General features: G+C 70.4%; 36 protein-coding genes. 22 read left to right on the top strand and 14 right to left on the bottom strand.

The features are described from left to right. The coding region (locus tag ALMP_RS06055) for a hypothetical protein (protein ID WP_264925178.1) at window positions 1-257 on the top strand (257 nt) is incomplete at its 5' end. A gap of 1,023 nt (window positions 258-1,280) precedes the next feature. On the opposite strand, the gene ALMP_RS06050 is transcribed toward ALMP_RS06055, so the two are convergent. The 13 genes from ALMP_RS06050 to ALMP_RS05990 form a co-directional block, all read right to left on the bottom strand. After that, window positions 1,281-2,267 carry an IS66 family transposase gene (locus ALMP_RS06050; protein WP_264925177.1) on the bottom strand — a complete coding sequence of 329 codons (987 nt, stop codon included), beginning with the start codon at window positions 2,265-2,267 and terminating at the stop codon, window positions 1,281-1,283. Continuing rightward, entirely contained in the window at window positions 2,239-2,592 is a 354-nt protein-coding gene (locus tag ALMP_RS06045) for a hypothetical protein (protein WP_264925176.1), read from the bottom strand. Before ALMP_RS06045 ends, ALMP_RS06050 begins: the two co-directional genes overlap by 29 nt. 62 nt (window positions 2,593-2,654) lie before the next feature. Continuing rightward, complete coding sequence (locus tag ALMP_RS06040; RefSeq protein ID WP_264925174.1) at window positions 2,655-3,164, bottom strand: hypothetical protein; 510 nt, start codon at window positions 3,162-3,164, stop codon at window positions 2,655-2,657. Between the two features lie 84 nt (window positions 3,165-3,248). Next, window positions 3,249-3,968, bottom strand: coding sequence for a VWA domain-containing protein (locus tag ALMP_RS06035; RefSeq protein WP_264925173.1), 720 nt, complete (start codon window positions 3,966-3,968; stop codon window positions 3,249-3,251). Window positions 3,969-4,109: 141 nt separating this feature from the next. Then, a complete protein-coding gene (locus ALMP_RS06030; protein ID WP_264925172.1) occupies window positions 4,110-4,490 on the bottom strand; it encodes an SsgA family sporulation/cell division regulator in 381 nt (126 codons plus the stop codon). A 340-nt stretch (window positions 4,491-4,830) separates the two neighbouring features. Next, the gene (locus ALMP_RS06025) at window positions 4,831-7,140 is read right to left on the bottom strand and encodes a hypothetical protein (protein ID WP_264925171.1); all 2,310 of its coding nucleotides are present in this window, start codon (window positions 7,138-7,140) and stop codon (window positions 4,831-4,833) included. Window positions 7,141-7,224: 84 nt separating this feature from the next. Further along, on the bottom strand, window positions 7,225-7,743 hold the full coding sequence (locus tag ALMP_RS06020) for a hypothetical protein (protein WP_007494444.1): 519 nt from the start codon (window positions 7,741-7,743) through the stop codon (window positions 7,225-7,227). Between the two features lie 2 nt (window positions 7,744-7,745). Beyond that, window positions 7,746-8,453, bottom strand: a complete 708-nt coding sequence (locus ALMP_RS06015; RefSeq protein WP_264925169.1) for a hypothetical protein — start codon at window positions 8,451-8,453, stop codon at window positions 7,746-7,748. Then, the gene (locus ALMP_RS06010; RefSeq protein ID WP_264925168.1) at window positions 8,453-9,013 is read right to left on the bottom strand and encodes a hypothetical protein; all 561 of its coding nucleotides are present in this window, start codon (window positions 9,011-9,013) and stop codon (window positions 8,453-8,455) included. The genes ALMP_RS06015 and ALMP_RS06010 overlap by 1 nt, the downstream gene beginning before the upstream one ends. Before the next feature lie 98 nt (window positions 9,014-9,111). Continuing rightward, window positions 9,112-11,274: a hypothetical protein gene (locus ALMP_RS06005; protein WP_264925167.1), complete on the bottom strand. Its 2,163-nt coding sequence runs from the start codon at window positions 11,272-11,274 to the stop codon at window positions 9,112-9,114. Window positions 11,275-11,601: 327 nt separating this feature from the next. Continuing rightward, window positions 11,602-11,790 (bottom strand): hypothetical protein, encoded by a 189-nt coding sequence (locus tag ALMP_RS06000; RefSeq protein ID WP_264925166.1) that lies wholly within the window; start codon window positions 11,788-11,790, stop codon window positions 11,602-11,604. 147 nt (window positions 11,791-11,937) lie between these two features. Next, window positions 11,938-12,354, bottom strand: a complete 417-nt coding sequence (locus ALMP_RS05995) for a hypothetical protein (protein ID WP_264925165.1) — start codon at window positions 12,352-12,354, stop codon at window positions 11,938-11,940. Then, window positions 12,351-13,001, bottom strand: coding sequence for a WhiB family transcriptional regulator (locus ALMP_RS05990; RefSeq protein WP_264925164.1), 651 nt, complete (start codon window positions 12,999-13,001; stop codon window positions 12,351-12,353). The genes ALMP_RS05995 and ALMP_RS05990 overlap by 4 nt, the downstream gene beginning before the upstream one ends. A gap of 204 nt (window positions 13,002-13,205) precedes the next feature. Here ALMP_RS05990 and ALMP_RS05985 point away from each other — a divergent pair, with 204 nt between their 5' ends. The 11 genes from ALMP_RS05985 to ALMP_RS05935 all read left to right on the top strand — a co-directional run bounded on the left by ALMP_RS05985 (window position 13,206) and on the right by ALMP_RS05935 (window position 28,322). Then, window positions 13,206-13,985, top strand: a complete 780-nt coding sequence (locus ALMP_RS05985; RefSeq protein WP_264925163.1) for a GntR family transcriptional regulator — start codon at window positions 13,206-13,208, stop codon at window positions 13,983-13,985. A 1,197-nt stretch (window positions 13,986-15,182) separates the two neighbouring features. After that, window positions 15,183-16,778 (top strand): hypothetical protein, encoded by a 1,596-nt coding sequence (locus ALMP_RS05980; protein ID WP_264925162.1) that lies wholly within the window; start codon window positions 15,183-15,185, stop codon window positions 16,776-16,778. 1,054 nt (window positions 16,779-17,832) lie between these two features. Beyond that, a complete protein-coding gene (locus ALMP_RS05975) occupies window positions 17,833-18,768 on the top strand; it encodes a hypothetical protein (protein ID WP_264925161.1) in 936 nt (311 codons plus the stop codon). Between the two features lie 108 nt (window positions 18,769-18,876). Next, window positions 18,877-19,158, top strand: a complete 282-nt coding sequence (locus ALMP_RS05970) for a hypothetical protein (protein WP_264925160.1) — start codon at window positions 18,877-18,879, stop codon at window positions 19,156-19,158. Next, window positions 19,155-20,264 carry a conjugal transfer protein gene (locus ALMP_RS05965; RefSeq protein WP_264925159.1) on the top strand — a complete coding sequence of 370 codons (1,110 nt, stop codon included), beginning with the start codon at window positions 19,155-19,157 and terminating at the stop codon, window positions 20,262-20,264. The genes ALMP_RS05970 and ALMP_RS05965 overlap by 4 nt, the downstream gene beginning before the upstream one ends. A 32-nt stretch (window positions 20,265-20,296) precedes the next feature. Then, on the top strand, window positions 20,297-20,620 hold the full coding sequence (locus ALMP_RS05960) for a hypothetical protein (RefSeq protein ID WP_264925158.1): 324 nt from the start codon (window positions 20,297-20,299) through the stop codon (window positions 20,618-20,620). Continuing rightward, on the top strand, window positions 20,617-21,228 hold the full coding sequence (locus ALMP_RS05955; RefSeq protein ID WP_264925157.1) for a conjugal transfer protein: 612 nt from the start codon (window positions 20,617-20,619) through the stop codon (window positions 21,226-21,228). Before ALMP_RS05960 ends, ALMP_RS05955 begins: the two co-directional genes overlap by 4 nt. A 42-nt stretch (window positions 21,229-21,270) precedes the next feature. Next, window positions 21,271-23,868, top strand: a complete 2,598-nt coding sequence (locus tag ALMP_RS05950; protein ID WP_264925156.1) for an ATP-binding protein — start codon at window positions 21,271-21,273, stop codon at window positions 23,866-23,868. Further along, complete coding sequence (locus ALMP_RS05945) at window positions 23,865-26,516, top strand: hypothetical protein (protein ID WP_264925155.1); 2,652 nt, start codon at window positions 23,865-23,867, stop codon at window positions 26,514-26,516. The genes ALMP_RS05950 and ALMP_RS05945 overlap by 4 nt, the downstream gene beginning before the upstream one ends. 83 nt (window positions 26,517-26,599) lie before the next feature. Then, on the top strand, window positions 26,600-27,259 hold the full coding sequence (locus tag ALMP_RS05940; RefSeq protein WP_264925154.1) for a hypothetical protein: 660 nt from the start codon (window positions 26,600-26,602) through the stop codon (window positions 27,257-27,259). 10 nt (window positions 27,260-27,269) lie between these two features. Continuing rightward, the gene (locus ALMP_RS05935; RefSeq protein WP_264925153.1) at window positions 27,270-28,322 is read left to right on the top strand and encodes a bifunctional lytic transglycosylase/C40 family peptidase; all 1,053 of its coding nucleotides are present in this window, start codon (window positions 27,270-27,272) and stop codon (window positions 28,320-28,322) included. A 110-nt stretch (window positions 28,323-28,432) separates the two neighbouring features. On the opposite strand, the gene ALMP_RS05930 is transcribed toward ALMP_RS05935, so the two are convergent. Then, complete coding sequence (locus ALMP_RS05930; RefSeq protein ID WP_264925152.1) at window positions 28,433-28,816, bottom strand: recombinase family protein; 384 nt, start codon at window positions 28,814-28,816, stop codon at window positions 28,433-28,435. Between ALMP_RS05930 and ALMP_RS05925 the strand changes: the two genes are divergently transcribed. From ALMP_RS05925 to ALMP_RS05880, 10 genes are all read left to right on the top strand, one after another. Then, on the top strand, window positions 28,796-30,274 hold the full coding sequence (locus ALMP_RS05925) for a competence protein CoiA family protein (RefSeq protein WP_264925151.1): 1,479 nt from the start codon (window positions 28,796-28,798) through the stop codon (window positions 30,272-30,274). The two genes, ALMP_RS05930 and ALMP_RS05925, sit on opposite strands and share 21 nt — an antisense overlap. A 1,179-nt stretch (window positions 30,275-31,453) precedes the next feature. Next, window positions 31,454-31,972, top strand: coding sequence for a hypothetical protein (locus ALMP_RS05920; RefSeq protein WP_264925150.1), 519 nt, complete (start codon window positions 31,454-31,456; stop codon window positions 31,970-31,972). A gap of 19 nt (window positions 31,973-31,991) precedes the next feature. After that, window positions 31,992-34,373, top strand: coding sequence for an ATP/GTP-binding protein (locus ALMP_RS05915; RefSeq protein WP_264925149.1), 2,382 nt, complete (start codon window positions 31,992-31,994; stop codon window positions 34,371-34,373). Continuing rightward, entirely contained in the window at window positions 34,370-35,407 is a 1,038-nt protein-coding gene (locus ALMP_RS05910) for a replication-relaxation family protein (RefSeq protein ID WP_264925148.1), read from the top strand. Before ALMP_RS05915 ends, ALMP_RS05910 begins: the two co-directional genes overlap by 4 nt. 72 nt (window positions 35,408-35,479) lie before the next feature. After that, window positions 35,480-36,817 (top strand): ParB/RepB/Spo0J family partition protein, encoded by a 1,338-nt coding sequence (locus tag ALMP_RS05905; protein ID WP_264925147.1) that lies wholly within the window; start codon window positions 35,480-35,482, stop codon window positions 36,815-36,817. Then, the gene (locus tag ALMP_RS05900) at window positions 36,814-37,947 is read left to right on the top strand and encodes a DUF4417 domain-containing protein (RefSeq protein ID WP_264925146.1); all 1,134 of its coding nucleotides are present in this window, start codon (window positions 36,814-36,816) and stop codon (window positions 37,945-37,947) included. The genes ALMP_RS05905 and ALMP_RS05900 overlap by 4 nt, the downstream gene beginning before the upstream one ends. Before the next feature lie 2 nt (window positions 37,948-37,949). Beyond that, window positions 37,950-39,425, top strand: a complete 1,476-nt coding sequence (locus ALMP_RS05895) for an amidoligase family protein (protein ID WP_264925145.1) — start codon at window positions 37,950-37,952, stop codon at window positions 39,423-39,425. Between the two features lie 80 nt (window positions 39,426-39,505). Continuing rightward, window positions 39,506-41,047: an amidoligase family protein gene (locus ALMP_RS05890; protein ID WP_264925144.1), complete on the top strand. Its 1,542-nt coding sequence runs from the start codon at window positions 39,506-39,508 to the stop codon at window positions 41,045-41,047. Window positions 41,048-41,062: 15 nt separating this feature from the next. Further along, the gene (locus tag ALMP_RS05885) at window positions 41,063-41,605 is read left to right on the top strand and encodes a hypothetical protein (RefSeq protein ID WP_264925143.1); all 543 of its coding nucleotides are present in this window, start codon (window positions 41,063-41,065) and stop codon (window positions 41,603-41,605) included. A 161-nt stretch (window positions 41,606-41,766) separates the two neighbouring features. Continuing rightward, window positions 41,767-43,227, top strand: a complete 1,461-nt coding sequence (locus tag ALMP_RS05880) for an amidoligase family protein (protein WP_264925142.1) — start codon at window positions 41,767-41,769, stop codon at window positions 43,225-43,227. Window positions 43,228-43,253: the final 26 nt, after the last annotated feature.

Genomic DNA, 43,253 nt, shown 5'->3' with positions numbered 1-43,253 from the left:
CCGCCCCCGAAACCGAAACCCCGGAGGTTCACACCGTGAAGAAGTTCGGAGCCATCCCTCGCGCTCCGTGGCCTCGCTGGGCCCTCCTGTGGGGCGCGCCATGCGTCGCCGTCGCCTTGGGCTCTATCGGCACCGGCCTCATGGTCGGCGCGCGTTCCGCCATCGGCACCGCCCTCGTGATCGTCGGCGCCGTCGGCGCCCTGTTCGCCTTCGTGCTCACCATGCCCCGGCGCACCGACAGCCACGAGCCGGGGTGATTTCTCCCCGCGCCTTCGCCCCCCTGGCCGCTCACCCCGAGCGGCCATTAGTATTTCCAATTGCACAATCGCCGCTCGCGGGCCTCCGCCCGCACCCCGGCCGCCCCGGCCGCCCGCATCGCCCCTGGCCACCGTGGCAAGCCCCGTGGGGCCGGCCGCCGTCGAGCCACCCGCCAGAACCCAACGCACCGCCGCAGCCAGTCGCACCCCCTCCAGCCTCACCCTGTCCGATGCCGCGCCTGTCGTCTCCACCGCTCGCTGGTCTCTGTGTTCGTCCTTCGCTCGTCGTCCGTTCTCCGTGTGTGCTCTCCTCCGCTGCTCTCCTCTCCTCTGTTCTGCTCCTCTGCTCCTATTCCTCCTCAACCGCCGGCCTCTGGTCCCCCTTCGCACGTGCTGATGCTTGGCCAACTAGCCCTGTAGGGAAGTAGTCGGCGTGCTTGGCGGCTCGGAATTCACGCCCTGAGCTGGAGTTTTGCACCTGTCGACTCATGTCTGCGGTGGAACCCAGGGTGACACCTAGGACGTGACCCGGGGCATGACCTAGGGCGCGACCCAGGATGTGACTCAGGGCGCGACCTGGCCATTGCCTGCCAGAACGATGCGCTGCGCCTCCCCGGCAACGAGCCGGGAGGCGCGGCACGATGGGCCGCCGCCACGGTGGAGTCCTCTCCCGATCACCGCGGAAGCAGGGGCAGGGGCGGAAGGGTGCCCGCCGGCAGCCGCCGTTCGGCGTCGCCCGGCCCCGGCCGCAGCTCCCACGCAGACCTGCGTACGGCGCCGGGAACCACAGCGTCCTGCCAGGGCGAATTCTCCCCACCGGGTCGGCGTGAGGCAGGGAGGTGAGATCACCCCTCGTCGGAGGTGAGCCGGGGTGATCTCACCTCCCTACCCCGTACAGAGGGGTGTTCTCTCCCCCGTCAGAAGCCGAGGCGGAATCACCCCCAGGCGCGCCGGTGCCCTGACCGTCCTCCGGCGGAAGGGGGAGACGGAGGTGATTCCGCCCCCCAGGACTCGTGACCGTGCTCAGGCCGGCAGGTCCGCGGGCGCCAGACACCCGCAGAGGTGGCGCTCACCCCGGCTGTACGTGAAGCCATGGCCGTGGCAGTCGGAACAGTCCGGGTCGTGCGCCTGCGGTGCGCCCGCGGTGCAGTCGACGGGTTCGGCCCAGACAGGCACGAAGATGCCGTCGCCCTGGTCGTCCCAGGTAAGGGTGGTCATGACAACTGCCGTCCCGCCGCAGCCGCCGGGGCAGTCCGGCTCGTGGGACCGTTCGCTGTCGTCGGGGTGCTCGTCGAGGTAGGTTTCCAGCAGGTACTGGCGCGCCTTTTCGTCGCTCGTGCGTGGACGGCCGTCGCTTTCGCGCACGAGGTGGCCGGCACGCGCGGCGGCCTGCGCGGCGGCGCGGTCGGCAGGCGCAAGCGCCGCGGCACACCAAAGCAGCAGGCCCCGTGCGATGTGGTGCGCGCGCACCTGGGCGGCCGTCTGGAGGGAGTCGCCGCGCCGTCGGCACTCCCTGGCCACGGTGTACGTCCAGAGCATGGTGCGGATGAGCCGCGACTCCGTCGGGCAGTACAAGGGCATGTCCACCCGCTCGGGGGCCGGGTTGTGCACTGCCGTCCGTCCGGCCGCCGGCTGCGGCATGACGTCGGTGCGGCCGTGCACGGCTGCGTAGTTGGTGCGCAGGTAGTCGATTCCGGACCGGGGAGTGGTGGGCAGGTGGACGCCGTCGTGGGCGAGGAGGTTGGTTCCGAGCCCGCGTGCCGCCTCGTGAACGTCCCAGTCGTGGGCGCCGCGCAGTGCGAAGACGTCGTACAGCGCGCCGAGGTGAATGAGGTGGGCGCGTTGGGTCCGGTGGACCTGGTCGTCGCGGAAGGTTCCCGGGTGCTCAAAGATGGTGTCGCGCTGCGCATGGGCCCAGCAGGCCTCGAGGATCATGCGTTGGACGGAGGCCTGCTCGTGGGCGTACGCAGCGACGGTGTGCTCAGGCAGTGGTGGCAGGGAGGCGGTCACGGGTGTCCTTCCTGGTCGGTGGGCGGTGGTGGTGTGCGGGGATGAGCGCGGTGCAGTCCGTGATCGTGACGCCGTCGAGGTGTCCGAGGTCGTCGTAGGTCAGCTCGACTTCGAGTTGCCCGTGCTCCGTGAGCGGCTTTCGGCACAGGTCGCAGGGCACGCGGGCGAATGCGCCGACCGGGTGTGCGGCGAGCTGGCGGACGTGCCTGCGCTCCAGGACGAGTTGGGCGGGCCGGCCGTGCGGGGCGGAGCGATTCCCGTGCGCGAGGTGAAGAAGTGCCTCGGCGGGGTTGAACGTGGCTGGTCGTTGCGGGCGGGTCATCATGAGCTCCTGTGCCGTCGGAAACGCCCGGGGCCCGGCATTGCCGGGCCCCGGGCGGTCGAAGTTCAGAAGTGGTCGCCGATGTCGACGCTGTTGTACTCCTCGCGCGAGACGGTCTCCCAGTCGGTCTCCTTGCCGTCCTGCAGCTTCAGCTCCCACTTCGCGGGCTTCTTGTATCCCTTGAAGACGCGCACGGTGGTGGTGCCGCACGATGCGGAGGGGCCGCCCTTGTCGGGCGTGCGGACGCCCGGCGTCGAGCGCGGCGGGTTCTTCGAGGTGTCGGTGCGCGGCGGCTGCGGTGCGTCCGGCTGGCCATCGCTCGTGTCGGCGGGCGGCTTGGGCTTGGGCCCCGGATTGGCGAGCGTGGTCCGGAGCATCTGGGTGCGGGTGGACCGGCAGGGGGCCGGCCGCTCGACCTGCTCGTAGACGGGGTCCTGGGCGGCCCGGCTGCGCTTGTCGATGACCTTGCCGCGGTCGAGGTCGGTGTCGGAGTCCTCGCATCCGGCGAGGGTGAGAGCTGCGGTGGTGACGATGGTCGCGGTCGCGATGACCGACCACACAGCGGCGGAGCGCACGATGTGTCCCTGGGTGTGGTGGCGTTGGGTACGGCAGGGGCGAGCGGGCGGTCGAACGACGGTCGAGCGACCGCCCGTCGCGTGTCAGGCCCGGGGAAGGCCCGAGACCAGGCGGTTGTAAAGCTCGGCGTTCGACAGGGCCAGCGGGTCGGAGCCGACGGCGCTGACGCCGGTGTTGCCCGGGAGACCGGAGAGGACGCCGAACGCTTCCGCTTCGCCGAACGGGACGAACTGCCAGCGCACGTTCTCGCCCTGCGTGGACCGGAGGAAGTCCCTGGTCGCAGGCGCGTCCTGCGGGGCGCCGTCGGTCTGGAACACGACGAAGGCCGGCGTGCCCCTCTTGTAGGCACGGGAGGCGCGGTAGTGGGCGAGCACGGCCTCCATGGCCGGGCGGTAGCGCGTTCCCCCCATGCTTCCCAGGGAGTTGTGCAGCTGCCCGATGCGGCCCTGGTGGGCGCCGAGCTTGACGTCGACGAGAGCCTGCGGACGCCGGAACAGGCCGCCTCGCGCGATGGTGTGCATCTCGGTGGAGAAGAAGCCGACCGGGACCTTGCCGTCGTCGTCCAGGTGCGCGGACAGGCTGAGGATCTGGTCGCTCAGCCGCTGGACCGAGCCGTCGTTGAAGAAGTCCGTCATCGAGAGGGAGCGGTCGATCACGAGATAGACGGCGGCACGGCCGCCGAGGCGGTCGCTCTCGCGGAGACTGGTCTCGGCGTCCTTGTACATGTCGATGAGGTCGGGCGCGGTGCCGGCGACCTTGTCGAGGCTGATGGCCGAGGTCTTCTGAAGGGAGTGGGTGGCCACGAGATTGCTCCTTGGCGGGGTGGTACCGGCGAGTGGGTCATGCATAGAGGTGTGCTGCGCGCGGGCCGTGTGACAGGAGGCGTGGGATTCTTTGCGCCGGGCCCGGGGCTGTGTGCCCCGGGCCGTGCTCGGCTTTCGCTGTCAGTTGGGCAGAAGTTCGTCGAGGAGGCTGTCGATGTCGACGGCCTTGGACTCCTGGCCTGCGGCGACAGCCTCGTAGGTCTTGGCGAGCCACTCCTTGATGGGGGCTGCCATCCCTTCGAGGCGTGCGTATCCGTCGGGGGTTTCCAGTTCGATGCTGATGCTGCGGTCCTGAAGCGGGCCAACCGGGGTGATCTTCACATCGCCGAGCCCGGCGGGTGTCGTGATGCCCTGGGCGAGCAGCTCCCGGGCGAACGTCCATCGCACGACCTCGTCGGGCGTGACGTCGAAGGAGAACTGCACCGCGTAGGGGTCGGTGTCCTTGTAGTACAGCCGCACGGGGACCGGCACACGTGTGTCCGGGTCAGCCACGAGCGTCATGTGAGTCTTCAGTTCCAGGCCGGGAAAGCCCATGGGTGATTCCTGTTCTTCGGCGGCGGGAGGCGCACGGCGAGGCGGGCGGCGGAAGGCAACGCCCAACCGATATCCAAACAGTACAACTATATTTCCAATTAAGCAACATCCCAATATGGGTCCGCTGATCAACGACCTCTGCCCCGGCAGTCGAGAAGCGCAGCAGGCCCGGGGGGCGGATCTTGATCGACTGAACGGTCTGCGCAGGTCGCCATCGGTTTCCGATCGCCACAGCGACCGATCCGATCGGCTGCCCTGAGCCGATCGCGACCGGTCGGGATCCGATGCCGGCCGATCAGCGGGCCATTCATGACAGGGCCTCGATCGCCTCCTTGAGGGCGGACAAGTAGAGGCCGCGGGGCGAGCCGTCCAGCTCCCGGATCCGCTCGGAGGACAGGTCAACCTGCGAGGCGTCCAGTTCGCGGCGTAGGGCCTTGCCGAGTTCGCGGAGCCGGTCGATGTCGCTCTTGTCGTCCCAGCGCCCCCAGCGGTCGGCGTCGTGTCGCCGCAGATGGGAGTGCAGCTGGTCGTAGGTGAGATAGGCCGGATCATGCTCCAGCGTGAACGCCTCCCGCAGGATGCGGACGATGCCGGGCAGGGGCTCGGCGCCGCCCTGTTCGGCGGCAGCGGTGCCGGAGTCCAGGAGTTCCAGGAGCTCGTGCCACGCGTCGAGCAGTCCTGCCTCGTCGAGGGTGAAGGTCAGGTCCGGCCGGCCTGCGGCCGCACGCTCGGCTCCGATCCTGGCCGCGTACTGCGCGGTGACTTCCCGCACCTGGTAGCGGACCGGGCGGTCGGGCATACCAGGCAGGCCCTGCGCGTACAGCTGGCCCGCATCGTTGACCTCGGTGTGGGTGGCTGCCCGCAGGAGATCTGCGCGGTACCCCTCGGCGATTGCTCCCCCGCCCAGCAGTTCCGTGACGTCCACGCGCCGGCAGGCCCCCAGCAGCTTGCCGGACAGCTTCGGGCCGATGGCCTCGCCGAGCCAGTCCCGGGTGCCGAACTGGCTCCCGCCGATCACCCAGATCGCTTCCTTGCGCCCGAGCAGGAGCAGTCGGATCAGCAGGGTCTTCGCCTGGGCCGACAGCTGCGCCCACTCATCGACGAACACGACGATGGCCGGGTGCTCGGGCGAGACGCGCCATTTGTTGCCCCAGCCGTAGCGGGCGCGCTGCCGGGCGCGGGCCGGGCACAAGGTGAGGAGGAGGAACTTCAGGGTTGCGACGATCTTCTCATCGTCCATGCAGGCGTCGAGCGTGATCGCCTCGCCGAGGTCCCCGACGCCGGTGCCGACCGGGTCGAGGTTGAAGGCGACCGCGTCCTTGCAGGCCGTGACGACCTCGGCCATGGCCAGCATGACGCCTGACTTGCCGGCGCCGGAGTCGGCGACCATCAACAGCATCAGCCCTGCGAGGGCGAAGGCGAGCGGCTTGGCGTCCATGGAGACGCCGTAGTCAGCTGGGTCGAGGATCGACATCGACAGCGGCGCCCGGTACGGGACGTCGCCGACCAGTTCCGGGCTGAACGGCGAGCGTTGCATCATGCGGACCGTGCAGGCCTCGCCGGCGTCTGGGTCACCCTCGATCAGCAGGCCGTTACGACGCAGTCTGAGCAGGGTGATCAGTCCCTTATAGGTGTCGTCCTTGTTCAGGTCGTCAGGGGTGCCGGTCTTGAATGAGACGCGGGCGGACCAACCCCACGGCTCCTGGGTGACGTCGGTGACCTGGTCGACGTCCTGCCCTTCGTGCAGCAGGGCGCGGCGGAGGGCTTCGCCGGCCTCGCCAGGGGTGGTGGCCTGCGCGATCGGGAAGGGGGTGAGGTCTTCCTCGGTCTCGTCGGCCGGTGCGCTGCCGGGGGTCTCGGGTGCCTTCAGGGCAGGAAGGTCCAGTTCGGGCAGCAGCAGGTCCTCGGGGACGGGTCGCTCGGCGAGTTCGAGCGGATGGTGGGTCAGCCACCAACCGGCGGCGGCAAGCACCGGGGCCGCGGCCAGCAGCGTGGAGGGGATGCTGGCCGCCACGAGCCCTGCGACGCCCAGGACGGGCAGCAGGGCGCTGAAGCGGCCGAGCGCCATCAGGGAGCGGGCCCGGCGGATCTGCTCCGGGGTGGGCTGCTCGGGAGCGAAGGGCACCGACTGCAGTGCGTCCAGGCCGTTTCGGCGGCGCCTGAGCTCGCGGCTCAGGTCACGGATCGCCTGCTTCTCGGCCGCCTCCAGACCGTACGCCGCGGCGTCCTCGAGCCTGCGCTGGAGCTTCTTCTCCAGGCGGTGGACTGCGGTGAGGGCCTCCTCGCGGCGGGCGCGGTCGGCTTCCAGGGGCCTGTTGACGATCCTGCGGCGGATCTCGTCGTCGGACATGTAGCCCACGCGCAGCCAATGCCGTGCCGCGGACAGGGCGTTCCGCTGGCCTGGGAGGATCTGGCCGGCGATGGCGGCCGCGGCGGTGCGGGCGCAGTGGGCCACCCGCCGGGCGGCGGTCCACGATCGTGGGACGCGCTCATCGGCCGGTGGGTCCTGCGTCTCGCGTTGAGGGCCGGGCTCGTCCTCGTCGACGATCTCGGCGAATACGAGCTCGCCGTAGGGGGCCAGTTCGGTGCTGTCCGCAGGGTCGTGGGGGTGTTGCATGGGGTACAGGGCTCCTCGCCGAGGGCGGAGGCTGGCGCGGGCGGCCGCCACGCACGGGTGGCGTGCGGGCGGCCGTCGGCGGCGTCAGCCTCCGAAGATCCACAGGCCGATGTTGTTGCCGGTCAGGGTGGTGGCGCTGACGATCACGCCCATGAAACCGAGAGAGGTGCCGTAGCAGATCGCCACGACCGCCCCGCCGGCCATCTCCTTCCAGTCGGCCGGCTTCCACTTGGCCGCGTACAGGACCACGAGGTAGTAGGTGATGCCGCACAGGCCGATCGCGGCTCCGCCCGCCGAGACCGGTGTGACGGCCGTGCGCGGCGCGTTGGTGTTCACCTTCGCGCCGGCGCCCTCTTCGGCGGCGGCCTGTCCCAGGTGGTTCATGGCGGCGCGCAGGGCTCCAGCTCCTTCGCCGAAGAGCCCGCGTGAGTTCACCGTCACCAGCAGGACGAAGAAGAAGACCAGCACGAACGTCTTCTTCTTTCGGAGGAGCTTCTTCTTGAATCCGGCGATGACGGCCGTCGTGGCCATCGCCCCGAAGAGGAGTGCACCGAAGCCGGCGTTGGCGGATTGATTGTCGAAGATGTCGATCGCAAGGTCCATGGTCAGGCTCCGGCAAGAAGGTGTACGACGGCGCGCCAGGTGACGATCACCAGGCCCGAGACCCCGGCCCAGATCACCGGGCGGGTGATGATCCAGCCGAGGCGGGAGCGCACAAAGCGCCAGGTCAGCCGCCCGGTGGTGGTGGCCACCGACAAAGTCGCGCGGCACAGCAGGCCAAGGGGGTGATTGATGCCCGCGCCGATGACGACGGCACCGGCGACACCCAGGACCGCGCCGGCGGAGACCAGGGGCGCCTCCAGGCCGTGCGCCGTGAAGGCATCGGCTGCCCACCGCGAGGCGGGGGCTCCGTGGAGGGGCACCAGGTTGACGACGGCCAGGCACAGGAGGTTGCGGCCCAGCTGCAGTCGGCCCCAGTCGACCTCGTTGCCGCTGGAGTCCGTGGCGTTGGTCCGCTCGATCACGGCAGCGAGCAGGTCGGTCCAGCCGAACCCGAATGCGGCGCCGACGGCCTTCTCCACACCGCGGCTGACCACCTCGGTGATGTCGAGTTCCGAGCCCGGGGCCGGGAAGGGGGCGTGCGACGGCAGCGCGGGCGGGGGCACCGACCCGGTGACCGCGCACTCGGTCAGAGTGGGATCGGCCCTGACGCAGGTGTCACGGATCGGGCAGCCGGTGCAGCTGGCCGCCGGAGTTGCCGCGCCTGTGTCGGCCTGCTTCTTGGAGAAGTTGGAGTGCGACGCGGACGGCATCAGCGGCTCCCGGTCTTGGTGCTGGCCGCCGCGGTGCGCCGCTCGGGCATGGGACGGCGAGAACGGGGCCGCGGACCCAGGCCGTCGACGACATACAGCACGGGCCTGCCCGATGCGAGGGCGTCCGGGCCGGCCAGGTCCGCGGTGACCTGTTCCGGTGCTCCGGACCTCGTCGCCGAGCTTTCGTCCGCAGTGGCGGGTGCGAAGCCCGGGGGCAGCGCGGGCAGGTCGCCGTGTGGCCCGCGCTCAGCGTTGAGCAGGGGGACCGCCTGGGTGGAGAGCACTGTGGCCGGGTCCAGCGGGCGTGCGGCGGCGAGGGGGAGGCTGGCGTAGGCCTCGTCCTCCCACTGCTGGCCCTTGCGGGCGGCTGTTCGCACCTGGCGTGCCCGCCGGGTGCGGCGTGCCGTGCGCTCGCGGCGCTCGGCGCGCTCGGAGGCCGACTCCCGGGTGCCGTAGCGGGCCCGGGCAAGGCGGTGGTCGTCTCCGCCGATAAGCCACCGCAGGCGGCCGGGCAGGCGCCAGCGGCCGATCCAGTGCCGGCGGGTGCGGGCGTGGGTCATGATGTGCGAACTCCCGTTTCGTGGAGGAGGGAGACCCGGCCGGGCCCTGGAAAGCGGGCCGGGTCTCCCGGTCTTGGTGCTCCGAGCCGGAGCAGTTGTCAGACGCCTGCGAGGTCCTGGCTCAGCCGGCCCTTGGCCTTGGCGTTGAGGTAGTTGGCGATCGCCAGGGCGCGCCCGTCGGCGATCGTTTCGCCGCTGGAGCGGACCTCGTCCGAGATGCTCCGCTTGCTCAGCGGCTGCTTTCGCGCGAGGAGGCGCTCCACCGCGGCGCGTTCCTTTTCCTCGAGCACCACCTCCTCCTCGTCTCGTTCCGCACCACTGGTGCGCTCCTGTCCGTTCCGGGTGCCGGGATCGTTCCGGTCCGTGCGCCGGTCCGCCCCATCCGGTGCGTGCTGCTTCCGCGCCGGCGTTGCCGCGCCCCGTTCCGCGGTGCGCTCGGGCACCTGTGCCCCTGGCGGCGGGTGTTCCGTTCCGATTCCGGGCGGGGCGGAACGCGGCAGTCCGGTGCGGGGCGGAACGCCGGGAAAGTCCTGCTCAGCCTCGGGGTGACCGAGTGGAACGAGGCCGTCGTTCCACTCCGTTCCGCGACCGTGCGCATGGGGCGTCACCCCTGCAGCCTGGAGCGTTCCGGCCCAGTGCGCCCAGGTTCCGGCGGGCGTTCCGCCCGGAACGCTCCAGACCGTGCGGAACGACGGAACGGCGCCCGGACCGGCTCCGGAACGAAGTCCGTCGGTCGGCACGCGGGGAATCACGATGCGGTGCAGGGCCGTGCCGGAACGGAGCGCGTTCCGGTCCGCCAGCTCGATGCCGGCGGCGTTCCAGGCGCGTTCCAGCGTGGACAGTGCGGCGTTGTCGATCGTCAGCGACCAGGCCGTCCAAGACCGCACCGGGAACCGGACCCAGCGGATCAGGCCGATCTTCGGCCGTGCCCGGGAGACCAGTCCCTGCTCCCGCAGGTACTGGCGGTGGACCAGGGAGGCATACAGCTCCCACAGCACCATGCCGACGACGCTCATGGTCGCAAAGGCGACGGACGCCTGCGTCGGCCGGCCGCCAGGCCCACAGTGATGGGCGTAGTTCATCGCGGCCGCGCCGGACGCGAACACCCACGTCATGATCCGGTAGATGGTGCCGGCGTCACCCTGCTGCCGCGCCTGGTGGTACATCCAGCCGGTGAACGCGGTCGTGAGCTCCCAGGCGGCGGCGAAGCCGAGGGCGAAGACGGTCCACCATCCGAACGCTTCCTTGGCGTAGTCGGTCTGGGACCACCAGGCCACGGCCATCGGGGCGAGGATCGGACCGGCGACGAGGCCCCGGCGGGCCTGGTTGCGAACCATCTCCCGTACCCACCGGCGCCCCTGGGAGAGGCGGTGGGCGAAGGTCGGACGTCCTGCGGCCTCTTTGTGCTCGCGCCGCGCCGTTGCCCGCTGAATGCGGCCCTGCTGACGCAGACGCTTCCGCTCCTGCCTGCGGGCGGCGCGCGAGCGCGCCCGCTCCCAGGCCTCCTGGGCGTGGCGGAGCAGTTGCTCGGCGGCTTCCTCCTTCTCCATCGCTGCGGCTTCCCGGGCGGCAGCCTTCTCGGCAACCGTGGCGGCTCGCTCCTCGGCTGATGCGACCGTCGCCGCTGCGGTGGTGCGCAGTTCTTCGACGTCGCGGGCGGCCCGTTCCCGTTCGGCCCTGGTGCCTGCGGCCGCCTGCCGACGGAGCTCTTCGGCCGCGGACGTCGCCTCGCTGCGGATACGTTCTGCCTCTGCCTCTGCGGCGCGCAGCCGGGCATCGGCTGCCTCGGCGTCGCGACGGGCCGCGCGGGTCCGTTGCTCGGCCAGGAGCCCGGCGTCGGTCAGCTCCTTGTCGGCGGCCAGTTGCGCTTCTTCGCGCAGTCGGCAGGCGTGGGCGGTGGCCTCCTCGATGGCGGCCCGCCCTTCTGCCTCAGCAGTTGCCAGGGTGTCGGCGGCCTGGCGGTCGGCTGCTTCCTTCGCCGCCTCCGCCTGGGCGGCAGCGTCGGCCTTGAGGCATGCCCCGGCCTCCCGGGCACGGTCCTGGAGCGCCTCGGCCCGGCGCTCTGCCTCCGCTCGGATGTGTGTGGCCTGCGCTTCGGCCGCCTCCAGGAGGACAGCGGCCTTCTCCTGGGCGCCGGCCTCGCAGTTCCTGGACTTCTCCTCCGCCAGGCCGACGATGTCGGCCGCGCGGTCCCGCGCATCGGCGAGTACGGCCAGGGCCTCGAGCGCGTCGGCGGCGATGGCCGGGGAGTCGGCTTCCACGGGGCGCGAATTCGGGGCCGGCGGCCGGGGACTGGGGGCTTGGCGGCGTCGACGACGGGACGACTTGCTCACCGTCGTGCTCCTTTGCGGTGGGACGCGTGCGCTGCAGCCGTGTCGCTGAACGCGGCGTCGGTGGGTGGTCGTGAGGGTGGCGCTGGCTCGCCGAGCTGACGGTGGTCTCCGGCTCCGTCGCGAAGCTGACCTTCCGTCCCGCGGGCTACTCCTCCGCGTCCTGCTCGTCCTCGGCCTCGTGGGGGCCGAACAGGGCACGGTCCAGTTCGGCCTCGTTGGCCAGGGGACCGTCCAGCGGCGGCGTGACCGCGGGGCTCACGGGGCGGCCTTCCGGCGGCCCAAGGAGTAGAGCCGGGCGCACGTTCCGTCGTTGTGGGCGTCGGCCTGGCTGGTGTACCCGTATCGGGCCAGCAGGCTGGCGGCGATCGTCAACTGGCAGACGGCCGGGCGGCGGAGTCGGCCGCTGTGGAGTCCGCGCTTGCTCGAGGTCGTGGTGAGGGCCATGGCTACTCGCAGAAGTGCTGGACCGGGTAGTACCCGCCGCACGAGACGCAGTAGTACAGCGGCTGCTGCTCGTACCCGATGACGAGGTGCAAGGCGATCGGCAGTCTCATGGTGGATGTCCTTGTCACTCGGCGGTCCGAGGTCGTGTCATCGCCGTCGGCAGGTGCCGTCCGGCGGCTCACCTCGGCCGTGCTGGATGACGTCGTGCCCTTGCGGGTCTCCGTCGGCCCGGTCGGCGGTGGTGGCGCTGTCGAGGTGTGCGCGTGCTGCCTCCGAGGCGCCGCGGGATACGGCGCCAGTGGTCGGCGAGGCCGGCGGCGGGGCCGGCTGCCTGACCCAGGCCCGGTAGGCGTCGGCTTCGACGCGGGCCTGGTGCCATAGGGCCAGGAGAATGCCGACCAGCGCGGTCGGCTGCGGGCCGGCGCCGTCCTGCACAACCACGGGCACGGGGATGACCGGTAGTGCGCACTTCGTGTGCAGGGCGTGCATCAGGCGGCGGTTGAGGATCCGGAGCTCGTCCTCGTCGGAGCCGTCGGGGGACGGTGCAGTGGTGTGGTCGGTCATGCGGCCCACCCCGTCGCGCGCCGGTGGTTCTTCCGCAGCTGCTCCAGTTTGGAGACTGCTGCGCTGAGCTCGGCGTGGTTCTTGTTGCGGTATTCGGGCTTGACGGACAGACCGATGTGAGATCGGGCCAGCCCCAGCACCTGGCGAGCCGCGTGCAGCCGCATGGTCCGCTGCTCGTACGGGGTACGGTCCCGGACCCGAGCCGCGGCCAGCCGTTCGGCTTCCATGCCGGCGAGGGCGAGCTGGTCCTCCTCGGTGATGCCGCCGCGCACCGCGAGGTCCTGGGGGGCTTCGGGGTAGCGCAGGGCGAGTTCGAGGCATGCCGCGGCGATCGGGCACCGCGCGCAGTACTTGGCGATGGTGTCCTCTCGGCGCGCGTGCCACTGCTCGTCCAGTTCCTCGTCGCGCCGGTAGAAGGCGTCGACATCGTTAGTGGTGCTGCAGCGGCCGAGCAGGAGCGCTTCGTCCAGCTGGCGCTCGCGCATCTGGCCGGCGACGGCGTGCCCGTCGGGACCCGTGAGGTAGCCACTTTCGGCGAGGGCGGCCGGCGTGAGGGTGCTGACGAGTTCGTGTGTGATGTCGTCGCTGGTGAGGGTGATTCGGCTGGTGGTGCCCGGCGTGGGGCGACCGGCTGTCATGCTGGTCATTGCGTCGTCTGTCTTTCGTGACGGGAAGGGGTCGGCGTGCATCACCACGGCCTTCGAGGGCTCCAACCCCCTCGGAGGCCGATTTGCGCGTGGCGCGCCACGAGATGCGGGACCATGCCCACATCTGGCTTACCTGGCTCATGCCAGATAAGCCAGATGCGATGATGTTGCCCCGCCTTCCGGATCAAGTCAAGGGAGACCGACATGACGATCGCGGCCCTGCAGCCCGCACCGGGGTGGCCGTACGGCAGGATGTCCCGCATGGCCACGCCCCCGACCAGCAGACACGACCTCGCCGAGCGCCTGCGCAAGGAGATCCGCGACGGCGCCCCCGCACGCACCGCCGGCACCGTCGTCTCGGGGCGCCAGCTCGCCAAGGAACTTGGGTGCGCGCGCAACACGCTGATCGGCGCGATGGAGCTCCTCGAGCAGGAGGGCCTGGTGCGGTCGATCCCCAAGGTCGGCTACATGGTGCTGTCCCCCGCGGCCGCCTTCGAGGCGCGCCTCGACAAGCTCGGTCACGTCCACCCCGTCCCCGGGCAGGCCGACGACCGGACCGACATGGTCACCACCGCCGTACGCAAGGCCTCCGTCGGCGTGGCAGCGGCCCTGGGCAGTCCACCGGAGTCCGCTGTCGTGCTGCGGCAGAGCGTCCTCAGCCGGGGCGGCGCCCCCTGGGCCATCCGGGAGCTGTACGTCCCGAAGGGCATCGCCGACCTCGCCCGCCGGCTTCTGGACGTCGATCCTGTCGACGAGGACCTGATCCTGAAGGAGGCCGGCCTGCCGGAGACCGGGCACTTGCACGCCATCTCGGCGCGGCCGGCATCCGACCAGGAGGCAGCCCTGCTCAAGTCGCGTGCGGTCACCGTGCTTACGGTCCGGCGCGTGAGCTACAGCGGTGAGCAGACCCGGAGTTGCGAGTTTCTGCTCATCCATGCCGATAGAGTCAGTTTGACCGATTCATCAGGGAAGCTGCCCAACTAAGGGGAATGGGCTGTGAAGTGATCCCTGATCAGCGCGACGCGCCGCATGTACCGGTCCGTCCACAGCCTGTGCACTTCCGGTGCGGTTGGGGATAGGGTGACCATCGATTGATCTATTGCTAGCCCTGACAACACGATGCCCCCAGACCTTGAGCAAGTCCGGGGGCGTATATCGGGTTCGAGAAACCGGATAAGGCGGTGTCTCGTGGTGGAGCGTACCCGCACCCACGCACAAATGCACAGTCAGCCCGGCTTCCGCGCTGCGTTCACGACGCCGTCGAGCCGGGGCTTTTTGCTGTGCGGACACCGCACGTCGCTCATCGCCCTCACCGAGGAGGGCGGCATGTCGTAGAACTCTCGGGCGGGCGCTCCCTAGCAAGGAGCGCTCCTCGCCCTTCCCCGCCGGTTCGGAGTTAGCAGCTCCTCTGCCGGCCGTCACCGCTCTTACGGAGTACCAGCTCCGTCGAGCGAAGAGCCAGGCCTCTCGGCCTGGATGATCACTGCCTCCCAGCAGCTAGCCCCGAGGGGCTGACCCCGAAGGGCCTTTGTCATCCCTGGAGTGCACCAGGGTGATCGGAGTACATCTTGCAGTACCGCCATGGCTTTTGTCAGCTCAGCAGGCGCCCGGGACCGCCGTTCTCGGCCATTCACCCCCCAATGGTCACCTCGGTGTCACATTTCGTGACAACCGTTTGGTCCGGTTCGGGGCATTCAGCGGCTTCTGCGCCGCCGTCGTCGACGAAGGGGCCGAGAGCAGGCTCCTCGCTCTGTCCAACAGTTTTCGCCGGCTGATCCGCTCTCTTGGCCAAGACGGCGAGGGGACGCGCCGCGCCTCCCTCCCACCTTCGCCAAGGCTGCCCGCGCTCTGCTGCACGGCACACGCCGCCCGTCAGCAGGTGCGCTTGCGGCACAGCACGCTGTACCGCGAGCGCGCCGGGGTTGACATCCCCTCTGATCGCAGCGGGGCGCATGGTCCCATCTGCAAGGTCGTCTCTGCACCCATCCCGCAGAGGCGGCGGCTCGAGCGCACCGTCGACGGATCGTCACTCCGGCGACCGTGCGCGGGAGAAGTGTGTCCAGTTCCCTGCCCCTCACCACCACGTCCGTTGCAGGCCCGGTGCCTCGACCGCGGCCCGCGGACTCGTCCTGCCTGTCCAGCAGCCAGACGCCCGTACGGCGTCAGCGTGTCAAGGTGCCGATGCGGTTGGTGGAGTCCCCGCACTACGCGGACGTGGCTCTGGCCGTCTACATGAAGATCAAGGCGCTCGGGCAGCGCCCGGAAGGCTGTACCGCAGGCACCACGGTGCTCGCGTCGTACCTCGGGCTGTCGCGGTCCTCCGTCGAACGCGGCATTGCCCAACTGCGCAGGCCCGGGCCAGACGGGGTGATCGAGCTCCCCGTCAACCAGCGACGGTCGCTGCCCGGCGGGTGCGGCACCACGGCGCAGCGCCGTGTACGACCGATACAGCGGGACGAACGGTTCATCTGGCTGCCGGTCGCCGCGTGCGAGGACCTGACCCCGCGGCAGTTGCGTGCGTACGCGGTGCTCTGCTTCGCCCAGATACAGCACATTCCTCTCACCGAAGGCGAGCTCGCCGGACATCTCTACCACCACTCCGGTGCGCGCGCGGGGACGACGCTGTCCGCGGCATCTGCGGGGAAAATCGTGGACGCTCTGGAGGATGCCGGCTGGGTGACCGTGCTGCGCAGGTCGGGCGTGCAGGGACGGCACCAGTTCATCGCCCATGACGTACCCCCGGCCCCGGGCAGCACCCAACCCTCCTCGCCTGTGGAGAGCACCTCACCGACTTCGCGACTTGATGAGGGATCGGGTCTGGAAGCTGGTGAGGGATCGCTCGCGACTAAGGAAGACCACAGGATTGACCGACCTGATGACGAGCGCCGCTCTGACTCACCCGCCGTAGGCGAAGTACAGGTAGACAAGGGCGCTCGGCCTGTGGATAACTCGGGCTCGAACCCTGCGCACGACCAGGTCCAGGACGGTTTCGCGCTCCGCGCGGAGCAGGAACTACCCCGCTCTCAGGCATCCCCAGCCGCCCGCAGCCACTACGACGGCCCACCGCTGACGCTGCACCCGCGCATTGTCGAGGTCCTCGAACCCGTGCAGGTGCTGTACGAGCGAGCGAACACGTTCATGCAGCGGCGGATCGCCCGCGAGGTCGGCCGCCAGCTCGATCACGGATGTGACTCCGACCGGCTTCGGCAGCGCTTGCGTACCCGCTTCGCCGGGGTGTTTCTGTCGGACATCAAGGACCCGGCCCGGTGGCTGATGGGGGTGGCTCTGCCGAGGTGGGGCTGCGGGCATCTGGCCTGCGAGAGCGGAGTGATGTGGCCGAGCGGGGAGCCCTGCGCGGCATGTGCGGACATCCGCGCCGCACGTCGACAGGAGCTCGAGCGGGAGCGCCGGATCGAGCTGGGGCAATGCCCCGACCACGGCCTGGGCGGGCCCGGCGTCACGTGTGCCGAATGCGTGCCACCGGCTTCGCGGCGCCCGGTGCTCGGCAACGCCGCCGCCCCGCCGGCGCCCGCGGACCTCTCCGTCTGCCGGGAGTGCGGCTGCCGGATCCGGCTGGTCGGTCCCGCACTCGCTGATCGGATGTGCAGGCTCTGCCGGGAAGCGAGCCGGTCGGCGCGGGCCGTCGCACAGCATCCCGGCCCGGCGCCGCGGTGCTCCGGCTGGCGCGGGGAAACGTGCGACCGGCCGGCCATTCCGACCCGCAGTGTGTGCGCGCGCCACCGGGCCAGGGAACTGCGCGCCGAGGCTGCCGGATGATGCGCGCGGCCGCGATCCCCCGAGCCTTGGCCGGCGCGCGGCAGGACGCGCGCGCCACCGAGGTGCGCGTCCCGCCGCGCGGTCCAGCGCACCGTGGTGCGCGCGCCTCAGGCGCACGGTCCTCCCTCCGGCACGCACCTGCTGACCGTCCCGGCGCGCGGCGCGCGCACTGCCGCACGTCTCCCGGAGCCGACGCGCACTCAGTCAGCCGCGCCGCGCGCCGGTACTTGAGGGTGCCGGCAGCACTCCAGAAGCCTTCGGCACCGCCGTTCACCCTCAGAGGCGCCGATGACCATGTGTCACCGCTGACAGGCGAAGCAGGTCCTGGGGACACGGCTCATATTCCGCGCATCACCCCCTTGGCCACCTCCTGCCGCTTTCCGCGGCACCCCCTTGTCCAGCTCGCGGAATCCCCCCTTCCGCCCCTTGTCCACCTCTGCAACCTCCGGCGTGACCCCCTTGTCCACGTCCGCTACCGCAGGCCGGCGGCCTTGGCCAGGTAGCGGCCGACCCGGGCGGACGGCAGTTCGTATCGTGAAGCCCGGCGCTGCTCTTCCCCGCCTCGCCAGTCACCCTGCGTCATATTCTCCGGCCTGAGGGCAGACGAAGCGGGCGCGGCGGGTCTGGGCGCCGCGCACTGGGTGCCGCACGGGCGTTTGCCCGGGACGCCAGACGGTGCGGCGCCCTGTCTCTCGCGCGCACGGGAACGGCGCGCATCGCGCACCGGCGGGGCGCGCGCACCCCGCGGGGAACCGCACGGGCGCGCCGATGCGGTGCGGCGTCGGACCGCACCGGCGCGCCCCCTTCCGCCCTCTCGGTGCGCACCGACGCGCACCGACGCGCACCGGTGCGCACCCCCTTGTCCAGGTGCGCGCACCGGCACGCGCACCTCGTGCGCACCCCTTGTCCAGGTGTGCAGCCCGCGTCGCCGCAGAGCGCGATTCGACGTGTTTCTCCTTGACAGTCCTCGCCGCCCCACGTGGTCAGACCGCGGACAAGGGGGGTCAAAAGATCGTCAGCGGCATCCCCACCGGATGACGAAGGACGGTCACGGATGTCGCACATCACCAACACCCTCAGCTCTCTGTCCGCCTCGGCTACTGACGAGGGCTCCAGCACCCTGCGGAGCCTGAACCGCGACTGGGCGGTCCTGTGCGAAAGCACCCGCGCCGGCGACGCCGTCGCGCACTGGTCGGACGAACACCTCCCGTTCGAGGGCGCTCGCACCCCGCAGGACGTGGTGGACCGGATCACCGGTCTCTTCCGTCGTGGTGCCTGGGAGCAGCACGACCAGGCGATGCTCTTCCTGTTGCAGCGGGTCCAGGAATCGGGGTCCGACCGCGACCTCGCCTGGTGCACCGCTGCGCGCGTGATGCTGCCCAAGGCCGTGTCGATGGCCAAGTCGCAGCAGCGTGACGGGATCCGATGGGACGACATCGTCTCGTCGATGTTCAGCGCGCTGTTCGAGGTCGTGGGCACCTACCCGCTCGAGCGACGGCCGCGGGGCGTCTTCGCGAACATCGCGATGGACACGCTCGTCCTGGCGCAGAAGACCCTGGCCGCCGACTACGACAACCGCTCGGTGCTGCAGGAGATAGGGGACACGCTGCTGCCGCTCGCCGGCGACCGGGCCGCAGCACTGCTGCCATCCGGCGGTCCCGACCCGGCGACGCAGGCGCAACTGGCCGACTGCCTGGTGCGCGCGGTCGAGCTGGAGATCGTCAGCCGCGACGAGCCGGAGCTCAGCTCCGACGACCCCCGCGCCGAACTGCTCTCCCTGGTGATGTGGGCGGTCGACATCCAGGCGCTGAAGATCTCCGACGCGCAGCGGATCGCGAGCTACTACCTCGATTCCGCCGCCACCCCCGAGCGCACCCCCCGTACCCGGCGGTCGATGGGCAGTGAAGGCGCGCGCCTGCGTCAGCGGGCCAGCCGTGCCGTCCGCCCGCTGCGCGAGGCGGCGCTTCAGACGCGGCGGTCGGCCGCCTGAAGTTTTCCGCCCTCCTCTGTCACACGGCGGGCCGAAACCACACCTCTACGGGTGATCCGCGTACGGCCCTCTTCCCCACTCTGACCACCGATTTCACGGGAGTACTCCATGGCTGCCGCCCCCTTCACCGGTCCCGCCCGCTCCGGTCCTCTGGCCGATGAGGACGAGACCCGCGTGGCCTCCGCTCGCATCACCGCGACCCGCCTGGGGACCGCGTTGGTGCGGGACCCCCTCGACCGGACGGTGCACGAGCAGATGCGCCAGTTCCTCGACAACGACTCGGAACCCGCCCTCCAGTCCTGGGAGTCGCTCAAGGCGCGCACCCCCGAGCAGCTGAAGTCCCGCATCGCCGAGCTCCTGACGGCCCAGGCCCAGCGGAGCGTGTCGTGAAGCGGGCACGGCGCAAAGCTCGTCGCGAGCAGCAGGACTGGCCCGAGGACTCGGTCGCCGAGACCAGCGAGCCGGCCCAGACCGAGCAGGACGACGTCGACGAGCAGCAGTCCATCGGGTGGAAGACCGGTACGGCCGGGCTCGCCGGTCTGACGCGGCTGGCCCGGGCAGGCGCCTGGGCGCTGATCGCCTCCGGCCCGCTGATCGGGGTCATGGCCCTGTTCGGCTCGTCGGCGCCTGCCCAGAGCGCGGCCAAGGCGACGCCCGCGGTCAAGTCGAGCGCCTCCACCGGCCCGGCCGGGTTCGCGCAGTTGTTCGTAGGCGCCTACCTGGAAGCGGGAGAGGGGACGGAGCAGAACCTGGCCCCGTACTACTCGGGCAGCGTGGCCCTCACCCACCCGGCCGGGACTCGAAGTGCCCTGCGGACCCAGGCGATGGACGCCCGCGAGGTCTCCCCCGGCTACTGGAGCGTCACCGTGGCGGTCAACGTCGCGGCGAAGTCCAAGAAGGGCGGCTACACGGACGCCGGCGTGCAGTACTTCCGGGTCGGCGTGCAGTCGACCGGCTCCGACGACACCAGCGCGTACACCGCGGTGTCCTTGCCGGCGCAGGTCGCGGCGCCGGCCGCGCTCAAGCCCGGTGACCTCGGATATCCCACCTCACGCGGGAGCGGGAGCTCCGACCCCGCGTCCGACACCGCGGCCTCGTTCCTGAAGGCGTACGTCGCCGGCCAGGGCGAGCTCGACCGCTACACGTCCCCCGGTGTCCACCTCTCCCCCGTGGTGCCGACCCCCTACACCTCGATCAAGCTCACCAGCGTCCAGGACAACTCCGAGGACAACGCCGGCACGAAGGTGCCCGGCGACGGCGTCCGCAGGCGCCTGCTGGTCTCCATCGACGCCACCGACGCGGACGGCAACACCTTCCCCCTCACCTACGCGCTCGGCCTGACCGCGCGCGCCGGGCGCTGGGAGGTCTCCTCCCTCGACGACGCACCGGCCACCGCCGCGACGAGCAAGCCGTCCAGCGCACCGAACTCGGCGGCGCCCTCCGCCCCTTCGGCTCCCTCCACGCCCGGCGGTTCCGCGCCGCCGTCCGGCAGCTGACCACGTCGCCACGACCGAAAGAGGAATCGTTCATGCACACGCTGACCGCTGACCCCAACACCGTCGTCCTCGCCGGCGACCTGCTCGACTGGGCCACCCTCAAGACCAACCAGATCGGCACGCTCATCAAGCTGGTCGTGGGTGTGATGGTGCTCGCCGCCGTCGCGATGGCGTACTGGAGGACCAAGTCCTGGGTGGCCACGCTCGTCGCGTTCCTCCTGGGCGCCCTCGTGATGTGGGGCATCGCCAACCTGCCGTCGCTGCAGACCAAGGTCGGCTCGGAGATCGAGGACACTGCCGGCGCCTCCGTGCAGGTGCCCGGTCCCGGGACCGGTGACGTCAGGGCGCTGCTGTGAGTGCGTCCGAGGAAGACCTCATCGGGCATTCCTACACCCGCGCCCGCAAGCACCCGCTCGTCATCGGCAAACTCCCGGGCGCCGGACGGATCCCGGGTGGCCCGTACACGATCACCCAGATCGTCACCATGGTCGTCGTCTTCGGCTCCCTGGCCCTGACGCAGGCACTGTGGGCCCACTTCGGTCTCGCGAACATCCTGATCATGATCGCGCTCCCGTGGGGGCTGGCCTGGGTGCTGCGCTACGCGAGGATCGACGGCCGGGACCCGGCGCGCGCGCTGCGGTCCCTGCTCATCTACGCCTCGGCGCCGGCGGGCGGGCGGCTCGCCGGCCGCCCGCAGCGGCAGTCCCGCCCCCATCTGACACGCACGACCTGCACCGTCCGCGTCACCAGCCGGCCCACCGACGAACCCGTTGCCGTCGCGCCGGCACGGGCCCCGCGCGCCGCGGGACCGACACGGCCTGCGCGTCGGACGACCGGCTCCGCGCCGATCGCCACGCCCACCGCGCCGGCCACCTCCGCGCGCACGGTGGCGCCGCGCACCGGCGGACGCAGCCAGCTGCAGAGCCTCCTCGCCTCGATCGAGGACCAGAACTCCCGTTCCTAGCGCCGCCGCCCCGCGCGCGCCCTGTTCACGAAGGACTTCCCCATGCGTCTCCCCGTCCGGCACATCAGCGGCCACCTCATCTGGACGACCAACGCCGCCACGTGGGGCGTGTGGAAGGTCGACAGCGAGAACTACACCCACGGCTCGAAAGCCACCAAGAGGGAGCGCCTCGACGCGCTCGAGGCGCTCTTCAAGGCGTTGCGCGGCGAGGCCCTGCTCCTGAGCCTGTGCCCGCAGGTCGACGCGGCCTCCGTCGTCAAGCGCATGACCGCCGGCGTCGACTGGGACAAGAGCCCGGAGTACGTCGACCTCTCCCTGAAGGTCCTCGACCAGCTCGACGGGCTCGAGCTCACGGGGCGTGTCGACTTCCTGGCGATACCCCTGCCGCACCTGGACCTCAAGCAAACCGCCAAGGCTGTTGCTTCCTCCGCCCAGGTCGAGCTCATGGCCGCGCTCGGCCTGCCGAGCCCGCCCATCTCCGCGGCCGAGGAAGCCAAGCGCCTGCTCCAGGCCAACCGCCTCGCCGCCTCGTGGCCGGCCGGCATCAAGCTCAAGGCCGCCACCGAGGCCGAGATCCTGTGGATCTACGGACACGCGGCACGGCGCGGCCTGGACGAGCCGCTGTTCCCCGAAGAGGGAACACCCCGCGGCCTGCGCGGCCGGGGGCACACCATCGCCGCCCACACCCAGGTCGTTCTCGACGAGGGCGGCCGCGGCGGCCAGCGCCGTAAGGGCCCCTCCAACCCCTTCGCCCGCCGGTACGCCAAGGTGACCACCGAACACGGCAGCAGCTACCAGGCTTTCAGCGTCCTGGCCGAGATGCCCGAGAGCTTCCGGTTCCCCGGCTCGGAATACCTGGCCGCCCTGGACGATTTCGGTTTCCCGGTCGACTGGGCGGTCCGCCTGAACATCGAGGCCGGCTCGAAGGCCGAGCCGAAGTCCCGCAGGCAGCAGCGCGAACTGGCCCACCAGCGCGGCGAGTACGACGGCGAGACCGCCGGCGTTCCCGCGAGTCTGGACAAGGCCGCCTTCGCTCTGGACGAGTACCGCGACCGGCTGACCTCCTCGGCCACCGAGGTCGAGATCCGCGCTTCCGTCGTCACCTGCGTGTGGGGCGCCACCCCGGAAGAGGCCAACGAACGCGCGGCCTCCCTGCAGCACCACTTCGGCGGCAACGACTACACCCTCACCCGACCCGTCGGCGACCAGGTGCCGCTCTTCCACGCGATGCTGCCCGGCACCAAGACGCCCCGGCCACTCCTCGACTTCACCCAGTACCTGCTGGCCAGGGACTTCGCCATGGCGATGCCGTTCAGCGGCGCCAACCTCGGCGACGACACCGGCTCCCTGTTCGGCCTGCAGCTGTCCGGCGGCGGCGTACGCCCTGTCCTCATCGACTTCAGCCACGGCCCGCGCGTCAACGCCAGCGCGAGCGCCGCGTTCGTGGGCGAGCTCGGCTCCGGCAAGAGTGTCGCCCTCAAGACCGCGATGTACTCGATCCTGTCCACCGGGCACCGAGTAGGCCAGGCCCGAAGCCGCGGCCGCGCCCTGGTGATCGACCGCACCCCGCAGCAGGAATGGAGCCGCTTCGCCCTGGCCTGCCCGGGCGAGACACAGATCATCCGCGTCGACGAGACTGCCGGCGTCTCCCTCGACCCGCTGCGGGTCTTCCGCGGCCCGCGCGCGGCCCGCTACTGCGAGTCCTTCCTCACCCCCCTGCTCGACATCGCCAGCATGTCGGTCGAAGGCGTCACGCTCGCCGAGGCCATCGAGACCACGCGCCTGGGCCCCAACCCGTCGATGACCTCGCTCATCACCAACCTCGGCCTGCGTGCCAAGACTCCGGACCCGGACGAGCCGAACGACATAGCCGTGCGCGCCGCGGCCTCCGAGCTCGTCCGCAAGATGCGGGCCCTGGCCAAGAAGGACTTGGGCCGCACGATCTTCGATCCGAAGCTGCCGGTCGTCAGGATCAGCAACGCCGACTCGATCGTGTTCGCCGTCGACCGCCTCGCCCTGCCGCGCAAGGAGGAACTCGACGAGCACCGCCTGCGCAGCCTGGAGGTGGAGACACGTTTCGGCTGGCGCCTGATGTACCTGATCACCGCGCTGTGCCGCGAGGTCGCCTTCTCCAACCCGGCCGAGTTCACCGGGGTGTTCCTTGACGAATGCTGGTGGCTCACCGCATCCGCCGAGGGCTCCAACCTCCTGCTCGAGATCATCGCCGACGGCCGCAAGCACAACGCCGGGGTTTACGCGGGCAGCCACGACCCGTACGACATCGGGCCGAAGAGCGAGATCGGCGACAAAATCCGCGCCCTGCTCAGCCACATCTTCGTCTTCCGCCACCGCAGCAAGACCCTCGCCGCCCGCTGCCTCGAGTTTATCGACCTCGACCCCGCCGACGACGAGATGATCAAGCTGATCACGGAGAACCTGAGCCCTCTCAACGTGTCCGACGCCGAGCGCAGCCTGCGCGCCGGCGAGGGCCTGTACCGCGACCTGCGCCGGCGCATCGGCGGCATCAAGGTGCTCATCCCGGCCGACGACGAAGCCGCCGACGCCATCCACACCACTCCGGGGCAGATGGATGAGGACGAGCCGGCCGTCGATGTGCCCATCGAAGGGGCACTGGCATGAAGTCCGCCTCCCGTGCCGCGCCGCGCGGCCGCGCCCTGCGGATCTGGCTGATAGCCGTGCCCCTGGCACTGCTGCTGGGCCTGTCCGCCGCGGTCGCGTTCGCGGACACGGTCCCCAATCCGCAGCCGGGACCGGCGCCCACCGCGCCGGACACCAAACCGACCCCGAAGCCGGACAAGCCCAAGCCCGAGCCCGGCAAGGACAAGCCGGATCCGTGCGACCAATTGCCCAAAGGCAGCGCCCAGTACAAGTACTGCAAGGGGGGCGACGACAGCGGCAACGACGACAAGCCGGAAGCCAAGCCGAAGCCCGAGCCGGAGGACTCCTACAACCCCATGGAGCCCCGGCCTGGCGTGACGCCGCCTGCGCCGCAGCCGGGCGATGAGAACCGGCCGGTCGAGGACTTGAGCAAGTCGCCCAAGGACGCCTCCGACGGGCTGCTGCAGCCGTTCAACGTCAAGGACAGGGACGGCGTCCCGATCAGCGCGTACAGCGTGGATTCGGACACGGGCGACTGGAACGACATTGACCTGAAGATCTGGAACCTGCTTGCGCAGTTCTTCATGGGCATCGCCAAATGGTTCATCGGCTTCTCGTGCTGGCTGATCGACTGGGCGCTCAACTTCGGCCTCGCCAAGATCCTCGTCAAGCCCGCCGACGACATCGCCACGAGCCTGCGTGACCAGGTCATCAACCGCCTCGGTCTGCCGGGACTCTTCCTGCTCTTCTCCGGCCTGTACGCGGCGTGGCACATCCTGTTCAAGAACCGCAGCCGCGGCTTCGCCGAGGCCGGCATGTCACTGGTCGTGGCCGCCGTGGCCACCACGGTGCTGCTTTCCCCTGCCCAGGTCCTGCTGGGTACGCACGACCAGCCGTCCCCCGGCGGCTCCACCATGCTGCTGAGCGACGAGGGGATGGTCGGCAAGGCCAAAGACCTGTCGCTCGAGGTGAGCGCAGTCGTGCTGTCACAGAACCCCGAAGGAGACGCCAAGCCGGAGAAGGTCTCCAAACCGATCACCGACGCCCTCGTCGACGCGTTCATCGTCAAGCCGACCCAGCTCATGCTCTACGGCAAGACGTTCAAGGATCCTGCCTGCTCGAAGGCCTTCGCCGAGGCCTCGCTGGTCAAATACAACTTCGAGCAGATGGGCATCGACTTCTTCGAGGCCAACCGAATCAACCCCACGGGTGAAGCCACCTACGCAGCCCAGCTCACCAACGCCGGCGAGCACTTCACCAAGGTCTGCAAGGTCGAGAAGGGGGATGCGAAGAAGGCGTCGGCCGACATGACCTTCTCGGCCGCGTTCGTCGCGCTCGCCGCGATCATCGTGTCCGTCCTCATGGTGCTGGTCACCGGTACCTTCCTGGTCTCGCAGGGCTGGTTGGCGTTCGAAGCGATGAAGGGGCACTGGGCCCTGGCCGCCGGCATCCTGCCGGGCGGCGGCCGCGGAGTGCTCTGGCGCTGGGTCTCCGCGATCGTCAAGGCGATCCTCGGCGTCATCCTCGCGATCTTGTTCCTCGCCATCTTCATCGTCGTGATCATCGCGCTAATCGACGCGGAGACCGGGGAGATCCTTGCGGTCAAGTTCATCTGCCTCGACCTGGCCGCGGTCGCCGGGCTGGTCGGCCAGAAGAAGATCAAGGAGACGGCGAAGCAGGTCAGCGTCAACCTCAACCGCCGTCTGGCCAACGCCCGGGTCGGCGGCAGCCGCCAGAGCGTCTTCAACCAGTTCGGCCGCTACGCCGAGACCGCTCCCGGCATCAAGCAACTGTTCGGCGAGGCACGCGGCGAGGCTCGCAAGGTCACCCAGCCGCTCTCCCGAGCCGGGCGCAGCGCCAAGCAGATGTGGATGGGACCGCCGCAGCGAGGAAAGCGCGGAGGCCGCCTGCGCTCTGCCGCCCGCCTGGCGGCCAACACCGCAGCGGCCGTGGGCACCGGCGGTGCCGCCACCGCCGCGAAGGTCGCAGCCCAAGGCGCCGCCAAGCAGGCACTGCGCCGCCGGCTCGCCGCGGCTGCCACGAACAAGCTGTCCCAGTCCCGCGGCGGACGCGCCACCCTCATGGCCAGCAAGGGCGCAGCCGCGAGCGCCCGCTTCGGCTGGAAGGCAACCAAGGTCGCCGCGCTCGCCACCGTGGGCGCCCCGGTCGGGATTCCCCGTGGAATCGCCGCCGCCAAGCGGGGCGGCACCGCCACCGCCGCGCGCGCCAACGCGGTCAAGGGGCAGCTGATCGCGGCGAAGAACCGGGCTGGTGCCCGGGTCACCGCGAAGGTCGACGGCGCCCGTGCCTTCGGCAACGAGTACCGCCGGAACGTGCAGACCGCCGCGCGGTTCGTCGGCCGTCATGCAGCCAACGCCCAGCTCGGGATGGCTCAGCCAATGGCAGGCGCGACCCGGCCGTCCAGCCCTCCCGGCACACGCGCGGCCGCCACGGCTCCCCCGGTCGCCGGCGCAGCCCCGGCACCTTCGGGATCCGGTTCCTCATCGACCGGTCCCGCGGTGGACCCGGCGTCCATCTCCACGCCCGTGCTGAATCTACCGCCCCTGCCCAGGAAGGGCGATGACCCGCCGGCACCGCCGCCGCCCACGGCCCCGCGCGCCATTCGCAGGGCCACGAGGCCTGCCGGTCCACCCCGGCGCCGCAGCTGATCGATCCACGCGGGGGTGAGCGCACCGCACTGACCCCCGCGCCCGAACTTCCCTCACCCTTCCTCGCCTACAGGAGGTGTCCAATGCCCGCATCCCGGCTCGCCAGGTCGAGCGCCTGGAAGATCTTCGTGCTCTTCGCCGCGGCCGCCCTCCTGGCGACCACCGGGATCCTGCTCCTGGTCGTCGACCCCGGCCGATCCACCCCAACTACCAAGCCGGACACTGCTACGGCTCCTCCAGGCTCCCCTTCCTCCACTCCGAGCACATCGTCATCCGAACCGACGCCGACGTCGCAGGACGCCGCGGCAACGGAACAGGAGCCGTCCGCCTCGGGATCGGTGCCGCCGAAGGCGGCCGACACGGCACGCCGGTTCGTCCTGGCGTGGGCCTCGCATGACGCACGCCCGGGACACGACGTCTCCTTCAGCGACGCCGGCCGACGCGCGGCCACATACGCCACCGAAGAGTTGGCCGCCCAACTGCGCGAGCCGGGCGACCGGTCCACGCGGCTGTGGCAGCAGTGGCTCGCAGACAAAACCCGCGTGACCTGCGTTGTCGATCGCGTCGCCACCCCCGACGGCGCACCCGCCGCGACATCGGAACGGGCCTACGTGCGGCTCCTCTACACCTGCACGACCCGCGCTGCGGGGCAGCCGACCACCCGCTCCCACGACCAACTCGCAGTCGAGATGCACCACGCGCCCGCAGGCGCATGGCGGGTCGCCGCGATCGTGAACGCCTGAGGAGACCGCGGTGAAGAAGATCCTCATGGGCCTCGGCATCGCCTGGCTGTGCGTCTGCGCCCTCCTCGTCGCCGCCGTGATGGCCGTCGTGACCAAGCTCGGCAGCGACAACACCGGCAATGACATCCAGAACGCCGGCTTCGGCGGCGGCATCTCCAAGAGCGCCGATGTCCCGGACTGGCTGCGGACCCTGATCGACAAAGCCATCAGCGAGTACGGATGCCCTGAAGTGACCCCGGCCCTCCTCGCCGCGCAGCTGTACCAGGAGAGCAGCTTCGACCCCAAGGCCGAGTCCTACAAGATCATCAAGAAGGAGGACGGTACAAAGGTCAAAGTCCCGCTTGCCCAGGGAATCGGACAGTTCATCCCCGGCACCTGGAAAACCCACGGCAAGGACGGTGACGGTGACGGCGACAAGGACGTCTGGGACCCGGTCGACGCTGTGCCGGCGGCCGTCGACTACGACTGCGACATCGCCGATGACGTCCGCAACGTCCCCGGCGACAAGTCGGACAACATGCTGGCCGCGTACAACGCCGGACCGTACGCGGTGAAGAAGTACCAGGGGATACCCCCGTATCCGGAGACCCAGAACTACGTCAAGACCATCCGTGCTCTCGCCGAGAAGTGGACCGACGCCATGCAGCAGAGCAGCCCTGTGCCTGCCGGCAGCGGACGCACCGGTCAGGTGGTAGCCGCGGCACAGACGGCCCTGGGCACCGACTACCAGTGGGGCGGCAACTGCCGCCGGCCCTTCAGCCTGCGGGAAAACAACGGATGCGACTGCTCAAGCCTCACGAAGATGGCCTGGGCCAGCGTCGGCGTGAACCTCCCCCGCACCACATACGAACAGGTCAAACGGGGCACGGAGATACGGTCAACCGCCGGCCTGCAGCCCGGTGATCTGCTCTTCAGCCGCGGCAGCGCCTCCCGTCCCGAGCATGTCGCCATGTTCATCGGCAACGGTCAGGTCATCGACGCGCCTAAGACAGGACTCAAGGTGCGGATCAAGCCGCTTTCGTACTGGAAGTCCCAGATCCTCGTCATGAAGAGGGTGGGCTGACGGCCTCTGTAGGTTCCGATTCAAGTTGTCGTTGTCCGAGCAATCTGTCGGCAACTTGTCGGTGTGGGGCCGCCGTTCGAGGCTCCTGCCTCCGAGCCCCAGCCTCGTCCTCACCTGGGCTCTCTATCTCTTCGGCACGTTACCCCTGGTCGGAGACCGACACACCGGTTTCCGACCGGCTGCCCGTCTTCCTGCGCCGCCACCGACCAGTGGTCGGACGATCCGCAGGGATCGCTCTCCCACCTACAGCCTCCGTGCTTGCCGTTGCAGGCCGCGGTGTCGAGCCCTTTGAGGGTGGGCCCGCGGAGGTTCTCCCGCTCGGCCTCCGCCATCGCAGCGGAGAAGACGAACAGCAGCCGCCCGCGCTCGGAGGAAGTGGTGATCGACTTCCGGCTGTCCGTCCGAATCCGGCGGCGCCGACTGTCAGTGGCCTCCGCGACACTCTGAGCTGATGGTCGTTTAGAGGGGGGCCGATGGCGTTCCGGGCCGTGCACGCCGAGTGGGGCACCGTGTTCTCGCACCTGCCGGACCTAGGGTGCGGGCAGGCGTGGCAGGCAGTGTGGAAGGCGCGCCCGCCCGCGCCGATCGCGTGCGTGGAGTGCCGGCACCAGATGTACGCGAAGACCTCGGAGCGAGGCCTGCGGTTCTTCGCCCATGCTCCGCACGCCCCGGACTGCGAGATCGCCCGCCAGGGCGAGTCCGAGGCCCACCATCTGCTCAAGCTCGAACTCGCCAGCGCCGCCCGCCAGGCTGGGGCGCACGCGGAGCTGGAGGTCCGTGCGCCGGACGGCTCGTGGCGGGCCGATGTACTGGCCAGCGACCCGGCCGGAACGTGGCGGATGGCGCTGGAGGCCCAGCTCTCTCCGATCACCGCCGCGGACATCACTCAGCGCACCGAGCGGATGGCCGCGCACGATGTGACGTGCTGCTGGTTCAGTGACCGGGCCCGCCCGTCCTGGCTCGGCACTGTTCCCTCAGTGCGGCTAGTCACCACGGCCGGCGGTGTCGCGGTCGTCGAGGGCCTGGTGAAGTTCGCTGGTTCCGGTTGGGAGGCGGCGCCGCAGGTGCCCGTCGCCGACTTTCTGCGCTGGGTTTTCACGTGCCAGATCGGCCCTCACCTCACGCGTGCGGGGCTGCGATATCCGCAGCGTCAGCTCGCCCAGGTCTGGACGGCGCCGCAGTACATCGCGGTCGAGGACGCCTACCTGTGGCGGGAGGAGGAACGGCAGCGCAAGGCGGATGAGCAGCGGGCGCGGTTCAAGGAGAAGGCCGCACATAGGCGGGCCGACATCGACCGGCAGAACGCCGTCTCCCGCCGGGTCGCGCTTCAGCGGGCCGCCGCGGCCGAGGCGGACGCCCGCCGGGTCAGCCTCGGGTCCGCTGGGGCACGGTTGCATGACCAACTGATGCGCCGGCCGGGCGTGGAGAAGGCGGTTCAGCACATGGCGCGTGAGCACCACCTCACCGTGACGGTCGGGATGAGCGCCGCCGAGTGGCGGTGGGGCGGCGGAACGCCGCTGATCGGCCCGGACGGCACGCCGGCCGCCGTACTGTCTCCGGTGTCCGGGCTCGTGCGAGGTGAGGCGCTGCGGCTGCTGGCGGGGATGCTGCTGCTGTTCGAGACCAAGGCCGAACAACAGCGGTTCGACCGAAACACCCGGCGGCGCCGTATGGTCCCGGTCGACGGCTGGCGGATGGAATACCTCCCGGCCGCGTCCGCGGACACAGGGGACACGGCCACGGTGCCCGCGTCCCGGGAAGCCGTGCAGCGCCCCCGGCGTACGGGCGGTCCGTGCTCCTGTGCGGAGCCCAAGCTCACCGCGATCATCCTGGGCCAGCCCCACCCGGCTGAGCCAGCCGAGCGCATGACCCCCGCCAGCGCCGTCTACAGCGCCTCGTGCCTCGCCTGCGGCGGCCCCTACGACAAGCCGTGGCGCCGCACCCGTTCCTGACCACCCCCGGCGCCCGGGCGTACGGTGGAGGCATGGCCGGGCAGGTGCGCCGGTGTGCGTACGTCTTCTGTTCCCAGCCGCTGCCGGTGCGTTCCCGCAGTGACAGGCGGTTCTGCTCCGCGCGGTGCAAGGCCGCCGCGCGGCGGTGGCGCCGCCACTTCGAGGAGGCCGTCGACATCGGCCTGTCGTACACCCTGGGCCGGGAGACCGAGCACGTCGTACGCTGCCCGTCATGCGGCCGGCGCTTCGCCCTCGGGCACGGCCACCGTCGTGACTCCCGCTACTGCGGGCCTGCGTGCAGGCAGGCCGCCTACCGCGCCCGCAAGGCCGAGAAGCGGGTACGCGAAGGCGTCACACCTTCTTCCGGAGTGACGCCTCCCGGTACCCGCTCCAGAGCCCTGAACAGCGAAAAGGCGGTGGTGATCGTGGGGGCGGCCGGGATTCCCGACACCGGGGCCTTCGGTCAGTCTTTCGCTCCGTCTCGGCCGTCCTCGTCGTCGTCCAATCCGGGGGCATCCGGGTTGCGCAGCGGGCGCAGGCTCCCGCCGGCGGGGACGGAGGCGGTGAAGCTGTAGCGGCCGAAGGCGCGGCACACCGTTCCGGCCCGGCCGCGGTGTCGGTCAGATAGCGCGGGATCCACGCCCGGCCGGGGCCCTCGTGCACGATCGGCCCGGCCCGCACAAGGGTCAAGTTGGCCGGGCCCGGCGTGTGGGCATCGTGATCGCTGCACCGTCGAGCGTGTAGCTCGTCCAGCTCACCTGCGAATCGACGGGGCTGTCCTGGGGCGTACAGAGGGAGGGCCAGCTCCCCGGCCGGACACAATCCTGCGTTTCGGACCATGTCATACATCTCCGACGACGCCCAGGCGCGCGCTGTGGGCGTGCCACGTGATCAGCCGACCGCCCTCTTGGAGGGAACAGGAGGCGAGTCCCGGTCGACATCGGGGACGCATGCGTCATCGTGGCCAGTCGGCATGCGCTGCTGACCGGCGCGGTCTCCTCACGGTCACGCCCGTCCTGGGTGATGGGCTCGGCCCGGAGATCAAAAAGTTCTGGCGCGCATGTCACACGGGCGTCCGAAACCGCACCTCTATAGGCATCCGCACTCCCCGTCTCCCCGGAGTTCCGACATGCCTGCTCCCTCCCTGCTTCCGGCCTTCTCGCGTCCAGGAGCCGCCCGATGACCACGAACGACGTCATCGACCGGCTGATCCAAGTCGGACAAGACCTCCCGGCGTACGGGCAGACCGCCATCACCTGGCTGACCGGCAACATGTGGTGGCTGATTCCCGTGCCGCTGGTCGTCGCTGTCTCCGTATCCGTCGCGCGACGACGCTTCGGCCGGAAGCCGCTCAAGGACCGGCAGGCGTTCGAGCTCCTCCCGACCACCGGCTTCGATCCGGTGCTTGAGGACGTCCTCCGCTTCGCCAAGCAGCTGGCCCAGGCGCAGCGGAGTGTCTCGCGCTGGGCCTTCACTCCGGTGCGCGGCACTGCGGTACGCGTGCGGCTGCTGTCCCAGGGCGGCCTGCTGACCATGCGCATTGAAGGGCCGGCCCGGGCCGCGGCGGTCCTGCGCCACCAGAGCTACAGCCAGTGCGAGATGCGGGCGGTCGGTCCCGCCGTAGCCAGCTCCGAGCGTCCGGAGATCCGTCTCGGCGCGGACCTCGACACCAGCTCTCAGACCGCTCTTGCGGCGTGACCCCCCGAAGGAGTCTGTGGTGAGCAAGAAGAACGCGACATCCCCCCGCGGTCACGGACGCGGACCGCGCAGGCCCAAGCCGCGCAAGGACACGCCCAAGCAGCAGCACGTAGCCCGCGCCGAACTGGCGTTGGCACTGCCGGACCACCTCGCCTTGCGCGAGGTGCCGATCAAGCCCGATCCGCTGGAGGCCCTCGCGGCTGCTGTCGCGGATGTGCGTGAGGACCTGGGTGAACGAGCGGACATCGTCCTGGACTTGGTGCCGATATCGCCCTCCCGGGTCGGCCGTCGGCGCAGCCGCCTGCTGGCGCGAGCGCGTCGCAACCCCAGCGGGATGCCGGCGATCCCCGGCCTTCCGCAGCAGGGTTCGGGGGGCGGCTTCGGCTTGGACCGCCTGGCGTCCCTGGGAAGCGAAATCGCGGCGGAGATGCGCGGGCAGCAGGGCCGCGGCGGCCAGCGCCCCGCTCAGCGCCAGCGCATGCCGACTGTGTCCGACGTCAAGGCGGCCATGGGCAAGTTCGGTCCGGGCGCGGATCCGGTGTTCGCCCTCCAGATGCTGATCCGTACCTGCTCCTCCGACCCGGCGCGGCCGCGGATACTGCTGGAGCAGATCATGGCAACGCTCGAGGGCTGGGCCGGCGACAACCACCTGCGCCCGGTGGGTCTGAACCTGCTCGTGACGCGGCTGCGCGCGGACTCGCGGCTCTACCGACGCAGCTTCGACCGCCGATTCGCCACCGGAGAGTTCGCGCCGCGGCGTCCCAGCTGGGTAACGGGCGCGGAGCTCGCCGGCCTGCTGAAGCCCGCCACGAAGCACAACATGGCGGCCAACGTGGCCCGTTCTGGTGGCGTGGTGCCCCCGCCGCCGCCGAGCCTGCCCACGTGGACCGGCCAGGCGGATCTCCTCCCCCTGGGGTGGGTGGCCAAGCCCGGCGGCGGTGAGCGGCTGGCCGGCCTGCCCCTGGCCTACCTGCTGTTCGGGCTCTTCCTCGGGAAGGCGGGATACGGCAAGACGGAAATGTCGCTGGTGCAGGCCATCGCGCTCGCTCACAACGGGCACGGGACCCTCTTCCTGGACCCGCACGGCGACGGCTGGCAGCGCGCGCGGCCCTACCTCGCTCACCCGCACATCGCGCCGCGGCTGTGGGAGATCGACCTGACCTCGCCGGACCTGGACGCGATGGTGGGCTCCTGGAACCCGCTGTCCATGGAGAACCGTGGCGAGGAGGAAATCCCGGACATCGTCAACGCGATCGTCACCGGCTTCGCGAGCGCTCTGAACTGGTCGGACAGCGCGGGGCGAGCCAAGACCATCCTGACGCGATCGGTCCAGACCCTCGCCCATCTGTCCTGGATGCTGTCGCGAGCCGGCCGGCCCGAGCTGGCGCCGACGATCTTCCAGATCCGCACCCTGCTCAACGACGAGGTGTGGCGAGACGCGGTCGTGCCGTATCTGCCCAAGACGCTGCGGGACTTCTGGGTGCAGACCTACCCGAAGTACTCCAACGAGGCAACCCCCGTTGTCACAAACATCATCGAGCGTCTCGACAGCTCGAACTCCTTGAAGGGGTTCCTCGGGTCCTCGCTCAGCACGTACGACATCCGGCACGCCATGGACAACGGGAAGGTCGTCTTCGTGTGCCCGTCCGGCACCGGCGACACCGACCGCATCGTCTCCTGCCTGCTGATCTACGACCTGTTCCGCGCCGGGCTGTCACGGCGCACCATGCCCGTCGCCGACCGCAAGGACTTCTACGCCTTCATCGACGAGCTGACCGCGGTGGACGGCGCGAGCAAGGGAACCCTCGCCGCGATCGCCGAGCAGCTGCGCAAGTACAAGGTGAAGCTCCTGGCGATGACGCAGATGGCTCAGCGGCTGTCGGCGACCACGAGGCAGGGCCTGCTGCAGAACCTGTCGATCCTGTCCACCACAGCCAGCGACATCGACGAGGCGCAGATGGTGGTGCGGCGCTGGGGCAAGAAGGTCGCGCCCGACACGATCTCGCAGCTGCAGCGCTACCACTACGTCATGTCCGTCACCCTCGACGGCGGCCAGAGCGACCCCTTCCGAGTCCGGGGCGCGAGCGTCGAGGACGTCTACAGCGCTTACCACCGCCCCGACGACGTCCACCACCTGGACGCCGCGGTCAACGAGAACCTGCGCCGGCGCCGGGTGCGGGACATCCTCGACGACCTCGCCAAGCTCGACACCCGCATCCGTCTGTTCATGGCCACTCTGCCGCCGCCCCCGCCGGACGACGACGATCCCGGTCCCGAGGAGCCGCCGGTCGACGATCCGGGCCCCGAGCCGCCGGATGACGGCCCGGCCCCGGCCGAGCAGGAGCCGGCCCCCAGCAACGTCACCTACCTCACCAAGACCAAGGGGTCACACGTCGGATGAGCACCCAGACCGAACCCGAACTGCTGCACCGCCCGCAGCGGACCCTCAGCTTCCACGCCGTCGCCAAGTCGGCCCTCGACCTCCTCTACCAGCACCGCCTCATGACCACAGATCAGCTCGCCAGGCTGCTGACGCCGACTGCTCACAGCGCGTCCTACCTGCGGCGGCAGCTGGTGGCGCTCGAAGAGGGCGGCCTCGTCCAGCGCCTGCGCGCCCAGGGGAAGGCCAGCCCGGGCCACGGGTTCAACCGCCCCTACGTGTGGTTCCTGACCGAGACGGGCGCCGACGCCGTGGAACAGGCGGCGGAGATCTTCTCCCGCCGCTACCGGGTGACACCCGAGTCGGCGGCCAGCACGCGCCAGGCCCACACCCTGGCCGTCAACGAGGTCGGCATCGCGTTCGTCGAGCACGCCCGCCAGCTCGGGCACGACTGCACGCCCCTCTCGTGGACCCCTGAGGTCGCCCACCGCATCCGCGACGGGCAGCGCCGCTTCGAAGACGATCACGTGATCTCCGACGCCGTCCTGCACTACGTCCACGTCCACCGCGGCGCTCGCACCATGCTGAACGTGTTCATCGAGCTCGACCGCGCCACCATGACCGCGGCCGAGCTCGCCAAGAAGGTCTCCGCGTACGGACGGCTGTACGAGTTCGTGCCGCAGCACCCCGACCGGGCTCGGCGCTCCGCGGCGTCGACCCGGCCGGCGTGGCAGCACACGTACCCGGCCTTCCCGCGCCTGCTGATCGTCCTCGACGGTGCGCCCGGCCCCACCCTGGCCAAGCGGCTCGCCGACCGCACCGAAGACCTGTACACGCTCACGCGGGTCGACCCGCGGCTGTCCCGGCTCGCCAGCCACCTCTCCGTCGGGGTCACCACCCTTGCGCAGCTCAAGGAGCACGGCCCGTTCGGGCGGATCTTCACGCCGCTGCTGCGCGGAACACCCGAGCAGCGGCATCCCCTCACCGACATGCTGCTGCGCCGACCGGCCGCGGCAGCGCCGGCTCGCCACCCGCCCGCCCCTGCTCCCCGCTGACCTGCACGCATAACCCCTTCGGGGCTGGGCGCCTGGGCGCCTGACAACTACCTGTGAAAGGAGGCTCTGCCGATGACGGTCGCCGTTGAGGAATCCCCGGCCCCTGCGCCCGCCGTCCTGGGACTGGCCGAGGCTCTGGAGAGTTCGGAGCAACTGCGCCAGCGTCGTTTCGAGATGCTCCCGATGCGCGGCTCGGTCTACACCGACGTGCAGGGCCGCGGGCCAGGCCCGAGCAGCAGCCCGGAAGGCCTCGCCGATCTGATCACCTCGATCTCGACCGTCGGCGTGCTCCATCCCGTCCTGGTGGAAGAACTGCCCGGTCCGGACAACCACGTCCAGCGGCGCCTGGTGATCGGCGAACGCCGCTACCGGGCCTGCCGCTGGGGCGCGGTCAACCAGCCCGACAACCCGCGGTTCGAGAAGCTGCCGGCCGTCATCTGCCCCGGACCGCTGAGCGACGAGGACCGCCGGACCTGGCAGCTAGTGGAGAACCTGGCCCGCGAGGACCTCCAGCCCGGCGAGCTCGCCAAGGCTCTGCTCCTGGAGCGCAGCGCGATCCTGCGTGCCCAGCTCGACAAGGCCGGCATCGAGGTGAGCGAGGACGTCCAGCGGTTGGAAGACCCCGTCGCCCGCTTCGAGGCCCTGGAGAAGCTGCGCGGCAGCGACGCCAACCTCGCCGCGCCGTGGAACCTGGTGCTGCGCCGGCTGGGCCTGCAGATCACCCCCCGTCGAGCTCGCGAGGTCGTTGCCGCGTTCCGGACCCTGCCGCGCGAACTGTCCGCGGACATGGACCAGCACCAGGTCGCTCTCGCCGCACGGACGAATCTCGCTCGACTCAGCCGCGGACGTCGCGAGGCCGCCGCCGAACTGTGGCAGGCCGTCAAGCGTCTCGGCCGCACGGACCTGCTGTCGGCCGCTACCCGGGCACAGGCCACCAACCCGGACATGCCGGCCGACACCGCCGCCAGTGCCGCGGTCACCGCATACGAGCGAGCCAACGCCGAACGAGCCGCGGCACTTGCCCGGCCGCCGGCGCCAGCCGGCGGGCACGACGACGAGGACAATGCCGCAGCTCCGGACGAGACCACAGCGGCCCCCCTGGCTGACAGCGCGGATGCTGAACAGCCGCGACAGGGCGGCGAAACGACGGCCTTCGACGACATCTCTGAGGAACCGGTAACTGCAGGGTCGGGGGGCGAGCAACATCCGCGCATCGACGAGCCGCTCGAGCCTGCCGAGCCCGTCGATCCGCCCGTCGTGACCGCCGCCCTTGAGGCGCTGCGCGCGCTCAACACCCAACTCGCAGAAGGCCGCGCCCTCCACCGATTCGACGCGGGCTCACTCCGCATGCTCCTGACCGACCTCCAGCGCCACACCAGCGCCGGCGCCGAAAGGACCGCTGCCGCATGACCGTCCCCCTGCCCATGCCCGGAATCGGCAAGCCCGTTCCGGCACCCGCCTCCGGCTGCGACTGCAACAACTGCCCCTTCTTCATGGACAACCCCAGGGCCGTCGAACCCGTGTGCTCCGGCTGTACCTCCAGCTGCGAGTACTGCGGCTGCGCCCGCGCCGAGGACCCGCTCCCCGGCAGCGAGCCGGGACTGGCCTGCACCCGCTGCCCGATCCGCTGCGGCACCCGGCCCGACCGCGAGGCCTGGATGAAGGACATCGGCGGCACGATGCACTTCACCGGCCTGCGGGCGCCCGGCACCCTCCCCGACCTGCCCCTGTTCACCCCCCAGGTCGACGGACACGACGTGCCGACCCTCGACGCCCAGCTCCGCTGGCCCGCGTACGCCCTCGGGCTGCGCCGCGTCATCAGCCCCAAGACGCACAAGCTGTTCCCCCGCTGGGAGGGCCAGACCGCGCATCAGTTCCTGAACCTGCGGCCCGAGCAGAAGGCCATCCTCAGCGGCTACGCGGAAGACCCTCTCGTCGAGGCGTACTGGACGCGCCGCAAGGCCGACGGCTTCGCCGAGATGCTCGCTGCCCAGAAGTGGGACCTCGTGCTCACCCCGAACGCGTCGATGTACTTCAACCAGCCCCGCGCCGAGAACCTGATCAACATGCGGCGCAACCTGATGCTCGCCGCCGAACTCTCCGCCGCCGGCGTCACGGCTGTCCCCAACATCTACTGGCTCCGCCTCGAAGACCTCGACCGCTACCTCGACTGGCTCGACGAGACCCCCGCTCTGCCGCCCGCCCTGGCCATGAACCTGCAGACGTTCCGCACCCAGGCCGACTGGGAGGAGATGGCGGTCCCAGGTCTTACCTACTTGGCCGCTACCCTCCCGCCGGACCTGCCCATGGTCCTGACCGGAGCCAGCCGCGCCGACCGGATCGCCACCCTCAAGGCCCTCTTCCCCGGCCGGCTCTACCTCATCAGCCAGAACCCGCTGCAGTACGCCCGCCACGGCGCCGTCATGACCGAGGAAGGCCGCGTCGACACCCACGCGCGCACCGAGGACCTGTTCACCGCCAACGTCCGCTTCTACGCCGGCCTCGCCGACGGCACGATCACCCCACGGAACGAGGCCTGATTATGGGCTCGGGCAGCCGGATCGACCACCAGCACCACCTCGTCGCCACCACCGCGGCGGGGCTGACCATCGAGGCCCCGGCCGAGCGGGTCGACCTCATGCCCGAGGGCCAGCGTGAACTCATCGACCAGGCTCTGGCGATCCAGGCCCGCTGGGAGGCGAACAACGGACGGGCCTCGCTCGAGGAAGCGATGGAGTACTGGGGCCTGCGCGACCGGCTCCGGTTGGAGCACGACCTGTGGAACGGACACGGCCTCATCCAGGATGCCGAGCGCGAAGACGTCCAGGACCAGGACAGCCCAGGTTTCCCGCCCCGGGCCACCGAGCTACCGGCCGACATCCCCGTCCAGCGCGCTGCCGCTCAGCAGGTCCTGGACGAGGTCGCCGCCGAGCACAGCGCTGCCGCAGCGCTGCAGGTGCAGGCCCGTGACCGGTGGCCTGACGAGCGGGAAGTCAGCTTCGTTGAGGACTTCGAGGCCTTCCGCCAGATCCACGACGCCGCGTGGGACCGGGAGATCCGCGGCGAAGAAGCAGTGCCCTACCTGCTCGAAGACGCCACCGGCGGCCTCGGCGCCCGGGAAGGCGGGCGCGGATTCGGCGTGGAGATCGAGTTCGTCACCGACGGCGACTACGACGACCAGGAGGAGGCACTGCGCGCCATCGGCAGGGACCTGCACGAGGCCGGCCTGGCGCGGGACAGCCGGCAACACGGCTACCACTCGCAGGCGGCAGCCGGCTACACCGACGCCCCCAACGCTTGGCGGTTGGAGGACGACTGCACCGTGGCCGGCGAGATCGTCTCGCCGATCCTCTACGACGAGCCGCAGACCTGGCAGAACCTCGCCACCGTCTGCGAGATCGTCCGTCGGCACGGCGGCGGGGCCAGCGAACGTACCGGCGGCCACGTACACGTCGGCCTGCACGACTACGACCACGACGTCGCCAACCACACCCGCCTCATGCAGATGTACGACCACTACGAGGACGTCCTGTTCCGGCTCGCCGCCAACCGCATCGCCCCCGACTCCGCACACCGCGGGACCGAATGGTGCGAGCCCAACTTCGTGCCCACAGGCGGATACCGCTCACTGAGCGAGGTGCAGCGCAACGGCCACGGCCTCGCGGTCAACCTCTCGGCAGCACACGGGCGACGGAGCGACCACGGCGAGTTCCGGCTGTGGGACGGCTCAGTTGACCCCGCCGTCATCCAGACGCAGATCAACCTCTCCCTGGGCATGGTGAACGCGGCCGTACGCGGCAGTGCTGCGCACACCCGGCGCGGGGAGCGGATGCCGCTCGGCCGCCACCGGCAGGACTGGGGGCCCGACCACCGCCTCAGCGTCGGGGAGCTGGAGGCCAACAGCCTCCACTTCCGCCAGTTCGCCGACGAGATCTTCCACCGGCGCGCACAGATGCAGCAGGCGGCCTCGCTGTACGCGGTCACCCGCTGGCAACAGCCCGAGTCTCAGGGCTGGTAGCGCTCACTCTCACGTCCGCACATCACACCGCCGACCCGCACCACCGTGGTCGGCCAGATCACCGAAAGGGGGCCAAAGCCATGGGATCGGGCAGCAGAATCGACCACCAGCACCACCTCGTCGCCACGACCGCGGCAGGCACCACCATCAGCGCTCCCAGTGACGCCACCAACCCGCCCGACGACGAACATCAGGAGCTTGTGAGTCGGCTCCTCAGGCTCCGCAGCCTGATGAACGAGAACAATGCGACCCCCGAGGAAGCTGAAGAGCTTGACCGCATTCGGCAGCGCCTTCAGGACGAGTTCCAAGGCGCCCTTCGGCAAGATGTCCAGGACGATCCCCGTGAGGAGTACGACTACCCCAGCGAAGCGTCACCGCTGACCGGCACCACCGACGAACTGGCCTCTGACGAGGCAATCGAGGCCCTCCGACAGGCATTCAACCGCGTCCCCACTCAACGTGACCTGCCGCCCGAGTGGGGATCGCCCGAAGACCGCTCGGTTCAGCGGGCCGCGGCACAGCAGGTCCTGGACGAGGTCGCCGCCGAGCACCAGGCCGCTGCTTCGCTCCAGGAGGAGGCTCGCGAGCAGTGGCCGCCCGACGAGGTCAGCTACACCGAGGACTTCGACGCCTTCCAGCGCGACTACGACGCCGCCCGCGACCGCGCCGAACGCGGTGAGCAGGTCGTCCCGTACATGACGGAGAACGCCACCGGCGGCCTCGGCTCCCGCGAGGGCGGTCGCGGCTTCGGAGTGGAGATCGAGTTCGACATCGAGCCCGGCGTCGACAGGCAGCAGGCGATCCAGAACATCGCCCGTGAACTGCGTGACGCCGGCCTGTCCCGCACGGCCCGGCAGTACGGCTACCACTCGCAGCAGAGCGCGGGGTACACCGACGAGCCGAACGCATGGCGGCTGGAGTCGGACTGCACCGTGGCCGGCGAACTGGTCTCGCCGATCTTGTATGACGAGCCGCAGACCTGGCAGAACCTCGCCACAGCCTGCGAGATCATCCAGCGCAACGGCGGCCGCGCCTCGTTCGGCACCGGCGGCCACGTTCACGTGGGCATGCACGACTTCGACCACGACGTCGCCAACCACACCCGCCTTATGCAGATGTACAAGGCCCACGAGGACGTCCTGTACCGGCTCGCGCAGAACCCTGCCTCCGAGGGGAACCAGCACCGGGGCACACGATGGTGCAGCCCTAACCCCGTGCCGTCAGAGGGCTATTCGGCCATCTCGCAGATCAATTCGTTCCACGGGCAAGCGGTAAACCTCAGCGGGGCCCGACGCGGCGGGCAGAGCGCCCACGGCGAGTTCCGGCTATGGGACGGCTCCCTCAACCCGTCCGTAATCCAGACGCAAGTCAAGCTCTCCTTGGGCATGGCCGCCGCGGCCGTCCGACAGGACACCGCCGTCTCTGGTCCGCGCATGGAGCTGGGCAGCCACCGCGAGCAGCGCCGTCAGGCCGGACTCGGGCAGCGGCGGCGGCTGACCGGTGACGATTGGCGCACGACTACCGCGAACTTCCGGCAACTGGTCGACTCGCTGTTCCAGCGCCCTGAGGATAAGGCTCAGGCAACCGCTCTTTTCCACGAAACCCGCTGGCAGCGCCGCTAACCCCTTGGAGATGTCATGACCTTCATCCGCACCCGCAATGCCTCCTCGGCCGCCACGCCCCTCGACCCTCCGACCAAGGACAACGGCAGCCACTATGTCTTCGAGATGATCTACGACGGCGGTAGCTGGCGCGGTTACGCCGATACCCCGGCCGAGCTCCTGGAAGGCCTGATCCCGGAGTACCCCGAGCTGGTGAGCCCCAAGGAGAAGGCGGCTGCCCGAATCCGGCTCGCCCTGCGTCTCCAGGTCCAGCTGCAGGCTGTGCTCGCGGCATCGGAGGAGTTCGGGCAGTGCACCCCCGAGCAGCAGCAGGCGATCCTCGCCCCGCGGGACACGCCGCCGGTGGTCAGCCGCTGGGACGCCCCCGTCCCGCTGGTGCTGGTGACCACGTTCTACAAGCCGGCCGGCCGTCTGCCGCGGCCTGAGGGACCCGAGGGTGCGCTGATCTGGATCGAGCCGGACGACGAGTGGAGCCTGCTGGTCTCGCTCCACCAGGCCGGCGTGATCCACGTGGCCGCCGAGCAGGGCGCGCTGCCGCCCAATGTCCGAGGGGAATGATCGTGGGGTCGGGAAGCCGAATAGATCACCAGCACCACAGCGTCGCACCCACGCGCGGCACGGACACGCTCGTCGCCGAGGCTGCACCGCTCACCATTGAGGAGCGGCCGGAGCGCGCAGCGGTCCGCATCGTCGACACCAGCTCGGCCGATGCTCCGATCATGCAGACCTACGTGGTCAGCGGCGACGATCACTTGCTGTTCCTGCCGCGCAACCCTGACATCATCCGGAGCCAGGTGACCGACGACCAGGACGCCCTGGTCAACGTGGGTGCCAGCGTCGCCGACGAGGACGGACGCCACTTCATCGAGGGCGACGTCCGGGTCAGCCGCGGCCCGGACGGCCAACTCCAGGTCAGCCCGGAGAGCCTGCTGTGCACCGGCGGAGACATGCACGCCGGCGACGAGGACGGCACCTGCGTTCACCAGGGCGCCATAGCCAACCTGGTTCAGGATCAGCTCGGCTCGAGCGGCCGCTCCGCGGTCGACCGGGCCGCGGCCCAGGAAGTCCTCGACGAAGTCGCGGCCGAGCACGCCGCCTCGATCGCCGCACAGGACCAGGCGCGCGCCGAGCGGGCGGCACAGCCTGCGGTGCGCTCCTACCTGGAGGACATGGACGCCTTCCAGGAGGCGTACGACCAGGCCCGAGAGCGTCAGCGGGCGGGTGAACCCCTGGTGCCGTACATGACGGAGAACGCCACCGGCGGTCTCGGAGCCCGCGAGGGCGGCCGCGCGTTCGGCGTCGAGATCGAGTTCGACTACCCGGACTCCATGACGTACTCCGAGCGGCAGGCAGCCAGCCGGCGCATCGCGCGCGAACTCCACGAAGCAGGGATCGCACCGGACGCCAACGTGAACGGCTGGCATGCCTCGGCACGCGCGGGCTACACCGACGCGCCGAACGCGTGGCGACTTGAGCACGACAGTACTGTCGCCGGTGAGATCGTCTCGCCCATCCTCTACGACGAGCCGCAGACCTGGAACAACCTGGCGCAGGTGTGCGAGATCGTCCGGCGCAACGGGGGCATCGCCAGCCCGCGAACGGGCGGCCACGTCCACGTCGCGGTCCCCGACTACGACCACACCGTCGAGAACCACAACCAGCTGATCAACACGGTGGCCGGGTACGAGGACGTCATCTACCGGCTCGCCCAGAACCCCGCTGCCGACCGTCATCGGGGGCTGGAGTGGTGCACCCCGAACACCCAGCCGTCGCGCCCGTACACCTCGGTCTCGGCCGTCCAGAGCTACAACAACAGCCATCACATCGGGCTGAACTTCCAGTCCGTCCACGGACGGCAGAGTGACCACGCCGAGTTCCGCATGTGGGACGGCTCCCTGGACCCGGGGACCATCCAGGCCCAGGTCAACGTGTCGCTGGGCCTGACGAACGCGGCTTTGCGGGAGGCCGGCAGCACTCCGCCACCGCCTCCGCAGCGGGTCGGGCACCACCGTCGTGCGAGGGCTCAGGCCGGGCAGCGTGGACGCCTGACCGGCGAGGCATGGACCAATGCCACACGTTCGTTCCGCGACATGGCCGACAGGATCTTCAGCCGGGAGGAGAACCGGGCGCAGGTGGCCGCGTTGTTCGCCGGCACCCGCTGGCACGACGGCCGGTACTGAGGCTGGTCAAGAGCGAAAAGGGGGGG

The sequence above is a fragment of the Streptomyces sp. A012304 genome (assembly GCF_026008495.1).
GTDB lineage: Bacteria > Actinomycetota > Actinomycetes > Streptomycetales > Streptomycetaceae > Streptomyces.
The sequence above is the reverse complement of the archived record's forward strand: the minus strand, read 5'-3'. Positions and strand labels throughout refer to the sequence as shown.

Bases quoted from the DNA above. Each gene is read 5' to 3' on its own strand.
- ALMP_RS06010 (WP_264925168.1), bottom strand. From the start codon at position 9,013: ATGACCCACGCCCGCACCCGCCGGCACTGGATCGGCCGCTGGCGCCTG.
- ALMP_RS06025 (WP_264925171.1), bottom strand. From the start codon at position 7,140: ATGCAACACCCCCACGACCCTGCGGACAGCACCGAACTGGCCCCCTAC.
- ALMP_RS05880 (WP_264925142.1), top strand. From the start codon at position 41,767: ATGCAGACCTACGTGGTCAGCGGCGACGATCACTTGCTGTTCCTGCCG.
- ALMP_RS05905 (WP_264925147.1), top strand. From the start codon at position 35,480: ATGACGGTCGCCGTTGAGGAATCCCCGGCCCCTGCGCCCGCCGTCCTG.
- ALMP_RS05995 (WP_264925165.1), bottom strand. From the start codon at position 12,354: ATGACCGACCACACCACTGCACCGTCCCCCGACGGCTCCGACGAGGAC.
- ALMP_RS06030 (WP_264925172.1), bottom strand. From the start codon at position 4,490: ATGACGCTCGTGGCTGACCCGGACACACGTGTGCCGGTCCCCGTGCGG.
- ALMP_RS06000 (WP_264925166.1), bottom strand. From the start codon at position 11,790: ATGGCCCTCACCACGACCTCGAGCAAGCGCGGACTCCACAGCGGCCGA.
- ALMP_RS05940 (WP_264925154.1), top strand. From the start codon at position 26,600: ATGCCCGCATCCCGGCTCGCCAGGTCGAGCGCCTGGAAGATCTTCGTG.
- ALMP_RS05990 (WP_264925164.1), bottom strand. From the start codon at position 13,001: ATGACCAGCATGACAGCCGGTCGCCCCACGCCGGGCACCACCAGCCGA.
- ALMP_RS05895 (WP_264925145.1), top strand. From the start codon at position 37,950: ATGGGCTCGGGCAGCCGGATCGACCACCAGCACCACCTCGTCGCCACC.
- ALMP_RS05890 (WP_264925144.1), top strand. From the start codon at position 39,506: ATGGGATCGGGCAGCAGAATCGACCACCAGCACCACCTCGTCGCCACG.
- ALMP_RS05910 (WP_264925148.1), top strand. From the start codon at position 34,370: ATGAGCACCCAGACCGAACCCGAACTGCTGCACCGCCCGCAGCGGACC.
- ALMP_RS05970 (WP_264925160.1), top strand. From the start codon at position 18,877: ATGGCTGCCGCCCCCTTCACCGGTCCCGCCCGCTCCGGTCCTCTGGCC.
- ALMP_RS05950 (WP_264925156.1), top strand. From the start codon at position 21,271: ATGCGTCTCCCCGTCCGGCACATCAGCGGCCACCTCATCTGGACGACC.
- ALMP_RS06015 (WP_264925169.1), bottom strand. From the start codon at position 8,453: ATGCCGTCCGCGTCGCACTCCAACTTCTCCAAGAAGCAGGCCGACACA.
- ALMP_RS05985 (WP_264925163.1), top strand. From the start codon at position 13,206: ATGACGATCGCGGCCCTGCAGCCCGCACCGGGGTGGCCGTACGGCAGG.
- ALMP_RS05975 (WP_264925161.1), top strand. From the start codon at position 17,833: ATGTCGCACATCACCAACACCCTCAGCTCTCTGTCCGCCTCGGCTACT.
- ALMP_RS05945 (WP_264925155.1), top strand. From the start codon at position 23,865: ATGAAGTCCGCCTCCCGTGCCGCGCCGCGCGGCCGCGCCCTGCGGATC.
- ALMP_RS05980 (WP_264925162.1), top strand. From the start codon at position 15,183: ATGCGGTTGGTGGAGTCCCCGCACTACGCGGACGTGGCTCTGGCCGTC.
- ALMP_RS05900 (WP_264925146.1), top strand. From the start codon at position 36,814: ATGACCGTCCCCCTGCCCATGCCCGGAATCGGCAAGCCCGTTCCGGCA.
- ALMP_RS05885 (WP_264925143.1), top strand. From the start codon at position 41,063: ATGACCTTCATCCGCACCCGCAATGCCTCCTCGGCCGCCACGCCCCTC.
- ALMP_RS05920 (WP_264925150.1), top strand. From the start codon at position 31,454: ATGACCACGAACGACGTCATCGACCGGCTGATCCAAGTCGGACAAGAC.
- ALMP_RS05960 (WP_264925158.1), top strand. From the start codon at position 20,297: ATGCACACGCTGACCGCTGACCCCAACACCGTCGTCCTCGCCGGCGAC.
- ALMP_RS05925 (WP_264925151.1), top strand. From the start codon at position 28,796: ATGGCGTTCCGGGCCGTGCACGCCGAGTGGGGCACCGTGTTCTCGCAC.
- ALMP_RS06045 (WP_264925176.1), bottom strand. From the start codon at position 2,592: ATGATGACCCGCCCGCAACGACCAGCCACGTTCAACCCCGCCGAGGCA.
- ALMP_RS06020 (WP_007494444.1), bottom strand. From the start codon at position 7,743: ATGGACCTTGCGATCGACATCTTCGACAATCAATCCGCCAACGCCGGC.